Source organism: Pseudomonas nabeulensis (genome assembly GCF_004682045.1).
GTDB classification, from domain to species: domain Bacteria; phylum Pseudomonadota; class Gammaproteobacteria; order Pseudomonadales; family Pseudomonadaceae; genus Aquipseudomonas; species Aquipseudomonas nabeulensis.
This window is the reverse complement of record NZ_QUZT01000038.1, coordinates 1-55491: the sequence shown is the minus strand read 5'-3', so window position 1 is coordinate 55491 and position 55491 is coordinate 1. Positions and strand designations below refer to the sequence as shown.

Annotated in this window: 61 protein-coding genes (1 of these 61 only partly in view); 26 read left to right on the top strand and 35 right to left on the bottom strand. The window is 59.8% G+C overall.

Annotated elements, in window-relative coordinates; translation table 11 throughout:
• The 5 genes from cyoB to ptaA all read left to right on the top strand — a co-directional run.
• A protein-coding gene (cyoB, locus tag DYL61_RS19600; protein WP_135309693.1) for a cytochrome o ubiquinol oxidase subunit I crosses the window boundary here: on the top strand, positions 1–1991 show its 3' portion. The gene continues 28 nt to the left of window position 1, outside the view; 1991 of the gene's 2019 nt are visible here — the last part of the coding sequence; the start codon falls outside the window, past its left edge; the stop codon is at positions 1989–1991.
• 3 nt (positions 1992–1994) lie between these two features.
• Positions 1995–2621 carry a cytochrome o ubiquinol oxidase subunit III gene (locus tag DYL61_RS19595; protein WP_010206435.1) on the top strand — a complete coding sequence of 209 codons (627 nt, stop codon included), beginning with the start codon at positions 1995–1997 and terminating at the stop codon, positions 2619–2621.
• The gene (gene cyoD / locus DYL61_RS19590; protein WP_010206434.1) at positions 2621–2962 is read left to right on the top strand and encodes a cytochrome o ubiquinol oxidase subunit IV; all 342 of its coding nucleotides are present in this window, start codon (positions 2621–2623) and stop codon (positions 2960–2962) included. The genes DYL61_RS19595 and cyoD overlap by 1 nt, the downstream gene beginning before the upstream one ends.
• An 11-nt stretch (positions 2963–2973) precedes the next feature.
• Complete coding sequence (gene cyoE, locus DYL61_RS19585; protein WP_105524231.1) at positions 2974–3861, top strand: heme o synthase; 888 nt, start codon at positions 2974–2976, stop codon at positions 3859–3861.
• A gap of 144 nt (positions 3862–4005) precedes the next feature.
• Positions 4006–5091, top strand: coding sequence for a pyoverdine biosynthesis transaminase PtaA (ptaA, locus tag DYL61_RS19580; RefSeq protein WP_135309692.1), 1086 nt, complete (start codon positions 4006–4008; stop codon positions 5089–5091).
• Between the two features lie 134 nt (positions 5092–5225).
• On the opposite strand, the gene DYL61_RS19575 is transcribed toward ptaA, so the two are convergent.
• From DYL61_RS19575 to DYL61_RS19530, 10 genes are all read right to left on the bottom strand, one after another.
• Positions 5226–5930, bottom strand: coding sequence for a hypothetical protein (locus DYL61_RS19575; RefSeq protein WP_135309691.1), 705 nt, complete (start codon positions 5928–5930; stop codon positions 5226–5228).
• An 85-nt stretch (positions 5931–6015) separates the two neighbouring features.
• A complete protein-coding gene (locus tag DYL61_RS19570; RefSeq protein ID WP_135309690.1) occupies positions 6016–6270 on the bottom strand; it encodes a Txe/YoeB family addiction module toxin in 255 nt (84 codons plus the stop codon).
• A complete protein-coding gene (locus DYL61_RS19565; protein ID WP_076949917.1) occupies positions 6267–6521 on the bottom strand; it encodes a type II toxin-antitoxin system prevent-host-death family antitoxin in 255 nt (84 codons plus the stop codon). Before DYL61_RS19565 ends, DYL61_RS19570 begins: the two co-directional genes overlap by 4 nt.
• A 65-nt stretch (positions 6522–6586) precedes the next feature.
• Complete coding sequence (locus tag DYL61_RS19560; RefSeq protein WP_135309689.1) at positions 6587–7849, bottom strand: 2-aminoadipate transaminase; 1263 nt, start codon at positions 7847–7849, stop codon at positions 6587–6589.
• A gap of 106 nt (positions 7850–7955) precedes the next feature.
• Positions 7956–8969: a sensor domain-containing diguanylate cyclase gene (locus DYL61_RS19555; RefSeq protein WP_135309688.1), complete on the bottom strand. Its 1014-nt coding sequence runs from the start codon at positions 8967–8969 to the stop codon at positions 7956–7958.
• 189 nt (positions 8970–9158) lie between these two features.
• Positions 9159–9467 (bottom strand): helix-turn-helix domain-containing protein, encoded by a 309-nt coding sequence (locus DYL61_RS19550; protein WP_135309687.1) that lies wholly within the window; start codon positions 9465–9467, stop codon positions 9159–9161.
• Between the two features lie 10 nt (positions 9468–9477).
• Positions 9478–9819 carry a type II toxin-antitoxin system RelE/ParE family toxin gene (locus DYL61_RS19545; RefSeq protein WP_135309686.1) on the bottom strand — a complete coding sequence of 114 codons (342 nt, stop codon included), beginning with the start codon at positions 9817–9819 and terminating at the stop codon, positions 9478–9480.
• Positions 9820–10266: 447 nt separating this feature from the next.
• The gene (locus tag DYL61_RS19540; RefSeq protein WP_135309685.1) at positions 10267–12510 is read right to left on the bottom strand and encodes an ATP-binding protein; all 2244 of its coding nucleotides are present in this window, start codon (positions 12508–12510) and stop codon (positions 10267–10269) included.
• Positions 12507–13121, bottom strand: a complete 615-nt coding sequence (locus DYL61_RS19535) for a biliverdin-producing heme oxygenase (protein WP_135309684.1) — start codon at positions 13119–13121, stop codon at positions 12507–12509. The genes DYL61_RS19540 and DYL61_RS19535 overlap by 4 nt, the downstream gene beginning before the upstream one ends.
• Positions 13122–13315: 194 nt before the next feature.
• Entirely contained in the window at positions 13316–13696 is a 381-nt protein-coding gene (locus DYL61_RS19530) for a response regulator (RefSeq protein WP_105697886.1), read from the bottom strand.
• Positions 13697–13886: 190 nt separating this feature from the next.
• On the opposite strand from DYL61_RS19530, the gene DYL61_RS19525 reads away from it, so the two are divergent.
• Positions 13887–14261, top strand: coding sequence for a c-type cytochrome (locus DYL61_RS19525; protein ID WP_135309683.1), 375 nt, complete (start codon positions 13887–13889; stop codon positions 14259–14261).
• Here DYL61_RS19525 and DYL61_RS19520 read toward each other — a convergent pair whose 3' ends face one another.
• The 5 genes from DYL61_RS19520 to DYL61_RS19500 all read right to left on the bottom strand — a co-directional run bounded on the left by DYL61_RS19520 (position 14262) and on the right by DYL61_RS19500 (position 19065).
• Positions 14262–16283 carry an LTA synthase family protein gene (locus DYL61_RS19520; RefSeq protein ID WP_135309682.1) on the bottom strand — a complete coding sequence of 674 codons (2022 nt, stop codon included), beginning with the start codon at positions 16281–16283 and terminating at the stop codon, positions 14262–14264.
• Positions 16284–16381: 98 nt separating this feature from the next.
• Complete coding sequence (locus tag DYL61_RS19515) at positions 16382–16963, bottom strand: hypothetical protein (RefSeq protein ID WP_135309681.1); 582 nt, start codon at positions 16961–16963, stop codon at positions 16382–16384.
• Positions 16963–18231, bottom strand: a complete 1269-nt coding sequence (locus DYL61_RS19510; protein ID WP_135309680.1) for a sialidase family protein — start codon at positions 18229–18231, stop codon at positions 16963–16965. Before DYL61_RS19510 ends, DYL61_RS19515 begins: the two co-directional genes overlap by 1 nt.
• A gap of 22 nt (positions 18232–18253) precedes the next feature.
• The gene (locus tag DYL61_RS19505; protein ID WP_135309679.1) at positions 18254–18799 is read right to left on the bottom strand and encodes a cytochrome b/b6 domain-containing protein; all 546 of its coding nucleotides are present in this window, start codon (positions 18797–18799) and stop codon (positions 18254–18256) included.
• Entirely contained in the window at positions 18799–19065 is a 267-nt protein-coding gene (locus tag DYL61_RS19500; protein ID WP_135309678.1) for a PepSY domain-containing protein, read from the bottom strand. Before DYL61_RS19500 ends, DYL61_RS19505 begins: the two co-directional genes overlap by 1 nt.
• Before the next feature lie 146 nt (positions 19066–19211).
• On the opposite strand from DYL61_RS19500, the gene DYL61_RS19495 reads away from it, so the two are divergent.
• The 3 genes from DYL61_RS19495 (at position 19212) to DYL61_RS19485 (ending at position 21474) form a co-directional block, all read left to right on the top strand.
• Positions 19212–19874: a response regulator gene (locus DYL61_RS19495; RefSeq protein WP_135309677.1), complete on the top strand. Its 663-nt coding sequence runs from the start codon at positions 19212–19214 to the stop codon at positions 19872–19874.
• Positions 19871–21214: an ATP-binding protein gene (locus DYL61_RS19490; protein WP_135309676.1), complete on the top strand. Its 1344-nt coding sequence runs from the start codon at positions 19871–19873 to the stop codon at positions 21212–21214. Before DYL61_RS19495 ends, DYL61_RS19490 begins: the two co-directional genes overlap by 4 nt.
• Before the next feature lie 62 nt (positions 21215–21276).
• Positions 21277–21474 (top strand): hypothetical protein, encoded by a 198-nt coding sequence (locus DYL61_RS19485; protein WP_238704591.1) that lies wholly within the window; start codon positions 21277–21279, stop codon positions 21472–21474.
• 222 nt (positions 21475–21696) lie between these two features.
• Here DYL61_RS19485 and DYL61_RS19480 read toward each other — a convergent pair whose 3' ends face one another.
• The 5 genes from DYL61_RS19480 to DYL61_RS19460 form a co-directional block, all read right to left on the bottom strand.
• Positions 21697–22332: a DUF3916 domain-containing protein gene (locus tag DYL61_RS19480; RefSeq protein ID WP_135309675.1), complete on the bottom strand. Its 636-nt coding sequence runs from the start codon at positions 22330–22332 to the stop codon at positions 21697–21699.
• Between the two features lie 24 nt (positions 22333–22356).
• Positions 22357–22581 carry a pyocin S6 family toxin immunity protein gene (locus DYL61_RS19475; protein ID WP_135309674.1) on the bottom strand — a complete coding sequence of 75 codons (225 nt, stop codon included), beginning with the start codon at positions 22579–22581 and terminating at the stop codon, positions 22357–22359.
• Complete coding sequence (locus DYL61_RS19470; protein WP_135309673.1) at positions 22578–23711, bottom strand: colicin E3/pyocin S6 family cytotoxin; 1134 nt, start codon at positions 23709–23711, stop codon at positions 22578–22580. Before DYL61_RS19470 ends, DYL61_RS19475 begins: the two co-directional genes overlap by 4 nt.
• A 517-nt stretch (positions 23712–24228) precedes the next feature.
• A complete protein-coding gene (locus DYL61_RS19465; RefSeq protein ID WP_135309672.1) occupies positions 24229–25104 on the bottom strand; it encodes an SIR2 family protein in 876 nt (291 codons plus the stop codon).
• A complete protein-coding gene (locus DYL61_RS19460; protein ID WP_135309671.1) occupies positions 25101–26084 on the bottom strand; it encodes a ParA family protein in 984 nt (327 codons plus the stop codon). The genes DYL61_RS19465 and DYL61_RS19460 overlap by 4 nt, the downstream gene beginning before the upstream one ends.
• 544 nt (positions 26085–26628) lie before the next feature.
• Between DYL61_RS19460 and DYL61_RS19455 the strand changes: the two genes are divergently transcribed.
• Positions 26629–26928, top strand: coding sequence for a DUF3077 domain-containing protein (locus DYL61_RS19455; RefSeq protein ID WP_105697882.1), 300 nt, complete (start codon positions 26629–26631; stop codon positions 26926–26928).
• Between the two features lie 135 nt (positions 26929–27063).
• Here the strand turns inward: DYL61_RS19455 and DYL61_RS19450 are convergent, their stop codons facing one another.
• Positions 27064–27435, bottom strand: coding sequence for a PH domain-containing protein (locus DYL61_RS19450; protein ID WP_135309670.1), 372 nt, complete (start codon positions 27433–27435; stop codon positions 27064–27066).
• A 128-nt stretch (positions 27436–27563) separates the two neighbouring features.
• Between DYL61_RS19450 and DYL61_RS19445 the strand changes: the two genes are divergently transcribed.
• Positions 27564–28199, top strand: coding sequence for a LysE family translocator (locus tag DYL61_RS19445; protein ID WP_135309669.1), 636 nt, complete (start codon positions 27564–27566; stop codon positions 28197–28199).
• A 6-nt stretch (positions 28200–28205) separates the two neighbouring features.
• On the opposite strand, the gene DYL61_RS19440 is transcribed toward DYL61_RS19445, so the two are convergent.
• From DYL61_RS19440 to DYL61_RS19430, 3 genes are all read right to left on the bottom strand, one after another.
• Positions 28206–28535 (bottom strand): hypothetical protein, encoded by a 330-nt coding sequence (locus tag DYL61_RS19440; protein ID WP_135309668.1) that lies wholly within the window; start codon positions 28533–28535, stop codon positions 28206–28208.
• Between the two features lie 71 nt (positions 28536–28606).
• On the bottom strand, positions 28607–29362 hold the full coding sequence (locus DYL61_RS19435) for an OmpA/MotB family protein (RefSeq protein WP_135309667.1): 756 nt from the start codon (positions 29360–29362) through the stop codon (positions 28607–28609).
• Positions 29359–30174, bottom strand: a complete 816-nt coding sequence (locus tag DYL61_RS19430) for a motility protein A (RefSeq protein ID WP_135309666.1) — start codon at positions 30172–30174, stop codon at positions 29359–29361. Before DYL61_RS19430 ends, DYL61_RS19435 begins: the two co-directional genes overlap by 4 nt.
• Positions 30175–30415: 241 nt before the next feature.
• Between DYL61_RS19430 and DYL61_RS19425 the strand changes: the two genes are divergently transcribed.
• Positions 30416–31468 (top strand): flagellin N-terminal helical domain-containing protein, encoded by a 1053-nt coding sequence (locus DYL61_RS19425; RefSeq protein ID WP_105697874.1) that lies wholly within the window; start codon positions 30416–30418, stop codon positions 31466–31468.
• A 250-nt stretch (positions 31469–31718) separates the two neighbouring features.
• The gene (locus DYL61_RS19420; RefSeq protein WP_238704590.1) at positions 31719–34442 is read left to right on the top strand and encodes an O-linked N-acetylglucosamine transferase, SPINDLY family protein; all 2724 of its coding nucleotides are present in this window, start codon (positions 31719–31721) and stop codon (positions 34440–34442) included.
• Positions 34443–34593: 151 nt separating this feature from the next.
• Here the strand turns inward: DYL61_RS19420 and DYL61_RS19415 are convergent, their stop codons facing one another.
• The 11 genes from DYL61_RS19415 to fliE all read right to left on the bottom strand — a co-directional run bounded on the left by DYL61_RS19415 (position 34594) and on the right by fliE (position 44604).
• A complete protein-coding gene (locus DYL61_RS19415) occupies positions 34594–35286 on the bottom strand; it encodes an RNA polymerase sigma factor FliA (protein WP_135309665.1) in 693 nt (230 codons plus the stop codon).
• Positions 35287–35400: 114 nt separating this feature from the next.
• Complete coding sequence (gene flhA, locus DYL61_RS19410; RefSeq protein WP_135309664.1) at positions 35401–37497, bottom strand: flagellar biosynthesis protein FlhA; 2097 nt, start codon at positions 37495–37497, stop codon at positions 35401–35403.
• Positions 37494–38663 (bottom strand): flagellar biosynthesis protein FlhB, encoded by a 1170-nt coding sequence (gene flhB, locus DYL61_RS19405; RefSeq protein ID WP_135309663.1) that lies wholly within the window; start codon positions 38661–38663, stop codon positions 37494–37496. Before flhB ends, flhA begins: the two co-directional genes overlap by 4 nt.
• Positions 38664–38871: 208 nt before the next feature.
• Positions 38872–39702: a flagellar motor protein MotB gene (motB, locus tag DYL61_RS19400; RefSeq protein ID WP_135309662.1), complete on the bottom strand. Its 831-nt coding sequence runs from the start codon at positions 39700–39702 to the stop codon at positions 38872–38874.
• On the bottom strand, positions 39699–40556 hold the full coding sequence (gene motA / locus DYL61_RS19395; protein WP_135309661.1) for a flagellar motor stator protein MotA: 858 nt from the start codon (positions 40554–40556) through the stop codon (positions 39699–39701). The genes motB and motA overlap by 4 nt, the downstream gene beginning before the upstream one ends.
• A gap of 236 nt (positions 40557–40792) precedes the next feature.
• Entirely contained in the window at positions 40793–41344 is a 552-nt protein-coding gene (gene flhC, locus DYL61_RS19385) for a flagellar transcriptional regulator FlhC (RefSeq protein WP_105697867.1), read from the bottom strand.
• 3 nt (positions 41345–41347) lie between these two features.
• A complete protein-coding gene (gene flhD, locus DYL61_RS19380; RefSeq protein ID WP_105697866.1) occupies positions 41348–41683 on the bottom strand; it encodes a flagellar transcriptional regulator FlhD in 336 nt (111 codons plus the stop codon).
• A gap of 330 nt (positions 41684–42013) precedes the next feature.
• Positions 42014–42385 carry a flagellar protein FliT gene (gene fliT, locus DYL61_RS19375; protein WP_135309659.1) on the bottom strand — a complete coding sequence of 124 codons (372 nt, stop codon included), beginning with the start codon at positions 42383–42385 and terminating at the stop codon, positions 42014–42016.
• A gap of 2 nt (positions 42386–42387) precedes the next feature.
• Positions 42388–42789: a flagellar export chaperone FliS gene (gene fliS / locus DYL61_RS19370; protein ID WP_135309658.1), complete on the bottom strand. Its 402-nt coding sequence runs from the start codon at positions 42787–42789 to the stop codon at positions 42388–42390.
• Between the two features lie 22 nt (positions 42790–42811).
• Complete coding sequence (fliD, locus tag DYL61_RS19365; RefSeq protein WP_135309657.1) at positions 42812–44218, bottom strand: flagellar filament capping protein FliD; 1407 nt, start codon at positions 44216–44218, stop codon at positions 42812–42814.
• A gap of 71 nt (positions 44219–44289) precedes the next feature.
• On the bottom strand, positions 44290–44604 hold the full coding sequence (fliE, locus tag DYL61_RS19360; RefSeq protein ID WP_135309656.1) for a flagellar hook-basal body complex protein FliE: 315 nt from the start codon (positions 44602–44604) through the stop codon (positions 44290–44292).
• A gap of 198 nt (positions 44605–44802) precedes the next feature.
• Between fliE and fliF the strand changes: the two genes are divergently transcribed.
• The 13 genes from fliF (at position 44803) to fliR (ending at position 55375) form a co-directional block, all read left to right on the top strand.
• Positions 44803–46512, top strand: a complete 1710-nt coding sequence (gene fliF, locus DYL61_RS19355) for a flagellar basal-body MS-ring/collar protein FliF (protein WP_135309655.1) — start codon at positions 44803–44805, stop codon at positions 46510–46512.
• Positions 46505–47503, top strand: coding sequence for a flagellar motor switch protein FliG (fliG, locus tag DYL61_RS19350; protein WP_105697861.1), 999 nt, complete (start codon positions 46505–46507; stop codon positions 47501–47503). Before fliF ends, fliG begins: the two co-directional genes overlap by 8 nt.
• Positions 47496–48173 carry a flagellar assembly protein FliH gene (locus tag DYL61_RS19345; protein WP_135309654.1) on the top strand — a complete coding sequence of 226 codons (678 nt, stop codon included), beginning with the start codon at positions 47496–47498 and terminating at the stop codon, positions 48171–48173. Before fliG ends, DYL61_RS19345 begins: the two co-directional genes overlap by 8 nt.
• Positions 48174–48199: 26 nt before the next feature.
• A complete protein-coding gene (gene fliI / locus DYL61_RS19340; protein WP_193559450.1) occupies positions 48200–49516 on the top strand; it encodes a flagellar protein export ATPase FliI in 1317 nt (438 codons plus the stop codon).
• Between the two features lie 19 nt (positions 49517–49535).
• Positions 49536–50006 (top strand): flagellar export protein FliJ, encoded by a 471-nt coding sequence (fliJ, locus tag DYL61_RS19335; protein WP_135309652.1) that lies wholly within the window; start codon positions 49536–49538, stop codon positions 50004–50006.
• Between the two features lie 8 nt (positions 50007–50014).
• Positions 50015–51130 (top strand): flagellar hook-length control protein FliK, encoded by a 1116-nt coding sequence (locus DYL61_RS19330; RefSeq protein WP_238704588.1) that lies wholly within the window; start codon positions 50015–50017, stop codon positions 51128–51130.
• Between the two features lie 123 nt (positions 51131–51253).
• Positions 51254–51715, top strand: a complete 462-nt coding sequence (gene fliL, locus DYL61_RS19325; protein WP_135309651.1) for a flagellar basal body-associated protein FliL — start codon at positions 51254–51256, stop codon at positions 51713–51715.
• Positions 51716–51718: 3 nt separating this feature from the next.
• Positions 51719–52774 (top strand): flagellar motor switch protein FliM, encoded by a 1056-nt coding sequence (gene fliM / locus DYL61_RS19320; RefSeq protein WP_135309650.1) that lies wholly within the window; start codon positions 51719–51721, stop codon positions 52772–52774.
• The gene (gene fliN / locus DYL61_RS19315; protein WP_135309649.1) at positions 52767–53237 is read left to right on the top strand and encodes a flagellar motor switch protein FliN; all 471 of its coding nucleotides are present in this window, start codon (positions 52767–52769) and stop codon (positions 53235–53237) included. The genes fliM and fliN overlap by 8 nt, the downstream gene beginning before the upstream one ends.
• Positions 53234–53620 (top strand): flagellar biosynthetic protein FliO, encoded by a 387-nt coding sequence (gene fliO / locus DYL61_RS19310; RefSeq protein ID WP_238704587.1) that lies wholly within the window; start codon positions 53234–53236, stop codon positions 53618–53620. The genes fliN and fliO overlap by 4 nt, the downstream gene beginning before the upstream one ends.
• The gene (fliP, locus tag DYL61_RS19305; RefSeq protein WP_135309648.1) at positions 53617–54297 is read left to right on the top strand and encodes a flagellar type III secretion system pore protein FliP; all 681 of its coding nucleotides are present in this window, start codon (positions 53617–53619) and stop codon (positions 54295–54297) included. The genes fliO and fliP overlap by 4 nt, the downstream gene beginning before the upstream one ends.
• Before the next feature lie 13 nt (positions 54298–54310).
• Positions 54311–54580 (top strand): flagellar biosynthesis protein FliQ, encoded by a 270-nt coding sequence (gene fliQ, locus DYL61_RS19300; RefSeq protein WP_105697852.1) that lies wholly within the window; start codon positions 54311–54313, stop codon positions 54578–54580.
• Positions 54581–54586: 6 nt separating this feature from the next.
• Positions 54587–55375 carry a flagellar biosynthetic protein FliR gene (fliR, locus tag DYL61_RS19295; RefSeq protein ID WP_135309647.1) on the top strand — a complete coding sequence of 263 codons (789 nt, stop codon included), beginning with the start codon at positions 54587–54589 and terminating at the stop codon, positions 55373–55375.
• The last annotated feature ends 116 nt before the right edge of the window (positions 55376–55491 follow it).

Sequence of the window (55491 nt, the reverse complement as noted above, 5' to 3'; positions counted from 1 at the left end):
TCCCGTTCCACGAGCCGATCGTGATGGTGACCATCGCCATGATCGCGCTGGGTGGTCTGGGGCTGTTTGCGGCAATCACTTATTTCAGGAAGTGGACCTACCTGTGGACCGAGTGGTTGACCTCGGTCGACCACAAGAAAATCGGTGTCATGTACGTCATCGTGGCCATGGTCATGCTGCTGCGTGGCTTTGCCGACGCCATCATGATGCGTACCCAGTTGGCCATGGCCACCGAGGGTTCGCCTGGCTACCTGCCACCTGAACACTATGACCAGATCTTCACCGCTCACGGTGTGATCATGATCATCTTCATGGCGATGCCATTCTTCACCGGCCTGATGAACCTTGCCTTGCCGCTGCAGATTGGTGCGCGTGACGTTGCCTACCCGTTCCTGAACTCCCTGAGCTTCTGGCTGCTGGTTTCCGGCGTGGTGCTGATCAACGTTTCCCTGGGCGTCGGCGAATTCGCCAAGACCGGTTGGGTTGCGTATCCGCCGCTGTCGGGCATTCAGTACAGTCCGGGCGTGGGTGTGGACTACTACATCTGGGCGCTACAGTTATCAGGACTCGGGACGACATTGACGGGGGTCAACTTCCTGGCCACCGTCCTGAAAATGCGCGCCCCTGGCATGAAACTGATGGACATGCCGATCTTCACCTGGACCTGCACCTGGGCCAACGTCCTGATCGTGGCTTCGTTCCCGATCCTGGCCGCTACCATGGCGCTGCTGTCGCTTGACCGTTACCTGGATTTCCACATTTTCACCAACGAACTTGGTGGCAATCCAATGATGTACGTGAACCTGTTCTGGGCATGGGGTCACCCTGAGGTGTACATCCTGATCCTGCCAGCGTTCGGTATCTTCTCCGAAGTGATCTCGACCTTTACCGGCAAGCGCCTGTTCGGTCACCACTCGATGGTGTATGCATCGGGCGCAATCTCTGTACTGGGCTTCATGGTTTGGCTGCACCACTTCTTCACCATGGGTTCGGGGGCCAGCGTCAACGCCTTCTTCGGCCTGGCGACCATGCTGATTTCCATCCCGACGGGGGTGAAGCTATTCAACTGGCTGTTCACCATCTACCACGGCCGTCTGCGTATCACCAGCCAGGTTCTGTGGACCCTGGGCTTCATGGTGACCTTCGCCATCGGCGGTATGACTGGCGTACTGCTGGCCATCCCGGGTGCTGACTTCGTACTGCACAACAGCCTGTTCGTGATCGCTCACTTCCACAACGTGATCATCGGTGGTGCTGTATTCGGCTACATCGCAGGTTTCAGCTTCTACTTCCCGAAAGCGTTTGGCTTCAAGCTGAACGAAGGTTGGGGCAAGGCTGCATTCTGGTTCTGGATCTCGGGCTTCTTCGTCGCGTTCATGCCGCTCTATGCACTGGGCTTCATGGGCATGACCCGTCGTCTGAACGCTACGACCAACCCTGAGTGGGTACCGTACCTGTACGTTGCCATGTTCGGTGCGGTGATGATCGCTGTGGGTATCGCCTGCCAGCTGATCCAGGTCTACGTGAGTATCCGTGACCGTAAGCAGAACGCTTGCGAGTCGGGCGACCCATGGAATGGCCACACCCTGGAATGGTCGACCTCGTCGCCACCTCCGTTCTACAACTTCGCCGTGATCCCTACTGCGAACACCATTGATGCGTTCACCGAAGCCAAGGAAGACGGTACTGCGTACCAGAAGCCGGTTAAATATGAACCGATCCACATGCCGAACAACACCGCCACTGGCGTGGTGATGGGCGCGCTGTTGACCGTGTTCGGTTTCGCGATGATCTGGCACATCTGGTGGCTGGCAATCGTTAGCCTGGTGGGCACCATCGGCTACTTCATTGTCCACGCAGCACGTGATGATCAAGGCTACATGGTCCCGGTCGAAACGATCGAGCGCATCGAAGCCGAGCAGCACGCTCGCCTGGTCGCCGAGAAGAAAATCCCGGCCAACCGTGTAGAAACCTCGTTGGAACAGGCTTAAACCATGTCGAACTTAGTGACCAATGCTGGACACGCCCATGTCGATGACCATGGGCACGATGACCATCACCACGACTCGGGGCCGATGACCGTTTTCGGTTTCTGGCTCTACCTGATGACCGACTGCATCTTGTTTGCGTCGATCTTCGCGGTGTACGCGGTACTGGTAAACAACGTAGCGGGTGGCCCGTCGGGCCACGACATCTTCGAACTGCCTTACGTGCTCGGCGAAACCGCCTTGCTGTTGTTCAGCTCGATCACCTACGGCTTCGCCATGTTGGCCTTCTACAAGGGCAACAAGAAAGGCGTACTGAGCTGGTTGGCACTGACCTTCCTGTTCGGCCTGGGCTTCATCGGCATGGAGATCAACGAGTTCCACCTGCTGATCTCCGAAGGCTACGGCCCGCACCGTTCCGGCTTCCTGTCCGCGTTCTTCACGCTGGTAGGCACCCACGGTCTGCACGTAACTGCCGGCCTGCTGTGGATGGCGGTGATGATGTATCAGGTCAATAAACACGGCCTGACCAACACCAACAAGACTCGCCTGAGCTGCCTGAGCCTGTTCTGGCACTTCCTGGACGTGGTCTGGATCTGCGTCTTCACCGTTGTTTACCTGATGGGGACCCTGTAATGGCTAATGCACACTCCCATGACCATGACAGCCATGATGCGAGCCACGGCAGCGTTAAGTCCTACGCTATCGGCTTCATCCTGTCGGTAATCCTGACGCTCATCCCGTTCGGTCTGGTGATGTACCCGACCCTGCCTAAGTCGATCACCTTGATGATCGTGCTGGCATTCGCGGTGATTCAGGTTCTGGTTCACCTGGTGTACTTCCTGCACCTGGATCGCTCGAAAGAGCAGCGCGATAACGTGATTGCGTTCGTGTTCGCAGGTCTTGTGATCCTGCTGTTGGTTGGCCTGTCGATATGGATCATGTTCAGCATCCATACGTTCATGATGGCGAAGTGAGGTAAGACCCGATGTCGCTTAAGCACTTTATCCAAATCACCAAACCGGGGATCATTTTCGGTAACGTGCTTTCTGTGGCGGGCGGTTTCTTCCTGGCCTCCAAGGGACATGTCGATCTGGCCATCTTCCTGGCTGCAATGATCGGCACATCCCTGGTGGTAGCTTCCGGATGTGTGTTCAACAACTGCATCGACCGTGACATCGATATCAAGATGGAGCGCACCAAGAACCGCGTGCTGGTGCAGGGCCTTATCTCCCTGAAACTGGCACTGGTCTACGCGACCATCCTGGGTGTTGCCGGTGTGGCGTTGTTGTACAAGGTGGCCAACCCGTTGGCGGCGCTGTTCGCCGTGATCGGGTTTGTCATCTACGTCGGTCTCTACAGCCTGTACCTCAAGCGCAAGTCGGTTCACGGCACGCTGGTGGGCAGTCTGTCGGGGGCGATGCCGCCGGTGATTGGTTATGTGGCTGTAACCAATAGCTTCGACATGGCCGCGCTGACGCTACTGGTGATGTTCAGCCTGTGGCAGATGCCGCATTCCTACGCCATTGCGATCTTCCGCTTCAATGACTACCTGGCTGCGTCGATTCCGGTATTGCCGGTCAAGCGTGGCATCCAGGTGGCCAAGAAACACATCCTGCTGTACATCCTGGCCTTCCTCGTGGCGACCTTGATGTTGACCTTCAGTGGCTACGCCGGCATGAGCTACCTTGCCGTCGCCGCTGCCATGGGCATGTACTGGTTGTACATGGCCTGGACCGGCTACAAGGCGGTGGATGACACCGTCTGGGCGCGCAAGCTGTTCGTGTTCTCGATCTTCACCATCACCGCGCTCAGCGTGATGATGTCCCTGGATTTCCAAGTGCCGAAAGAGCTGTTGCTGACCTACGCTCACTGAGTGTCACAGCGATGAAAAAGCCCCGCCTTCGAGAGAAGCGCGGGGCTTTTTATTGGGCGGCGATTTAAATCACACGCTGTTTTTCTCGTCATACCCCTCTGTACGAGCTGTGCGAATCCATCACCCCCTACAAGGAGTTGCCCCATGGTCAGCGTTAGTCGTCGGTCCCTTCTCGCCCTGGGCGCAGCCCTGCCGCTATTGGGGCGCCTCGACTGGGCCGTCGCGGCACCGCCGCCGGCAAACACTGACACCGTGCTGCTCAACTACAACGAAAGCCCCTATGGCCCGTCTCAGGCTGCACGCGAGGCCATGCAGCGGGGCATCGCGACGTCTGGGCGCTATCCGTATCAACACATGTACGCCCTGGCCGGCCTGTTTGCCCGGCAACAAGGGATCGCCGAAGAACAGGTGGCCGTGTTCGCCGGCTCCATGGCGGCCCTGCGTTACGCGGTGCTGGCGTTTACCAGCGACACCCGCGGCCTGGTGATGGCCACGCCGTCCTACGAAGTGCCGCGCCAGGCTGCCGAATCGAACAAGGCGCCAGTGCGTGAAGTGAACCTCAACCCTGACCACGCCCACGATGTACCGGCCATGCTCGCCGCCGATCCTCAGGCCGGCATGCTCTACCTGTGCAACCCCAACAACCCGACCGGCACCGTCACGCCGCTGGAGGCGATCCGCCAGGCCTTGGCCAACAAGCCCAAAGGCAGTGTGCTGGTGGTGGATGAGGCGTACATCGACTTTGCCGATGTGCCCAGCGTGGTGAGTTGGGTCAAGGACCATGATGACCTGCTGGTACTGCGCACCTTTTCGAAGATCTATGGCATGGCCGGTGCGCGCCTGGGGTTGGCGATCGGCCATCCGGCGCTGCTGGAGCGGCTGGCAGTGTTTGGTGGCGACAACGTACCGGCGGGTCCCACGTTACTCGCAGGCTTGGCCAGCCTTGAAGACGTGAAGGTGTTGCCACACCGCAAGGCGCTCAATACCCAACTGCGGGATGAAACCCTCAAGTGGTTGAGAGGCCGAGGCTTTACCTGCACGGCGTCCCAGGCCAACTGCTTCATGATCGACGTTAAGCAACCGGCGGAGCAGGTGGTCGACACGCTGGCAGCGCAAGGCGTGAGGGTCGGGCGGGTGTGGAAAGACTGGCCGCAGTGGGTGCGGGTGACGGTGGGCAACAAGCAGGAGATGGCGCGGTTTCGTGAGGTGTTTGCAGCGCAGGTCAGTTGAGACAACACAAAACAACTGTGGGAGGGGGCTTGCCCCCGATGGCGGTGCATCAGTCACACAGTTGTTGACTGACACTCTGCTATCGGGGGCAAGCCCCCTCCCACATTGGGTTTAGCTGTGTTGCTGAGAATGAGTTACTGCAGCGCGATGCTGTACCCCTCAAACGCACTCTGCTGTTGCAACGCAGTGATCACACTCTTGCGGCTCAGCGGCTGCTCGGTGCCGGCGTTATCCACAAAGCTTTCAACCTCCAGCTCAGCTTCATCGCCTTCACCCACAAAGCTGAAACCCAGGAATTCGAACGCCTCACGATCCACATTCAGTTTGGAGCGGGGCGTGCGCAGCGGCAGGGTGACGCTGATGCCATCCTTGCTGATCACAAACACTTCGGCTTCTTTCTTCGGGCGGGCGGCCTTGCTCTTGCCCGAGCTTGGGTTGCTGATGGCCTGGTGGCTCTGGTTCAGCACCTTCAAGGCCAGGCCGTAGACCAGTTCCTGGAACTCGGGGTCGTCCTTGAAGCTGGACAGGATGCGGCTGATGGAGAACTTGCTGCTCAGGTCTTCCAGGGCGGCGTTATCAGCCGCCTCGGCGTCCTTGAGTTGCTTGAGCTGGCCCATCAAGTCGTAGGCCTTGTCGTCGTCGAAAGCATCGTGGGCCTGGCGGATGGCAACACGCAGTTCGCGGATCTGGTCGCTTTCCTTGGAGGTGTGGAACGCGTCCAGCACCATCTCGCTGATGATCTTGGCCGCTGGCACATGCTGTGAAAGATTGATGGCGTTTTCGTATTCAGCTTTGGACGGCAAGGCGACTACGGATTCTTCGTGGTGGGAATCGGACATTGAAATTTCACTTCAGTAAACGAGAGACAAAAAAGCGTCGGGCATTTTCAGGGGGGAGGGGGATCAGGTCAAGGCAGGCGCCTTGTCAGTAGTGATAGCGGCACATCAGGATCTGGACTTCATCATCCTCGATGCCATACACCAAACGATGCTCTGCCGTTATTCGCCGAGACCAGAAACCACTTAGATTGTGTTTGAGAGGTTCAGGCTTGCCGACGCCGTCAAATGGATCTCTTTGAATGGCTTTGATCAGCAGGTTTATACGCTTGAGTCCCGCTTTATCGTTCTGTTGAAACCAGAGATAGTCGTCCCAGCCCTCGGGGGTAAAGAGTATTTTCATTCTTCAATCAACCGCCTTGGCTTGGCTTTACCGGCTCGCAAACTGTTGATTGAGTTTATTAGACGCTCGGCGTTTTTGGGCGAACGCAGCAAATAGGCCGTCTCTTCAAGCGCATTAAATTCTGATAACGAAATCATCACTACCGGCTCGCCTTTTTGGCGGGTTAGCAGCAGCGGAATATGATCTTCGTTAACTCGATCCATCGTTTCAGACAGATGAGCACGGGCATTGGTGTAGTTGATGGTTTCCATGATGTCGTCCTCGTTTGAAGAGTGAAACGTACAGAAATACGTACATGTCTTCAAGCGGCATCTTATCAACGGTCAAGCGCATTCAGCTGTTTTAGGCACGCTTCGAGAATATCCAGACCCTCCTCCAGCACCGCAGCCTCAATGGTCAACGGCGCCAACAAACGAATGATGTGCCGCGACTTGCCGCTGGGCATCAGCAGCAAGCCGGCGTCTCTTGCCAGGCTCAGCAATTGGGTCAACTGCTTGGCCGCTGGCGTGCCGTCTGCGTTTGCCAATTCGATGCCGCGCATGGCACCGACGCCGGTCAGGCGGCCCAGGTAGGGGGAGATGCCTTGCGTGCGCCACGCTTGATAGCGGCTGACGATGGCTTCTTCTTGTTGCGAGCCCCAGGTGTTCAGGTGTTCGTCGGTCATCGCATCCAGGGTGGCCAGCGCCGCCGCACAGGCAATGGGATTCCCGGAATAGGTGCCGCCCAGGCCGCCTTTGGGCAGGTTGTCGAGCAGTGCCTTGCGCCCCACCACCGCTCCCAGCGGCACGCCGCCGGCGATGCTTTTACCGAGCAGGATCAAGTCCGGCTCAATCCCCAGGCGCGAAAAGGCAAAGCGCTGGCCGGTACGGCCGAACCCCGATTGGATTTCATCGGCAATCAGCAGGATGTTTTTCTCATCGCAGAAACGTCGCAGTGCCTGGGCGAACTCGATATCCAGCGCCAGGAAGCCCCCTTCACCCTGCACCGGCTCGATGATGAAACAGGCCACGTCTTCCACGTCGATTTCCACGCTGAACAGGCGGTCCATGGCTTTCAGCGCTTCGGCACAGGTCACGCCGTTATCGGCACTGGGGTAGGGCAAGTGATACACCGGGCCAGGCAGTACACCGACCTTTTGTTTGTAGGGCGCAACCTTGCCGTTCAGGTTGAGGGTGGCCAGGGTCCGACCATGGAACGCCCCGTCGAAGGCGATCACCGCCGTGCGCCCGGTGGCTCCGCGCACGATCTTCAAGGCGTTTTCCGCTGCTTCCGCGCCACTGTTGGTGAGCATGCCGCTGACTGGGTAGTCCACCGGGATGAACGTAGCCAGGCGATTCATCAGGTCGATGTAGGGCGCGTGAGGCGCGGCATTGAAGGCGTAGTGGGTGAGCCTGGTGGCTTGGTCGCGTATGGCCTCGACCACACCGGGGTGGCAATGCCCCAGGTTAAGCACGCCGATACCCCCGACAAAGTCGATATAGCGTTTGCCCGTGGTGTCCCAGACCTCGGCGTTTTTACCGTGGCTGAGGCTGATGGGGTGAACGATGGAAATCGACTGGCTGATGGTGTCGTGGCTCATGAATCTCGGACTCGGCAATGACGGGCGTCTTTTTATCTAAGCCGGGTGCCCGCTGTTGCCGCAAACGAAATAAAGTCGCCGGGTCATTCCAAATCGGAAGGGCAGCTCACTCCGATACCCCGTCCTTGCCCGCCGCCTTGGCGCGATACAGCGCCTGGTCGGCACGTGCCATCAAGGCGGCGGGGGACTCACCCAATTGGCGCTCGGCCACGCCCAGGCTCAGGGTCACGCTGAAATTGTCTTGCACAGGCATCTCCCTCAGCGCCTGACAAATGCGTTGGGCCACCGTCTTCGCCATTTCCAATGAGCTTTCCGGCAATATCACCATAAATTCATCGCCCCCCCAGCGGGCCAGCAAGTCATCGGGGCGCACGCAGCTTTCCAGGCATTCGACCACCCGCACCAACGTCTGGTCACCCACGCTATGCCCGTGCTGGTCATTGATCGGCTTGAAGTCGTCGATATCCATGGCGATCAACGCCAGGGGCAGGCGAAAGCGCTGGGCCCGATCACATTCCTCCAGCAGCACCTTTTCCAGGCGATAACGGTTGGCGACCAGGGTCAGCGCATCCCGCTCCGCGAGCGAGCGGTTCTCGTCCAGTTGCAGCTGCAACTGTTGATTGACCCGCGACAGCTCACGCGTACGCTCGGCCACCAGGGATTCAAGGGATTTGTTGCGCCGTTCCAATTGCTCGATGGAGTTTTTACGTAGATCGATGTCACGGTGCGCACCCACCATCCGCGCCACCGAGCCGTCGTCATTGCGTGCAATGACATAGCCACGGTCTTCGATCCACAAGTAGCTGCCATCCTGTTTACGGCAGCGGTATTCGATTTGGTAATGGGGCGCGCGACGGTTGATGTAGTCATCAAACAGCGTCATCACTTGGGGGTAATCCTCGGGATGGATCACGTTCTCCCAAGTGAACACAGTGTTTTCCAGGGAGTGGCGGGGGTAGCCCAGCATCTCGTACCAACCCGGGTTGCGGTAGACGAAACCGGTGTTGGCGTTCCAATCCCAGATTCCATCGCTGACCAACTCCAGCACGGTGTGCAGCATGTCGGCGTTGAGGTGGGAAAAGTCATGGTGCAACGGGCTATTGCCGGGAATATCGTCCATCTGCGCGCTCCTTGCCTGCAACTGGCGTCCAAGGCCAGTCATGAATTGACGCCGATACTCCGTGGCTGGCGCTACTGTACAACGCGGTTGGGGCGGTTTGAATAGGGCAGATGTGCGGCTTTTGGGAGGTGGCAATAGGCTATTGCCGCGTAGTGGACTCTCCCGTTCTATCCCTGACCACTCAATGCGTCAGGCCATTGAGGGGCGTGTACCTGAATCGGGTATCAGTCGAACCTCTACCCGTTGGCCAAGTGCTCTTGCTGCGCTTGCCAAGGTCGCCAAGGTCATGCCTGAATCATTCTGATCAAGGGCACGGTCTACCGCGGTACGGCTGGTGTGCATGCGCTCGGCCAGCGCCTTTTTGCTGATTTTTTGAGCCTTCATCGCCTCTGCCAATTGCCAGGCGATAACCCGTTTCAGTGCTCCGGCGGACACCTCTTCGCTGAGCCCGTCGTCATTGAGAAAATCATCGAAGTTGGAGCCGATATGTTTGTTCATGGCGTATCCCTCATAACTTGCTTTTGCGACGCCTGGCGGTATCGAGTTCGACTTTGGGTGTTTTCTGACTCTTTTTAATGAAACCGTGCAGTAACACCATCTCGCACTCAACCAGCGTAAAAATGACTCGCGCAATGTTGCTACCAAGAAGGGTTCGAGTCTCCCACAGCCGGTGCTCCAGTTTTCGAACCAAGGGCATTCCGTAGGGCCATCCGAACTGGACGGACTTGATGTCAATGCCGATGAGTTTTCGGTCCTCTCTCGGCAGATCCATCAGCCATTCACGTACTGGCTCGTTGCCTGTTTCGGTTCTGTAAAACACTACGTTCAATACGGGCTGTATGTCGTTCACTGGCGAGTGTACCAAAATAGGTTCAATAGACCATCGGCGATTAATAGAGCTTTTCGCAAAAGTTGAGGACGAGTCAGGGGAAGGCAGCGCGAACGCTGCCCTCTACAGCCGGGTTAAAGAATATTTCCGCGGCCCAGACTGTCCAGACCGCCCCCACTGCGCTGGCGTGTCCGATCAGTGGGTGCGGCGTTTTCGGGCTCAACGATGGCGGGGGTGTCCAGGCTGCGTTTTTTACGAGCCGGGGAGGGGGCTTCGTTCGAGGTGTCGGTGGGAGTTGGGTAGACAGGCGTGCTGGGTACTGGACCAATCATCGTGGCTTTCCTCTGAAAGTAAGGGATCGCCGTTGATAACGGGCAGCGAACTGCTTCGTTATCAAGGCGAGCGAGCAACTTACCGAGGGCCTGCCAAGACCGCTTTAAACGCTTGGCATCAAGGTATGACGAGCGATCAGGTGTGCGAGTCGCCATCCACCTTCGGCACCGTAAACCGGAACTCACTGCCACGGCCTACTTCACTTTCAGCAACGATTTTGCCGCCATGGGCCTGCACGATGCCTTGGGTGATATACAGCCCCAGGCCGCTGCCAGTGGGGTTGTTTTCGGTCTGTGTCCAGTAGCGATCGAACACGTGGGGCAACTGCTCTGGCGCAATGCCCTCACCGGAGTCGCGTACCGAGAACACAATCTCCTCCCCATTGCTCATGGCGCTGATGCCGATATTGCCCTGGCGCGGGGTGAACTTGATGGCGTTGCCGATCAGGTTCGACAGCACCTGGAACAGGCGCTCCGGGTCGGCATTGATCTGCAGGCCCGGCTCGGCGTTGAAGGACAGGTCGATGCCTTTCTCCATCGCCAGCGGCGCGAGCAGGGAATAGGCTTCTTCGAATATCTGGCTCACATCCAGCGCCACTGGCTTGACCACATAACGCCCGGCCTCGATTTTCGAGGTGTCGAGCAGGTCTTCCAGCAGGACGTTCATCCGGCCGGCGGCCTGTTGCATGGTGTCGATGGCCGAGGAAATCCGCCGTGAAGTATGTGGGCCATCGGAGCTGAATGCTTTTTGCATCATGCCGCACAACATGGAAATCACGGTCATCGGGTTACGCAGGTCGTGGGACACGACTGCCACCAACTCATCACGCGCGCGCACGGCTTGTTGCTCGCGCAGCACCTGGCGGGCCAGGTCGTTTTCCAGGGCCGAGCGGCGCAGGTCGTTGGCGGCGAAGCGGTCACCATGGCTCCACTTGGTGGAGATGCCGGCCATTTCCACTTTCCAGATTTCAAACGAAGTGCGTGGGCGGAGGCGCAGACCTGCGTCGGAGGTTTCCAGGTCCAGCGGTTTTTTCGGATCGCCGCTCCAGTTGATGCTCTCCTTCACCTCCGGACGGAACCACAACACGCCGTTATCCACCGGCTTGGGCAGGCTCATGGCCAATACACCGCTGGCCACTTGTTGGTATTCAGCCGCTGGTGGGTACACCGAGGTCAGGTTGTGGCTGGAAAACACCGGCTCGCCGCTTTCCTGCAGCCATTTGTGCAACGCACGGATCTGCGCCGGCTCCGGGCAGTTGCCGTAGCGGTGCAGTTGTTTGTCTTCGATGATCGCCACGCCGCCGGACAGGGTCAGGTCCATCAGCAATTGGCCGCGTTGGGCCAGGCCATCGAATACGTTTTCCTCGGAGGCTTTCATCGCCTGGTCGAGCAAGGCCAACGCTTCGACTTTCTCTTCACGCTGACGGCTAAGGTCCAGGGCTTCCATGGCGCTGATCTGCAACGACAGCACCTGGCCGATGGTCTGGCAGGCGGTGCGCAAATCGTTCGGCACCAACAGCGGCTCGCGGTTGCCGCAACTGATCAGGCCCCAGAGTCTGTCGCCCTTCATCAGCGAGATGCTCATGGACGACAACACGCCCATGTTCTGCATGTACTGGCAGTGAATCGGCGACACACTGCGCAGGGTGGCAAAGCTCAAGTCCAGCGGTTGGTCGATGTCCGGGCGCAGCTTGGGCAACAATGGCACCGGCTCATACGCTGCATTCGGGATGATGCGCAGCCAGTTGGTGCGATACAACTCGCGGGCCTGTTCCGGGATGTCGGACGCCGGGAAGAACAATCCGTTGAACAGCTCCATGGACGGCGCCGATGCTTCGGCGATCACCTGGCCGTGGCCTTCCTCTTCAAAACGGTAGATCAACACACGGTCGTAGCCGGTCATGGCCTGGATTTCAGTCACGCTGATTTCGTACAGCGCTTGCAGGGTTTTCGCCGACTGCAAACGTTGCAGCATCTTGCCCAGGTCACTGGTGCGACCTTTCAGCGAGCGCGGGCGGAAGTCCTTGAGCAACGGTTCGAATTCCAGCACCAGTACATCCTGATGGCGATGCAGCAAGCCTTCGAATTCAGCACCGTTAAAGGTGACGTGCAGCGGTGGTGCGTCGATGAACGTGTTGGTCTGCGCCATCTCCTGCACGGCCTTGGCGTGCTCGGTGCCCACCAATGTCTGCAGCGGCTGATTCAGCAGCGCCTCGGGCGCATGGCCGAACAACGTACCGACGTTGGCGCTGACCTGAATGATCGTCAGGTCCGGCTCCGACAGGGTCAGCAGCACGCCGTGAGGCTGGATCGCCCCCGGAAAGCGGATCGGCTCGTCGGCGCAGTTGGCAAGCAGTTCTTCAAAGTCTTCGGGTTTCATAGCAATACCTCCTGGCTGTCGAGCCATTGCTCAAAGCAGCTGAATGTCGAACGGGCAGCCAGCACCGCGCGCTCTTTGGCGCAAGCGTCCAGCGGTTGGCTGCCGAGGTAGTCGAGAAAGTCTTTCCAGCGCCGTCCGGTCTCGGCGCCGTATACATTGAGAAACGCGCCGCCGTTGTCGGCATTTATATCCAGGCGCTGGGCCATTTCCCGGCGCAAGACCTGGCCGCCCAAGGTCGCGCCTTCCAACACGTACAGCGCGCCGAGACAGGCGGCGGGGGTGTCGAAGATCGGGAGTTCGGCGCAACGGGGCAGGGCGGTGATGGCGGCTTCATCCAGGCCCAAGGCATACAAGTCACCCAGCAAGGTTGGCGTTTTCACACGCAACACGGGGTCAAAGCCGTCGGGAATCAAACCGCTGTCAGACAGTGCCGCTTCCATCGGCGCATAAAACCCGTAATACGCCTGGAGCAAGCGCTGGTACCAGCCGGCATCCAGGCGCTCGCAGAAAAACGGCAGGCGCTTTTCCAGCGCTACGTGCAGCAGGGCAGTGCCTGTGCGTAGCGCTTCCAGCAATGAGGGCACACCAACGTCATGGGCCTGTGAATGCATTCAATAAGCTCGAACTGTGGGCCTCTCGGCCATGAATGACGCGTGGAAATGGGCGACGATTCTACACAGCTCAAAGCCATCAACAGCACGCACTTAGCGAAACGGCTGACCGGCGGATCAGAAAAGTCGCTCCTTGCTCATTAATGACCACTGGGATTGTTGCGAAGTTCGGTTTAAGTGATATCGCGACGCTATCAATGCATAGACGTACCTTGCTGGCCCAGCGCCGTTTGCACACACTCAATCAAATGTTCACTGCTCCACGGCTTGGGCAGAAATCGCACCGTACTGCCCAGTTGCGCGGCCAACTTGGCATTGCCGGACGTCAACAGCACCGGCACCGTCGGCCAACGGTGGGCCACCACGCGGCTCAAGTCATAACCATTGAGCAAGCCCGGCATCTGGATATCGCTGACGATCAGGTCCACCGGGTCATCGCCCCGCTCCAGGTAAATCATTCCTTCGTCCGCCGAAGGAAACGACGTCACCACCGCCCCGAAGTCTTCCAGTACATCCACCATCAACGAGCGAATGATCTCGTCGTCTTCCAATACCAAAATCGATGGCTGAGCCATGATCCTTACTCCTCCATCAGGGTTCATAGGGGTGGAGTAGAACACGTCTGTATAGGTTCGATTGGATGTACTCGAGGCGATGGGTGGTCATTTAGAGGGTGTTTTGCCCAACGTGAAACCATGACCTGTGTAGCCCCAGGCTGTGGACAAACAGGCATAATCGCCCGCTACACCCGCTGTGGAGCCCGCCATGAAGTACGCCTTGTTGACCCTCGCCCTGATCCTCACCTCTAGCCCCGCCTTCGCGGCGGGTGACGCCGAGGCGGGCGGCAAACTCTTCGCCAAGACCTGCGGCGGTTGCCACAGCATCGGCGAAGGCGCGCGCGGTGGCTTCGGGCCGCAGCTCAACGGCATCATCGGCCGAACTGCCGGCACCACCACCGACTATCAATACTCCGATGCGATGAAAAACTCCGGGGTGGTGTGGACCCGCGACAAACTCGCCGCTTATATCGAAGCGCCGAAGAAGGTGGTGAGCGGCACGCGCATGATCTTCTGGGGTATCAGCGACCCGGAAAAAATCGAAAATATCCTGGCGTACCTCGAAACCTTCCAGCCCAAATAGTCACTCGCGCACGTTCCTGAACAACATCAACCGCGCAGTTTCATGCAACCCCCGGGTGAGCCCCTGCAAGCGTTGAAACTCCTCTGGGTGCTGCGCCGCCACGTCCTCACGCGGGGTGTGTGACGCCAGGTCATGCAGGGTCGGTGAGCTGCCGTCGTGTTGCATCTGCAAGAGGAAGTGCTGGGTCACGCCGCCGATGATCGGGAAGGTGCCTTCACGCAATACCAGCGGCACCACCCGTTCACCTTCGGGTGCGGGCTGCTGGATATCGCGGCCCATCGCGCCATTGCGAAACGGCATGCCCGCCAGGCCGGCGACAGTGGGCAGCAGGTCGGCCAGGCCCACGGCCTCGTCGATAACTCGGGGTTTAAGGCCGGGTGCATGGATCAATAGAGGCACGTTATTACTCTCCAAACCCAGCTGTTCAAAGGCGGGGGCCATGTGCGGGATCTGGCTGATGCGCGTGTTGTGGTCGCCGAAAAACACAAAAATGCTGTTGTCGTACCAACCACCGGCCTTGGCGATGTCCATCAAGCGGCCGATGTTGTAGTCCAGCAACCGCACGGCGTTGTATTGCTCGACGCTGCGGGAACCGGCGGCCTGGACTTGCTCCAGGGTCACCTCTTTTATCTGGAAATCATCATTGTGCTTGGGGATGGTGAACGGGCGGTGGTTGCCGGAGGTTTGCAGGTAGGCGAAGAAGGGTTGGTCCTTGGGGACGGCGCGCAACAGTTGGTCGCCTTCCTTGAACAGATCCAGATCGGAAATGCCCCACACGTCCACCCGTGGCGAGCGCCAGTGGCTTTCTTCATACAGCTGCACGCCGTCGATGCTCTGGCGGATCAACGCGTTGATATTCGCCCAGCCGGCGTTGCCGCCGATCATGTAGAACTTCTGGTAGCCCTCGAACGCATTGATCAACGTGTGTTGCCGCGTGATCAGCGGGTTGCGCGTGGCCGTTTCCTGGCGGGTGACATCCGGCACGCCACTGATGCTGGCCCATACCGTCTTGGCGGTGCCGGTGACGGGCACGTAAAAGTGTTTGAACAACCAACTTTGCGTGGCCAACCGGTCCAGGTTCGGCGTGGGGTTCAGCGGGTTGCCGTAAGCGCCGACGGCACTGGTCCCGAGGGATTCAAGCATCACGAACACCACATTGGGCGGGCGCTCGCCAGGCAGTCGATAGGGCTGCACGCCTTGTTCGCGGATGAAATTCAACCGCTGCGCATCGGGTTGATCCACCCCGAGGTAGTGGGCGATTTGCGGGTAGTGCTCGCGCACCTGTTGTTCATCGAACTGCGATTGGCCGACCTTGAGGGTGTCGTACAAAAACAGCACCGGGTTCAGGCCCACGGCGGCCACCTGGCTGTTGCCGGAAAAGAACGCATCGCTCCAGCGCAGGGGCACCGGGTTTTCCAGGTTGAGGTGGGCGACGCGACCGAGCAGGGCCAGCAGCACGGCGGTGGTCCCCAGCACCGAGACGGACGCCAGCGTCCATTTACCGATGACAGGCTTGGGCTGGTCCAGGGTCAAGCGTTCCAGGCAAACCAGCGCCCACACCCACAGCGCCACTGCCGCCAGCCAGCACGCGGTTATCCACAGCACCGGGTAGGTTTCCCACACCATTTGTTGAGAAATCTGCGCGTCTTGCAGGTAACGCAATACCGTCGCATTGATGCGCACGCCGAGGTAGGCGTAGTGGCCGAAGTCGATGATGTACACCAGGCCGACCACGGCCAATGCCACGACCCAATACCCACGCGCCAGCCAGCGCAGGGCGGGCAGGGTGATGAGGTTCCAGCGTGGCAGCCAGGCCAGCACGGCCAGCGGTAGCAGCAGCAACACCGCCAGGCGCAGGTCGAACCGCAGGCCGATGCCGAGGGTTTCCAGCAAGTGTGGGGTGTTCAATGCCAGGCCTGAAAAGCCCACGACGAACACCAGCCGCAGTGCGGCCAGCAACACAAACACCAACCCGATCGCGCCCACGCCGTAGCGCAGGCGGCGTGATTGCAACGCACTCATTTTTTTCCCCATTCTTTAAAACGACGCAGATCCAATGTGGGAGCGGGCTTGCCCGCGATAGCGGAGGTTCAGTTGAAACAAGGGTGACTGATACACCGCTATCGCGGGCAAGCCCGCTCCCACAGTTTGAATTGCATTAATCCAGCGACTACGCAGTAGATCGCCAACAACGGATCAACCAGGTAATCCCAATAGTTCTCCGACGCCTTGAGCCGCAACGCAAACGCCAGCGTGCCCACCACCAGCATCCACACCGCCAGCGTATTGCGCAGTGCCAACATCACCAGCGCCGCCATCGCCACCAGCACAATCATTGGCCGAGGATTGAACCCCCAGCGGTATGGATCGACATATGTCAGGCCCAATGTCGCCGGGTACAGCACCAGGCACAGCCCGCCGAACAGCACCAGCATCTGCACGCGGTGAGGACGGCCCAGCGGCTGCACCACTCCCAACCGGCTCAACGCGGCCCACGCCAACAACACCAACGTGGTGATCGCCAAGTCATCGGTAAAACTGCGCACATACGCCGCCAATGGCAGCTCGTTGACCGGGACAAAACTCAGCGCCACCAACACCGGCAGCAACCATGGTCGCCACGGTGCGGTAAAACGTAGCGCACACAGCGCCACAAACCCCAGCAACACAAAACTCAAATGGGCCTGCCACAGGGCAACCATCACAGACGCTCCGCCAGCCAGGCTTCGTTGAAGCTGACATGTTTGATAAAGGTGTTATTCCACGAATACACCAGGTGATAAGTGCCGTCCGGGCTGCGGCTGAAATACGGGTACTCGTACTCGAAATCGCAGCCAGCGGGCTTGCACACGCGGTAATCCAGGTTGCTCAGGAAGCGTTGCTCCAACGGCAAGCGCCTGGCACCGCTGGAAGCGCGGAAGCCTTCGCCGATGATTTCCTTGTACACGTCCGGGGCGAACGGTTGGCCCAGCGGGTCGGGCGATTGGTCCAGCTCCACCACGGTGCGCCATTGGCTGAGCTGGGCGTCGGTGCCGTAGAGGCTGAGTTTGAAGCGGCCGTCTTGCAAGTCGTTGAGGGCCACCAGCAAGCCATCGTCTTGCGTGCCCACTGCCGCCAGCGATGAGTTGGGGTTGGCCGGTTCCAGCGGGTACGGCTCGCTCCAGGTTTGCCCGGCATCGGTGGTGCGGCTGGCCAGCACGCGGTGATGGGTGTTACCGGCATAACGCAACATCGCCACGGCGCGTTGGCCGTCCAGCGGCACAATGGTCGGTTGCAACGAATGCTTGCCCCGGCTGATGCGGAATTTATCGATCACCGCCCCATCGGCGCTCAAGTACAGGTACTCGGCAAACTTGCCCATGAACTCGTGGTACACCGGCAAACCGATGGAGCCGTCGGCATGGAACACCGGCGCGGCGCGCACCAGGGTGCTGATATTGAAGAACGGCGAGGTCACCAACTGTCTCGGCGCTGACCAACTGGCGCCCAGGTCGTCCGACACCATCACATTGATCGCACTGGCGGCCCAGCCGCCCACCGACACCGACACATAAAACATCCACAGGCGTTTATCCGGCGCCAGGGCGATCACCGGGTTGCCGAGCTTGCGGATATAACGCTGGGTGCCGTCGCGGGTGCTTTCCCGTGTGGCCAGCACGTGTTCTGCGCCCCACTCGCCGCTGTGGGCATCGAAGCGCGCGGTGCGCACCTGCACATCGGCGGCGCCTTCGCGGGAACCGGCGAACCACACCGCCATCAAGTCGCCGCCGGGCAAGGCGGTGACAGAGGAGGAATGCACAAAATCCGTGAGCTGCGTGGACACAAACCGGCTGCTGTACTGAGGCGTCGCGGCCACCTTGGCGGTGTTCGGGCTCACCTCGGCAAACGGTGCCAGCACATGGGGCGGGTGGCTGTGCCAGGCGGCGACAAACACCGCCAGCACGCTGACTATCAATAAGGCGGAGCGCATAGGAGACCTGTGGATAAAATAATCACTGCGCACGCTCGTCCGGCAGGCGCTTCCTGCGACCGGTGAGCATGGATAACGGCAGGTTGTCCCGCACCTGGATACTTTCAAACAGCGCGGCCAGCACATGGACACACACCAGGCCCAACAACACGTTGGCGGCGGTTTCGTGGATTTGCAGCGGCCAGTCGGCGCCCCACAGCGCGTCGACTTCTTCCATCAAAAAACCGCTGACGCCAATCGTGAGCAAGGCCAGCAACATCAACAGCATCACCAGCGCGCCAATCGGCGAATGCCCCAGGCGATGCTGCGGTCGACCCTTGAGCAGCGAACGCAGGTGGGCATTCAGCCGTTTGGGTGTAGGCCAAAAGTCTGCCCAGCGTGCGCTGCGTGGCCCGACAAACCCCCACACCAAGCGCACCAGCAGCCAAGCCATGGCGTAATAGCCCAGCCAGACATGCCAGCTGTCGCCCGCTTCGTTAAAGAAGTAATTGGCGACAAAGACCCCGGCGATCGACAGATGAAACAGCCGCACCAACGGGTCCCACAGGCGCAGGGATTCGGCAGGCATCAGCCCTTGATCTCAGTCTTCACGGCTTTGCCGGTGACCGGGTCGTGGTAGATCTCGACCTTGCGCTTATCTTTGTCGAAGCCGTAGATCTCGTAGCAGTTGCCGTCGGTGACCTTGAACTTGTTGATGGTGTAGCCGTCGGCCTTGAGCTTGTCCAGAAAGGCTTTTTCGTCTTGCCATTGCGAGCGCTCGGCGGTGGTGCACTGCGGGCCAGCAAAGGCCAGGGGGCTGGCGAGGACCAGGGACAACAGGAGAATTTTGCGCATGGAAAAGCTCTCAGCAGAGGTGGGAGATTTCACAGTGCAAAACCAACCTTAGGGCAACCTTAGTTGGCAACGAGCCGTAACATCTTTGCCCGTGCGCTGTTGGCGAAACCCGGCATGATTTCGCCGTTTCCTACAGAGAACCTCCAATGCGCCTACTCCTTGTCGAAGATGATCGTGCCCTCGGCCAGGGGATCCGCGTGGCCTTGGGGGCCGAAGGCTATACCCTCGATTGGCTGCAAGATGGCGTCGCCGCCCTGCATGCACTGCGTACCGAATCGTTTGATTTGCTGCTGCTCGACCTCGGGCTGCCACGCCTCGACGGCCTCGGCCTGTTACAGCAACTGCGCGCCGAGCAGCACGACCTGCCGGTGCTGATTCTTACCGCCCGCGACGGCACCGCCGAACGCATCGCCGGCCTGGACGCCGGCGCCGACGACTACCTGGTCAAACCCTTCGACGTCGAAGAACTCAAGGCCCGCGTCCGCGCCCTGATACGTCGCAGCCAGGGGCGTGCGCAACCGCTGCTGGAACATGCCGGCATCCACCTCGACCCCGCCAGCCAACAGGTGCACTACCTGGGCGAAGAGATCATCGTCACGCCGATGGAATACCAGCTGCTGCATCAACTCATGGTGCGCCCCGGCAAAGTCGTGACCCGCGAGCGCCTGTCCCGCGCACTGTACGGCTGGCAGGACCGCGTCGAGAGCAACACCCTGGAAGTGCTGATCCATAACCTGCGCAAAAAGTTATCCACAGAGCTGATTCGCACCGTGCGCGGTGTTGGCTACGTGCTGGTACTCACGCCATGAACTCGGTACGTGCGCGCATCCTCATTCCCGTATTGGTGCTGATCCTGCTGGGCGACGCCCTGATCTGCTGGCTGGTGCTGCGCGACAGCCATCACGAAATCGAAGAAGTCTACGACGCCCAGCTCGCCCAAAGTGCGCGCCTGCTGCAAGGCGTACTGCGCCAGCGCGACCCCGGCGAGGCTGATTGGGAGCGGTTATACGAGGCCTTCGACCAAGCGATGAGTCGTGTGGGGGAAGAGGGCGTCGCCCATCCTTACGAAACCCGCCTGACCTTCCAGGTATGGCGCACCGACGGCCAACTGCTGGTGCGCTCCGCCGAAGCCCCCGTGTTGGCCGCACCGCCGTCGACCCTGGGGTCCCACGACCTGATGGACAATGGCAACGACTGGTGCGCCTTCCTCCTCGCCGACCCGCAGCAAGGCCTGCTGATCTGGGTGGGCGAGCGCGACGACATCCGCCAGGACGTGATCCAGCGCATCATGCGCCACACCCTCTGGCCCACGCTGATTGGCGTGCCGTTGCTCACGGTATTGATCTGGTTGTTCATCGGTTGGGGCCTCAAACCGCTGCGCGCCATGGCCTCGTCGATTCGCGGGCGCAATACCGAGACCTTGCAGCCCTTGTATCTGGCACCGCTGCCCAGCGACCTGGAGCCCATGCAAACCGCGCTGAATCGCCTGCTGGTCCAAGTCGATGAACTGCTGGCCCGCGAACGCCGCTTCATCGCCGACGCCGCCCACGAACTGCGCACCCCCTTGGCGATCCTGCGCATCCACGCGCAAAACGCCCAAAGCGCCGAGACTCCAGAACAACGCCGCGAGGCCCTGGACTTCCTGGTCAACGGCGTCGACCGCGCCACCCGCATCGGCAGCCAACTGCTGACCATGGCCCGTATCGAACCGCAACTGAACAACCCGGTGCGCAGCCGCGTGCAACTGACCGAACTGGTGCGCGAAGAACTCGCCGAGCTGGCGCCGTTGGCCATGGAAAAAGGCGTGGAGCTGGTACTGGAAGGCGAAGAAGACGTTTGGGTGCAAACCGAGCCTGTCGCGCTGGCGATTGCGTTGCAGAACCTGGTGACCAACGCGCTGAACTTCTCCCCTGCGGGCAGTGAAGTGAAAGTGGTGATTGGCGCCAATTGCCTGCGCGTGGAGGACCAGGGGCCGGGGATTGATGAAGCGGAAATGGGGCGCTTGTTCGAACGGTTCTACAGCCGGGGGAATGCCAACGGCGCGGGGTTGGGGTTGGCGATTGTGGAGATGATCGTGGGCAAAATCGGCAGCCGTTTGGCGCTGCATAACCTGGAGCGGGGTGGCTTGTGCGCACGTTTGGATTTCTGACCTGTCGCCAATACCCTGTGGGAGCTGTCGAGCCCAGCGAGGCTGCGAAGGGAGCGGCCTCGGTGCGCCGGCCCAACCGCAGCGCCGGCTTCAAACGCTTCCTGCAACTGGAAACCCTGGCCGATCCTGGCAAAAAACTCACCGTCTCGCGCACGGCAGGCAGCCAGGGCAAAGGGGTTTACTACAACTGCGGGCCGGTGATGAACACGTTCAGCCCGGAAAAGGCCAAGGTGTGTGGTGGAGTTTCAGTTCAAGGGTGAGCGCTGTGAACAGCATGTGTTTAATGTGACAGACCCGGCGCGACGGGTTCCGGTTGAAGGGGCGGGGAGTGAAGTGAAGGCGAGCTGATTGGCTATTGCGGCACACTGCATAGCCTCACATGTACACCGCTCAATGTGGGAGGGGGCTTGCCCCCGATAGCGGTGGTTCAGCCACCAGCCATATGCCTGACACACCGCTATCGAACGGCTGCATCTTGTTATTCACACCACAATCTCAAGCGTAGCCGCGAACGAATCCGGATTTTGCGCCCGGAATGATTGGAAGGTCTGGTACTTCCAACGCTCACCACCTAGGTCCTCATCGGTCGTATTGACTTCGCCGTAGTACCAATGCTCTGACTCAAAGATATCTCCGTCCTCGTCCTCATGCACAAAGCGAAAGCCAACCTCATGAAGCCCCGGCGGAACCGTCAGGCCCCATTCACTGGCAAAGCTTCGGTCCGTAATACGGGTTTGACGGAATTGCTCGTAGTCAAAGGGTTGCGTACTGCCCAGAAAGCGGCGTTTGTCCGTATAGACACAGACCTCGCTGGAGAACATATCGGGAATCATGATGTTGGCAACAACCCAGCATTCGGGAGCATCGACCGGTCTGGCCTCCAGCAAGTAGCTTGCCGCCCTGATTAATTGTTGAGCACAGTGAGCCAGGATTTCCGGCGTGGTTTGTTTGCCTTCGACGAGGGATTCGATCACGGGGATTTTTTCGTTTATGTATCCACGTTCCAGCGGTAGCTCTGAGTAGAAGCTGCCTTCGAAGCTGTCTGCCCAGCGGGTTAGGGCTTTGAGGCGTCTGGGGATATTGCGGAGTTTTTTGTTGGTCAGTGATAGTCGGCGCATGAAGGTTGAATGCTCTTTGGCTAATTAGTCGTGTGAGGTAAGGAACAAATCAAGATGAGTGGGCAGTTTTAGAGCACTTGCCTCTTCTATCTTGAGTATTTGTTCTTCCGTTAATTGATAGTCAAAGACGCAATCCTCAAGTTTTTCCCATCCCATGATTTCCATCAGGTCTTGTGTGGACAGAGGCAACACTTGTTCAAACGATGCAAAGTCTTCGTTAGGCAAAACACCCATGATTGAGTGGTTCATGGCTCTACCGTCCTTCCAGGCTTAGCTGGCTTTCGCTGTTTACCGGTCAAATGATCGAACTCACCGAGATGAATTCCGTGCTTGGTGTACTTTTCCACAGCGCCGTGTTGAGAATCCCATTCATAGATCGTCCCGTCGGGATCTTTCCATCTTGGGCGTTTGCCGCCTCCCTTCATTGGTGTTTTCGAACGAGCCCATCTGGCCTTTGGAAACGCAGCTAAAAGCTTTGGTTTAGGGTGATATGCGTGATCTCCAGCCCGAACACTCACCACCACATACAACGGCCGAACCCCCGACTCCACCGGGAACACCAGAATAAAATCCCGATACTCCGGCGGATAAACCGGGTTCACCAAAATTTGCGCGGCCTTCTCGTTCGGCGGATAAATCCAAATCACCGGCGCCTGAGGCGCAGCCTCCAATGCCGGAATCCCCAGGGTGTCACCCGGATCAACCGCAGGTGTCCAGATCAACTCCGCCCCTTCACCCAAATCCGCCACAAACCGTTCGCCACGGCGTTGAAACTGCACCACATCAATCATCTGCCACTCGGCGTTGTTGCCGGTGTAAAACCCATAACCCTTGAGCGTGCCGTCCTCCAACTGCTCAACCTGCAAACGCATCTGCGAACGCGCCCGTTGCATCGAGCGCAATTGCTCATCGGTGTAGAGCGCGCTATCTCCCAACTCCGATGGCCAGGCCAGTGCCACCAACCCCGTCAACAATCCCCCCACCACCGTCCCGACAGCGGCAGCCGCCGACTCCACCGCCGCCGTTCGCAAAGCCAGCTGCCCCAGACCAATGGGCAAGGCGCTACCGCTGATCTTGCGCAAGGCCACGGCGCCCTGGTCGTCCACCTCACGCCCACCCAACAGACAGAAATGGCCGTACTCCGTCACTAACTCCAGCGGTACGAAACCGATGGGATCGGCGTAGTGGGTGATGCCATCGGGCAGTTGGCAGGGTTTGGTGAAGACGCAGCCGGGAGGCTTGGTGGGCGTAGGTGTTGGGGCAGGGGGAAGGTCGAATGGCTGGATTTGCGCAGATTCAGGCCGCTGCGTCGGTTGCGGCTTCAGAATTTGTTGTTTGCGTTGTTGTTCTTCGGTGAGGGGGTAGGCGCGTTCTGACATGGTGGGCTCACTTCCGTGTGTGGGGGAGTAAGCCTATGGGCATGGGGGCAGTGCCCGGCGTCGGACTTTTTCGATGGTTTTCGTGGGAAAAGTCAGCTGGCTCTATCGTTCGCTGACGGGCGTGAGTGTTGCCTTTCAGTCAGAGACTACAGGTGAGTAGGACTGTTCATGTTTCTATCGATCCTTATTACGGTCGCGCAAAAAATCCGTTGGAAATGCCAAATGCTGATCCTCTACACAGTTTGGAAGAACCGCCCTGAAATATTCCGACTATGTCGAACTGTGGAATGGACGACGGTTGACGGATTGGCTGAGCTATCCGCGCATTCAGCTGAGGTGTTCAATTGAAGGGACGATTTCGGATTACCATGAGTCTAGGGGAGGTTGATGTAGTCGGTGAAGTGATGTGTTGGAAGTTGGGCCGGAGTCGGTTATTAGGTTTTCTAATTAGCGATCTAGCCCGTTTTTTTGGCGTGGTTTAACTCACTGGCTTTTCGTTAGGGCAAGCATTTCGCTTTCACCATAACGTTGATTGTGCTAAAGCCTCCCTTTCTTGTTCAACTAGTTCATAAAGATGGTTTATTGACTCAAGTAGTTCGGCGTGATCGTTTGCTGGGGAATAGTTTAGAATTTTTAGATTATAATTATTGGATAGCAATCTTTTATACTCTGGTGTGGCCTTCCCAGATAATGCTACGTAGTGAGGTGGCGCGGCTCCAAATGAGCGAGAATATTGCTCAAGTATCAACGCAAGGTCAGGGTCGTTCATACCGCAGCCAATAAATATAAAGGTATGCGTAAATATAAGCGAGTCTACGGCTTTATAAAAGTTGGCATTTGCATTTCGGGTGTCAGCGTAATCTTCGCGAGTGAAGACAAGTCTATCTGGAGTGTCAATGCAGCCATGAACTTTTAAGATTAATCGCTGCGTGCCTGTTCCTCTTAGAGCTCTCGGAATATCATCGTCATAATACTTTTTTATCTTAAGAAGGTTCTGGTTGTGATTGCTTTGATTTGTTGCGTAGTTGTCATATATTTTGTCGAAGTTCGGAGTTAAGATTATGGAAGAATCAAGAGAGAAAATTGCTTCGTGTAGTTTGTTATGCTGATAAGCGGGTGTTAAAAATTTACTTTCAACGAATGGAACCCACTCGTTGTCAAGCTTGTATTTTATGATTTGACAGCAGCTTAGATAGTCACCATTTTTTAGAAGCGCCCTCATTTCTTTGTGAGGTGGTGGACATCTTTCAATTCCGTCTTCTAAAAATTTCTTCCACGACGGGGGCCGATCACCCCTGCCATTAACGGAACCCATGGAAGCACCCGCTCCAATAAATATAACTGAGCGTCTTCGTGCGATTGCAGATATTACTTCTTCAGGCCACGTAATCATTGAAAGGCCTTCAGATTGGTTGAGAAGTTTTTTGCGATACTTTCGAAAATGTCGAAAGAATCTTTAACTTTTACAAAGTGGGCTCCTACGATCCCGTCAGGGCTCTTTAAATCAAAAACAGGTTTTCGACTATTTTGTGACATGGGAATAAGACTATGTAAGTTCGGGATGGAACCAAGCTTGTATTCGAGTCCGACTGGTTCAGTTTGATCGTTTATTAAGCTGGACTCTATTGCCTTAGGGACTTCTATCATTATTTTTTCGTATGCTTTAACCGCTCGTCGTTCTCCTGTTTTATCTCTCTTGGCGGTGTATTGTTGGTTGACATAGCCGAGCAGCCGTAATCTGAAATCTAGATCGTCAACTTCTGTTTCGTTAGGGGAGTGAAGTGCTTGCAGGTGTAGATCAAGTCTTCGCTTCCACTCTTTAAGCCAGGACGAAATGTTCTCCGTGGCGCGTACACTAAATATGTCCATGGAGAGGGGGAGAACAAAAAAATCGCATGCGAGTAGCACCGCTCTATTTATTGAGCCGAGGGATGGGCCCATATCAAAAAAAACATAATCATATCCACTGCAGTTTTGTAAGAATTCGCGAAACATATAGGTAGTTCTAATTCCTCGGATTCCGCCAGCATTCCAATCTGATGCGAGGGTATCCTCGATCAGAGCGAGTCGTGGGTCGCCAAGAAGTACATCAACTTGAAAAGTTGGCGAGTGACGATACTCATTGCTGGTTGAATATCCCTTTCCTTGAGAAAGAGGTCGAGCCATAGAGTAAATGGTAAATGCAGATTTTTTTTCATAAATCTCGTCGAGAACTGCATCGTCGAACATATATTGTGTCGCATTGGTTTGTGGGTCGGCATCCACAAGTAAGACTTTTTTATTTTCGAATTTACTAAGGTAAGAGGCTAGGTTGCAAACGAGAGTTGTTTTGCCTACGCCGCCCTTGTTGGTAAAAAAAGCAACTGATTTCATGAATTTCCCTATATTGCTCCAGCGTGAATGGTATGGGAGCTCAAAGGATGATGGCTCATTGCCTTGGCACTTGTCGACCTGCTTGACGCGAGTAATTCAGCAAATATCTCTATTCAGCGCAGAGGCTAGAGGCGCAGACGCTGGAATTGCCGTCTGTCAGGCTTATAGCGTACTGAAGCTTTTTGCAAAGAAACCCATTTCCCCAATCTCTTCCGTTCAAGTTACCTTCTCTCGTCGCTTCCAACCCAGCGACCGGACTTGAGAATCCGAGAAACAATAGGCGCATAGGCGCCACCATCCATTAGACTATTGGCGCTTTTTTGTGCCCGCATTGTCTGTGTCATGGCGGCTATGCGTGGGAGACCTTCGGGTCTGCCGGGTTCCTATTGTCCCGGTTTCTCAGCCCGCGCATAGCTGCCACCCATTCGCATGAGAAACGAACGTGGCAGCTCACTACATTAGGAGCTAAAGCAATGAGCGTTTCTGATAGGTCGTACCCTCGTAGTTCTGCAATTCACACCTCCACCCACTCGGGAGGTGCCCAATGATCAACCCACCCCCAAACAAAACCCTTGGCGTCATCACCTTCTCCACCTGCGGCACTCAGCCCGCGCTCCACCACCTATTCCGCGTCAATTCCGGCGTGCCCATCCGCGATGCGCTGGAGCATGCCTCCGAGCTTCTCCACTGTTCAAAGCTGCTGGCAATGGACGCAGCGATGGACAAGGGCGCCGACCGCTATGCCTGGGCCGCGCATTATTTGGGGGAGATGGCCAAGGCGGTGGTGGATGATTTGGCTAAGGGGATGTTGCCGAATGGGGTTGCTGAAGAAGGTGGGGTGTAAGGCTGGAGGTTGATGGTGTGGGGGGGCCGCCATCGGGGGCAAGCCCCCTCCCACATTTTGAGCCAGTACATCAGTTAAATCGTGTAAGCAGTAAGAAAGACCTTGGTGCGCCAAGGTCTTTTTTTTGCCCGCTGATCAGCCCAGCAAGTGCTTGGAAATCAGACGCGAAATCTCAACAATCGACGTCTTCCCGGTGAATTCAAACTTCACTTTCCCCAACGACGAAAAATAAATCTCCAGCTCCGAATCCAAATCAAACGTGCCGGACGTCTCCACCGAATACGCCACGATGTTTTTATAGGGCAGGGAGGTGAAGTCCTTCTTGCTGCCGGTAATCCCCTGCACGTTCACCGCGATGATGCGCTTGTTGGTAAACACCACTCCGTCGCGCATGGATTTGTACGCATCCACCACTTGCTCACCCTCCAGCAGCAGGGCGGTGACGCGTTCGGCGTATTCGTTGTTTTGCTTGAGTTTGAAGAAGCCTTTGTTGTTGAAGTCGATCATGTGTCTGCCTTTTTGGGTGTATGCCGTTTTGCTCGCGGATCTGTATCTAACGCGGGCATTTTGAACGCCCTACCATGACGGCTAACCTTACAACCTTGGCCAGATGTTTCAACCAACGGAGCCGTCCCATGCCTGAACTGTCCAACTGGCTGGCCTATGCGCTGATTTCCCTCGGCATGGTGCTCACCCCCGGCCCGAACATGATCTATCTGATTTCCCGCTCGATCTGCCAAGGGCGCACCGCCGGGTTGATTTCCCTGGGCGGCGTGGCGTTGGGGTTTTTGGTTTATATGCTGTGCGCGGCGTTGGGGATCACGGCCTTGGTGATGGCGGTGCCGTTTGCTTATGACGCGCTACGGTTTGGCGGTGCTTTGTATTTGCTTTATATGGCCTGGCAGGCAGTGAAACCGGGTGGCCGCTCACCGTTCCAGGTGCGGGACTTGCCTAAGGACAGCCCACGCAAGCTGTTCACCATGGGCCTGGTGACCAACCTGCTGAACCCCAAGGTGGCGGTGATGTACTTATCGCTGCTCCCTCAGTTCATCGACCCCAACGGCCACAGCAGTGTGCTGACGCAATCGTTGGTGCTGGGCTTTACCCAAATTCTTATCAGCGTGAGCGTCAACGCGGCGATTGCCACCATGGCGGGCTCCATCGCGGTGTTCTTCGTCACCCGGCCCGGTTGGCAGGTGGTGCAGCGCTGGTTGATGGGCTCGGTGTTGATGGGGCTGGCGGTGCGGATGGCGGTGGAAGGGCGGCGGTGATTCGACTCACTGAATGTCTTTCAGATAATCCTTGAGGGTCGCTAACGGCGCAGACAGCGCATCGAGTTGATCGACGTTCTGCACCCCCTCCGCCAACCGCTGCAACTCCCGCCCCAACACGCTATCAACCCCACCCACGGCCAGCAGCGCCTGCGCGACACACTCATCCACCTTCGCCAAAATCCCGGCCAGATCCCCCTGGCGCACCAACAACCCAAACGCCTCCCGGTCATACCCCACCATCACCGGGTCATCGCGCAAAACTGGGCTGCCACCGTTCTCCTCATGCACCAATTTCAGTGCAAAAAGCGCCACAGCTTCCAGCGTCAATTCCATGGTCTTGGTTCCTCAACAGTCGGGGGAGGGCGATGATCACTGTTCTTGTGCGCTAAAGACAACCCCACGCTTCAGCGTTCCAGTATCAACTCCACGCGGCGGTTGCGGGCGCGGCCCTCTGGGGTGCTGTTATCGGCAAGGGGGTGGGTGTCGGCATAACCAATGGCAGCGAGGCGGTCCGGCTGGATGCCGTTGGCTTGTAGATAACGCACCACACTGCCTGCGCGAGCGCCGGAGAGTTCCCAGTTGGAGGGGAAGCGGGCGCTGCGGATGTCCTGGGTGTCGGTGTGGCCGGCGACGATGAGTTTATGCGGCACGCTGTCGAGTACCGGCAGCAGTTTGCGCAGCACGGCCAGGCCGCCGAGGTTGAGGTCGGATTGGCCGGAGGGGAACAGGATTTCGCTGCTGATGCGAAAGCTGACGCTGCTGTCGTTGGTGACCACTTCGATGTCATTGCCCAATTGATCCAGCGGCAGTTCGTTGAGCAGGTCCTGGGTTGTGGGTTTCGGCGGTTCCGGTTCAACGACGGCAACAGGTTCAGGCTCCGGTTCGACCACCACAGGCTCGGGCGATGGAGGTTGCGGCACCAACAGCAATGCGCCCGGCGCTTCGACCGACGTCAGGGCTTTCGCGGTAAACACCGGCGGCACGCCTTGCTGCGGACGCGCATGGCCCTTGCCCGCCAATGCCAGCATCGCCATGGTCACCACCAGCAGCAACGTCATCATGTCCAGGTAGGTCATCATCCACGTCTCGCCCGCCGCGTCCTCCACCGGCGGGATGCCGCTGGCAATCGCAGCGGCCTGGATGCGCGAAACCGGCCTCACGTGCGCGGTTTCCAACTGAGCTTGAGCGGTGCATGCACCGGCCCGTCGCGCAGTTCGTTCTGGTAATGGGCGACAAAGGATTTAAGCGTCTCGCGCATCAACCCGGGGCTGCGTTTGTTGGCCATCATCGCCACGCCTTGCAGCACCATGTTCATTACCACCACGCGCTGTTCGGTGCGCCGCTCCAGCTTCACCGCCACCGGTTTGCACAGCAGGTTGGCGAGCAGCACGCCGTAAAGCGTGGTCATCAAGCCCACCGCCATTTGCCGGCCGATGGTCACCATGTCGCCATCGCCGAGCACAAACATCAGGTTCACCAACCCCACCAATGTGCCGAGCATGCCGAATGCCGGGGCGTAGCTGGCCATCACGCGAAACAGCTGGGCCTCGGCGTGTTCCTTGGCCCGCAGCCGCGCGATGCGCCATTGCAGCAGGTCGAGGATGTCATCCAGTGGGGTCTTGTCGATCACCAGTTGTACGCCGGAGCGCAGGAACGGGTTTTTCACGCTGTCGAGGGCGTCTTCCACGGCGCGCAAGTCTTCGTCGATCCACAGGCGCGACAGGTTGACCAGTTCGTCGATGTCTTCCTGGGTGTATTCACGCTCGTGGCGCACCACGGTTTTGAGCAGGCTGAAAATCCGCAGCACTTCGCGCAAGGGGTAGCTGATGAAGGTCGCGGCAAAGGTGCCGACCACCACGATGCCCAATGCCGGCAGGTCGATGAACAAACCGGGTTGTTGTGCGCTGAACACCAGCAACACGGCCAGCAATAGCAGGCTGGCGAGCATGCCGATCAGGGTTGAGGGGTTCATGCAGCACTCCGGTTATGGGCCAAGGCAGGCTTTATAACGCGGCAGGTGCAGATTCAAATTGGCTAATACAGGCACTTTCAGGGGTGAAATCGGGTGGCTGCCGAATTTTTTTCAAGGGCTGCCTAAAGACGACAGATCGGATCGCCGATGTTCGCTTTGTCTGTACGGCAACGGCGCCGGATGCATCGGCGACGGGCCTCGAATCTGTCCCCAGCGGCTCACCCACGAAAGGAACTGCACCATGTCAGTTATCAATACCAACATCACATCCATGATCGCCCAGCAAAACCTGAACTCTTCGGAGAGCAGCCTGAGCACGTCCATCGAGCGCCTGTCGTCGGGCCTGAAAATCAACAGTGCTTCCGACGACGCCGCAGGCCAGGCGATTGCCAACCGCATGACCTCCCAGATCACCGGCCTGGAGCAAGCGAGCAGCAACGCCAGCGACGGCATCTCCCTGGCGCAGACCACCGAAGGCGCGCTGGACCAGGTGAACGACAACTTGCAGCGTATCCGTGAGCTGTCGGTACAAGCGGCCAACGGCACCAACTCCCAGTCCGACTTGCAGTCGATCCAGGACGAGATCACCCAGCGCCTGGACGAGATCGACCGTATCTCCTCGCAAACCGCGTTCAACGGCGTGGACGTGTTGTCCAAGGACCAGACCATCACCATCCAGGTCGGTGCCAACGACGGCGAAACCATCGATATCAAACTCAGCGAAATCAACTCCAAGACCCTGGGCCTGAGCGACTTCAACGTCAACGGCTACGACACCACCCTGACCGCCACCACCCTGTCGGATTCCTCGGGTACCGCGATCACCTCGACCAACACCAGCTACGTCGACAAATCCGGCACCACCATCAGCGGCGGCACGCTGTCGTCCGACGCCAAGGGCAACTACTTCCTGACCGTCGACGGCAAGACCTACGCGGCTGACGTGACCACCACCACCGACGGCACCACCACCACGGCCAGCATCAGCATCGACACCGACAACGCGGTGACCAAGAAGTCCACCAGCACCCTGACCACCCTCGACAATGCGCTGAACACCGTGGACTCCATGCGTTCGGACCTGGGTGCGGTGCAAAACCGCTTCGACTCGGCGATCACCAACATTTCCACCACCACCACCAACCTGACGTCGGCCCGTTCCGGCATTCAGGACGTGGACTACGCCACCGAAGTGTCGGCGATGACCAGTGCGCAGATCCTGCAACAAGCGGGCACTTCGGTATTGGCGCAGGCCAACTCCATGCCGCAGCAAATGCTGTCGCTGCTGCAGTAATTGCAACCCGGCGGTACGAAGGGGCCAGCGTACGCTGAGCCCCTTTTTTTGTGGGTTTATCCACGCTTTGCCCCGTTTTCTGCGCGATAGCATGTAGTGAGCGGGCTTGCCCCGCGCTGGGTGGCGAAGCCGCCCTAAATCCAGGCAACTCGGTCTCCATGAAACACCGCGGCGGCCTTGTTGGGGCGGCTTCGCCACCCAGCGCGGGGCAAGCCCGCTCACTACAGATTACCCATAAGGCTTCCCTTTGATGCCCAAGCCCGTACGTCCTACTTCCAATCGAAATACGCCAACCCTCGTCCAACTGCGACGCCTCAGCGAGCAACGCCCCAACGACCCGCAAGTGTGGAAAGACCTGGGCAACCTGCAATTGCTTGATGAACCCGAGCGCGCCCTGGCCAGTTTCGAGCAGGCGCTGCGCCTGTTACCCGATGAGCCCGAGGCATTGGAGCTGGTCGCCAAGGCCGCCCAAAAACTCGGCCACGCCGATCGTGCCCTGGAGCTGGTGCTCAAAGCGCTAAACCTCAATGAAGAGTTTGTCGCCGGCCATCACCGCCTGGCCACGCTGTATTTCGAAAAGGGCCAGTTCGCCAAGGCCCTGCCGCACATCGAAAAGGCACTGGAGCTGACCCCCCATGACGGCCGCATGCTGTCGCGCAAGGGCTTGATCCTCAATCGCCTGGAGCGTCACGGTGAAGCCATCGCGGTATTCGACCAACTTATCGCCCGCGAACCCGGCGACTACAGCCACTGGAACAACGCGGCCAACCTCTATAAAGACATCGGCCAATTGGCCACCGCCGACACCTACTACCAAAAGGCCGTGGCCCTGGCCAAGCGCAAGGACGTGCTGCCGTACTCCAACCGTCTGACGTCACTGCACTACGACCCCGAGCGCAGCCGCGAGTACATTTTCGACGTGTGCAAGGAATGGCAGTCGCGCTTCGCGCCCAAATCTGTGCCGCCGCGTCCCGACGTCAAAGACCGCGCCTCGGACCGTCGCCTGCGCATCGGCCTGGTCTCCGACGGCCTGCGTCAGCACCCGGTGGGCAATATGATCGTCGGCGTGCTGGAAAAACTGCCGCGCCATCAGTTCGAACTGTTCGCCTACAGCACCAGCCAGGTGTGCGACCACCTGACCCGGCGCATCCAGGCGGTGACCCAGCAGTGGCTGGGCATCAAGCACATGGATGACCCCGCGTTGGCCCAGCGTATCCGTGATGATCGCGTCGATATCCTGATCGACCTGTGCGGCCACAATGCCGGCAACCGCATGGGCGCCATGGCCCTGCAACCCGCACCGTTGCTGGTGAAGTGGGTCGGCGGGTTGATCAACACCACAGGCCTGGACGCCATCGATTACCTGCTCACCGACCGCATCGAATCCCCGGAAGGCGAAGACGCGTACTACACCGAAAAACTCATCCGCCTGCCCGACGACTACATCTGCTACGACCCGCCGCCCTACACCCCGGATATCCGCGCATTGCCCGCGTTGGCCAACGGTTATGTGACCTACGGCTGCTTCAATAACCCGACCAAGGTCAACGATGTACTGCTGGCGCGTTGGGCTGAATTGATGCGCGCCACGCCGCGTTCACGGCTGTTGCTCAAGGGCGGCGCGTTCGGCAACAGTGAATTGCGCGCCCATGTGCATGGGGTGATGGCGGCCCACGGTGTTGCCGAAGAGCGTGTGCTGATCGAAGGGCCGGTGGGCCACAAGACCTTGCTCGAAACCTACAACCGCATCGATATTGCCCTCGACCCGTGGCCGTATTCCGGTGGCCTCACCACCTGTGAAGCGCTGCTGATGGGCGTACCGGTGGTGAGCTTTCCCGGCCCGACCTTTGCCGGGCGCCACTCGGCCACGCATTTGGTCAACGCCGGGTTGCCGGAATTGGTGGTGCATAGCTGGGCGCACTACCAGCAACGTGTGATCGAATTGGCCAGTGACTTGGACAGCCTCAAGCGCATCCGCAGCCACCTGCGCGACGTGCTGATGAACTCGCCGGTGTGCGACAGCCAGCGTTTCGCCAACCACTTTGCCAGCGCCATGCGGGCGATCTGGCAGCGCTACTGCGCGGGCAAACCGGCAGCGGCGCTGACCCTGGACGCTCAAGGGCAGGCGCGCTTCGAAGGGGAGGCTGAACCGGTCGAACTGCACCACCCGGCGGCACCGGCTAAGCCAGCGGGTTTCAGCTTCACGTTCCAGGGCAAAGTGGTGACGCTGGACCATGGCGGCACGCTGATCGCGTCGGCGCAATTTGTGGCGCTGCAAACCATGGCGGCGTTCTCCACGGTGGCATTCGATCCCGCCAGCCGCATCGACAATGCGCGCCATCTGGCCCAGCTCGGCGAATTGCATTACTACCCCCATGCGGCGCTGGGCAATGGCCAACCGGCCACGCTTTACGCCTGCCTCGACCCGTTGATGAGCGCCACGCTGGAACCGTTACCGGCAGCCGCCGTACTGACGAAACTGCCGCTGCCCACGCTCAAGCTCGACGCCATCAACGGCTTGCCGCCGGTGGATTGGCTACTGCTGGACAACCTCAACGACAGCTTGGCGGTGGTCGAACATGGTCAGCGCACGCTGGCTGACACACTACTGGTGCAGGCGCGGGTCAACTTCACACCGACCCACGAACACCAGGCCGATGTGGGCTTGATCAGTCGCTGCCTGGCCCGCCGGGGGTTCAGTTTTTACCGGCTGAATAACCTGCAACATCAAGCGAACTGCTCCCACCTGACGTGTGCCGACGCGTTGTTTTTACCGGACGCAGCACGCATGGCCGAGCTGTCGGATAACCAGCGGCTGAAACTCGCGTTCCTGTTGCACACGGTGTATCGGCTCTTTGATATGGCGAGCGAGCTGCTCAAGTCTGTCGACCCGGAACTGGCTGTGCACTACCTCAAGCATCGCGACAACCCCGAGCCGGTTGCAACGAAGTGGCGCACTCCGAATCTTGATTGAAATGCGATAAAAATGTGGGAGGGGGCTTGCCCCCGATAGCAGTGGGTCAGCCAATACATCTGTGACTGATACACCGCCATCGGGGGCAAGTCGAATCGTCGCACCGCCCCTCCCACATTTGATCTCCAGTGACAGTTAGAGCGGCGGTGGGTCAGTCCCTCATGCTCACATGCAACCGCGCAATCGCCTGTGCATGCAGCTGACACACCCGCGACTCACTCACTTCCAGCACCACCCCAATCTCCCGCAGGTTGAGCTTTTCGTGGTGACACAACGCAAGCAGCAAGCGCTCCCGTGGCGGCAGGGCGTCGATGGCGCGGGTGAGGTTGGCGCGGTTGCGCTCGTTGAGCAGTTCGGCGAAGGGGGTTTGCAGGCGGGAGCTTGAGCTTTCGCTGTGTTCTTCGTCGATGTCGTCGAAGGGCAGCATCTGGCTGCCGTTGGTGTCATCCAGCACCTTTTGGTATTCGACAAGCGACAGGCCCATGGCTGCGGCCACTTCTCGTTCCTTGGCCGGGCGGCCCAGGCTTTGCTCCACGCGATGCATGGCATCTTCCACCGCCCGCGCATTGCGCCGCACACTGCGCGGCACCCAGTCACGGGTGCGCAACTCATCGATCATTGCTCCGCGAATGCGTTGCGAGGCAAAGGTGGCGAAGGTGGCGCCGACGCTCAAGTCATAACGGGTCATGGCGTCGAGCAGGCCGATGCTGCCAGCCTGGATCAAGTCGTCCAATTCGATATTGGCGGGCAGCCGGGTCTTCAACCCCAGTGCCTGGCGCCGGACCATGGGGAGGTACTGCTGCAGCACGTCTTGCTGGTTAATCTTGCCCTGTGCCGTATACATGGTGCGCGCCTGCGAAAGACAGAAAATCCACGGGATTATTACCGCTGGGCCTGCGCGCTTAAGCGCAGAACAGCTAGGTGGTGGGCGACATGTTCCTTGCTTAACGCTGCGCACTCACTTGGGCTTGCCGCCGATCACGTTAGTCATGCGCAACGTGCGGTCATCGGGAATCTCGCTGAGGGCGATCACCGTCAGCTGGCGCAAACGTCGGCGCAGGAAGCGCGACAACACTGGCCGCAGCTTGTTGGGCACCACCAGCACCGGCGGTTCGGCGCTGTGTTCCTGGCGTTGCAGGGTCAGGGTGGTCTGTTGCATCAGGTTGTCCGCCAGGCTCGGCTCCAGCGCGCCGCCGTTGCCCACCGCCTGCATCAGCACTTGTTCGAGGTTGAAGTCCAGGCCGATGACTTTCAGTTCGGTCTTGTTGCCGAACAGTTGGTTGACGATGGAGCGGCCCAGGGCGATGCGCACCACGGCGGTCAGCTCCTGCACATCCGGCGGTTGCTGCACGCCGCCGTGTTCGGCCAGGGCGTCGAGGATGGTGCGCATATCGCGGATCGACACGTTTTCTTCCAGCAGGTTTTGCAGCACCCGTTGCAACACGGTCAGCGACACCAACTTGGGCACCACTTCATCGATCAGGCCCTTGCTGTCGGGGCCGAGTTTATCCAGCAGCTTCTGTACTTCGCCCCGGCCAAGCATGTCCTTGGCGTGCTGGTGCAGCAGGTGGTTGAGGTGGGTGGCGGTCACGGTGCTGGCGTCGACCACGGTATAGCCGTAGATCTGCCCGTGTTCGCGCAGGTTGGGTTCGATCCAGATCGCCGGCAGGCCAAACGCTGGGTCGACTGCGGTGGTGCCTTCCAGTTCATGGGTGACCTTGCCGGGATTGATCGCCAGCCATTTGCCGGGGAACACCTCGCCACGGCCGATTTCCACGCCCTTGAGGCTGATGATGTAGGTGTTGGCGGCCAGTTCCAGCTTGTCGCGCACATGCACCACCGGCGGCAGGAATCCCATGTCCTGGGCGAACTTCTTGCGCAGGCTCTTGATGCGGGTGATCAGTTCGCCTTGCTGGCGCGCGTCCACCAGTTGGATCAGGCGATGGCCGACCCGCAGGCTCAGCGTATCCACCAGTTGCACATCATCCCAGGATGCTTCGCTGCCCTGGGAGGCGGATTTGGGCAGCAGCGTCTGGGTGGGCGAGCCTTCCGGCACGAGTTCTTCCTGTTTGGAGAACCACCAGCCCAACCCGGCCAGCAGTCCGGTCAGCAGCAAAAACACCAGGTTTGGCATGCCCGGCACCAGGCCGAGCAGACCCATGACGCCGGCAGTCATCATCAACACCTTGGGACGGCTGAACAGCTGGCCCATCATCTGTTGGCCCACGTCCTGTTCGGTGTTGACGCGGGACACGGTCACACCGGCGGCAATCGAAATCACCAGGCCGGGGATCTGTGCCACCAACCCATCGCCGATGGTCAGCATGGTGTAGGTGTGCGCAGCGTCTGAAAAGGCCATGCCGTGTTGCAGGATGCCGATGGCCAAACCGCCGATGATGCACACGCCCATGATCACCAAACCGGCCACGGCGTCACCGCGCACAAACTTGCTGGCGCCGTCCATGGAACCGAAAAAGTCCGCTTCCTGGGCCACCTCCTTGCGGCGCTGGCGCGCTTGGGGTTCGCCGATCAGGCCGGCGTTGAGGTCGGCGTCGATTGCCATTTGCTTGCCGGGCATGGAGTCCAGGGTGAAGCGCGCGCCCACTTCGGCGATACGCCCGGCGCCCTTGGTGATCACCATGAAGTTGATGGTCACCAGGATCAAAAACAGCGCCAGGCCGACGGCAAAGTTGCCGCCCACCAGGAACTCACCGAACGCCTCGATCACCTTGCCCGCCGCGTCCGCGCCGGTGTGGCCTTCCATCAGGATCACCCGGGTGGACGCGACGTTCAGCGACAGCCGCAGCAGCGTGGTAAACAGCAGCACCGACGGAAACGCGGAGAAATCCAACGGCTTCTCGGTGAGCATGCTGACCATCAACACCATGATCGCCAGGGCGATGTTGAAGGTGAACAACAGGTCGAGGATGAAGGTGGGCAGCGGCAGGATCATCATCGACAAGATCAGTACGATCAGCACCGGGCCGGTCATGACCTTCAAGTCGGTGCTGGCCAGCCAGGAGTCGGGGCCGAATAAATCGGTCATGCCTTTCATGTGTTCGGTTCATCCTCAGGTGTCGGGTTGCGCGGGCCACGCTGGTCCATGCCGTGCGGTACGTTCAGGTTCACCGGGGTCGGCGGCAGGTCGCCGCCTTGCTCGCTGACGCGCTTGAGGCGGATCGCCCAGGCAACGACTTCGGCGACCACGGTGTACAGCTCAATGGGGATTTCACGGTCGAGGTCGACGTGGAAATACAAGGCCCGCGCCAGGGGCGGGGCTTCAAGCATCGGCAAGTGATGCTCAGCAGCAATTTCGCGAATGCGCAGGGCCACGTCATCGGCGCCCTTGGCTACCACACGCGGCGCGCCGTTTTTTTCTTTCTGGTACGACAAGGCCACGGCGAAGTGGCTGGGGTTGGTCACGATCACATCGGCCTTGGGCACCTTGCTCATCATGCGTCGCCGTGCGCGGGCCTGTTGCACCTGGCGGATCTTGGCCTTGATATGCGGGTCGCCGTCGGCGTTCTTGTGTTCCTGGCGTTGTTCTTCCTTGGACATGCGCAGGTTCTTGGCGTAGGTCCACAGCTGGTAGGGCACGTCCATGCCCACCACGATAATCAGCGCGGCCACGCACATCGCACAGGCCGTGGCGGTGAGGCTCATCATTGCGGCCAGGGCTTTTTGCGCGGGCATATGGGGCAGGGTCAGCAACTGGTCGAGATGGCTGCGCAGGAAGGTATAAATCACCAGGCCGATCAGGCTGGCCTTGGCGATGGCCTTGGCCAACTCCACCAGCACTTGGACCGAGAACAATCGCGCCAGCCCGCTGATGGGGTTGACCCGCGAGAACTGCGGGCGCACGGCCTTGAGGGTGATCACCAACCCGCCCAGCAGGGCCGGTGCCGCCAGGGCGGCCAGCACCATCAGAGCAAAGAATGGCGCCAGGGCGAACAGCGCGGTTTGCGCCAGGCTCCACAGGGTGCTGAGCATGCGCGCGGTGTCGAACAGTTGGGCGCGGTCGAACAGCAACGCCTGTTCCATCACTTGGCCAAGGTCGTCGTAAAGGCTACCGCCAAGCAGCCACAGCCCGCCGATGCCGGCCAGCAGCATGACGAAAGTGTTCATTTCGCGGGAACGGGCGACTTGGCCCTCTTCGCGGGCCTTTTCGATGCGCCGCGGGGTTGCCGCTTCGGTCTGGTCTTCTTTGCTGGTCTCGGCCATGGCCGGTAGTGTGCGCAGCCGGGACGGTCACTGATCGCACAAATACCCGGCAAAATCCCACGCTATTGGACAGATGGATGAGCACTGCACCTGTGGCGAGGGAGCTCGCTGTGGCGAGGGAGCTTGCTCCCGTTCGACAGCGAAGCTGGAGCCGGCTCTTTTGGGGCCGCTTCGCAGCCCAGCGGGAGCAAGCTCCCTCGCCACAGGGTTACGGCGTGCCGAATTCGTCCTGGGACAAAATCCGCTCCGCCACGCGCTTATCCAGCACGATGATCTCGATGCGCCGGTTGGCCGCGTCATACGGCCCGGCACCGTGAAAACGAATACGGTCGGCCATGCCGGACACCCGCAGCAGCTTGTCCGAGTCCAGGCCACCGGCCACCAGTTCCTGGCGCGACGCCTTGGCGCGGTCGGCGGACAAATCCCAATTGTTATAGCCGGCATCGCCGCCGGAGTAGGGATGGCTGTCGGTATGGCCGCTGATCTGGATACGGTTGGGCAACTCGTTGAGCACCGGGGCGAAGGTCTTGAGCAACTTGCGCAGGTACGGCGCCACGTTGGCGCTGCCCAGTTCGAACATCGGGCGTTTGTCGGTATCCAGCAGTTGTACGCGCAGGCCTTCGGGGCTCAGTTCAATCGCGATCTGTTGCTTGAGTTCGCGCAATTGCGGGTCGTGGTCCACGGCGTTGTCGAGGCGTTGCTTGAGGGATTCGAGGTGGCGCTTTTCCTCGCCGGACAAGCGTGGGGTGTAGCGGGTTTTTTCGCCTTGGGTGGTGCGCGGGTCGGGGCCGCCGCCAGGGATGGCGCTGGCGCTGTTGGCGTTGCGCTCGCCTTTGCTGATCGCCGCCAGCAGCGGCGTGCTGAAATACTCGGCGATTGCGTCCTTGTCGTTCTTGCTGGCGTTGGACAGCACCCACAACACCAGGAACAACGCCATCAGCGCGGTCATGAAGTCGGCGAAGGCGATCTTCCAGGCGCCGCCGTGGTGCCCGTGCCGGGCGGCTTTTTTACGGCGGATGATGATCGGGCGCTCGCTCATGCGCCGTTGCCGCGTACGTAGCTTTCCAGTTCCTGCGCGCCGGGGCGTTCGCTGGTGTGCAACGCCTTGCGGCCAAACTCCACGGCCAGTTGCGGCGGCATGCCTTGCACGCTGGCCAGCAGGGTGACGCGGATGCATTGCAGCATCTTGGCGGATTCGGCGGCTTGCCGGTCGATGCGACTGGCCAGGGGCGCAACCAAACCGTACGCCAGGTAGATACCCAGAAAGGTGCCGACCAATGCGTGGGCGATCATCTGGCCCATCAGGTCCGGGCCGACATTGACCGCACTCAAGGCTTTGACCACGCCCATCACCGCCGCAACAATGCCGAACGCCGGCAAGGCATCGCTGACTTTATACAGCGCGTCGGAGGGCAATCCGGCCTCATGCTCGAAGCCCTCGATCTCGTGCAGCATCAACTCGTCGAGTTCATGGGCCTGCATGGCACTGCTGACCAGCAGGCGCAGATAGTCGGTGATAAACAGGATGATCAGCGGGTCACTGACCAGGCGCGGGTACTGGGCGAAGATCGGGCTTTGTGCGGGTTCGTCGATGTCCCGCTCCAGGCTCAGCATGCCTTCGCGACGCGCCTTGCTGAGCAGGGCGTAGAGCATGCCCATCAGTTCCAGGTACAGGGTTTTGTCGTACTTGGCGCTGCGCTTGAAGCGGGAAATGGCGGTAAGGGTGGCGCGAATGGCCTTGCCGTTATTGGCTGCGATAAAGGCGCCGACACCGGCGCCGGCGATCATCAGCAGTTCGGTGGGTTGGTACAGCGGGCCAAGGCTGCCACCGGACAGGACGAAGCCGCCGAACACGGAGAGCAGTACAACAATAAGCCCGGAGACGATGAGCACGTGGTCGTTCCTTAGATTCAAGCAATGGGTGACTTGCTGACTATCGGCAACGGCGGGGGCTCAATTGAGAAGTTTTTTGGAAGGGCGCGAATAGCTAGGCAATTGGGATCAAATGTGGGAGGGGGCTTGCCCCCGATGGCGGTGGGTCAGCTACCGACTACTTGGCTGACACACTGCTATCGGGGGCAAGCCCCCTCCCACATTTGGACCTCCTTGTTTGGACGATCCCACAAGGCTCAAGCGTTGCGGATCAGCAGCTGTGCATCGATATCTTTGCGCTTGAGGGTCTTCCCCGCCCGCGACGGCGGCTGGCAAATGCCGCACACATAATGCTGCGCCGGCGCATGGGAGTGCGCCACAAACTCGCCGGAGCAGCACGAACAGCGGATCAATTCCAGCATGTCGCTTTCAAAAAAACGCACCAGGGTCCAGGCCCTCGTGAGGCCCAGCACCAGTTCGCCTTCCTGGTCGCCGACTTGTTCCAGGTACAGCCGATAGGCTTTGACGAAGGCATCGATGCGGTGCCCGCCGATTTCCATCAGGCTGCGGTAGATACCGTAGAACAGCGACGAGTGAATGTTCGGCAGCCATGTCACGAACCAATCGGTGGAGAAGGGCAGCATGCCTTTGGGTGGCGAGGCGCCTCGCACTTCCTTGTAGAGACGGATCAGACGACCCCGGCTCAGCGAGGTCTCCGTTTCCAGCACCTGCAGCCGTGCGCCCAGCTCAATCAGTTCGATTGCCAGCTGCACTTGCTGCATTTCGGTGACCAGGCTTTTGTCTGACATGGGTCAGCCTTCCCCGAGCCGCAAATCGCCGGAGCGATCGGCGGCAGCCATCAGCAAGGCGGAATGGATCTCCACCATCCCCAGTTCGCGGGCGTTGCCCAGCACCTTGGACAGGCGCTCGGTCTCTTCGAACACCGGACGACAGATCAACTGGTTGACCCGCGCCAGTTGGGTCATTTGCTTGCTGCTTAGTTTGGTCAGCAAGTCGGCCATTTGCTCGCTGAGTTTCAGACGAAAAATGGCGATCTCGCGATCTTTGCGTAATAAATTTTGCGCCAGTAATAAATACGAAAGATTCAGGTCCTGGATGTCTTCAAGCTCAGTGTTGGTATTTGGCAACTTTCTACCCCTCCCGTTGGGTACTACAGTTCGGCACGCCTAATGGCGTGACCTCTGGCAGACAGTGCTGCAAATCGACAAGTACTAAAGTCAGGCATTTAGGGTTGTACAACGAGTGCCTGTGTGTAGCGTTATTCGGTTATTCATGCTCCCGACCATCCGCTAGCTGGCCGTGAATACCGTTTTTTCTAATTTTTTCTAAAGTATTAAGAATGCCGTACGATAACAGACTGAGGCAGGCTATTTCTTGTCTGTTTTCAGTGATTTATCGTACTTAAAAGATATTTTCACACCTTTGTGTCATGCGTAGGTCCAGCGTGTAGGTGCTTGTTATTTCTTTCGATACAAATAATGGCTTATTGGTATCACTTGATTTGACGATGCACCGTAGGCGGTGTTCAAGTTGCTCTTCTTGCGATTGATCTGCATCAACTCGCCGAGGTCATTTTGTCGCGCATGCAAGAAGGCGTTTACTTGCTCTTCCAGCGCCAGGATCTGGCTGAGTAATTCAAGTTTGTATTGTTGGCCACTCGCATCAAGATCAACTTGATCCTGGGCGCGGCGCAAGTAAGCCGCGTCAATCAGTCCCTGGGACTTTAATGCAAAGATTCCATCCCAATCGGCTTTTTGCGCGCACTCCAGCAGGCGCTGAGATTGTTCGAGCAGTTGTTCGTACGCGGCGATCAATTGTGTCTGCATCATGGCTACCGCTCTTCCTCGGTGTGCGATCCAATGGCCAGCCAGGCGGCGGCGACATTTTCCAGCAACGCGGCGGCCGTGGTCAGTGCTGTGTCGTCGTTGTTCAGGTTCGCACGCAGCAGCAAGCGCACCACGTAGTCGTAGAGTTGGTCCAGTTGCATGGCAATGTCACCTCCTTGTTCCAGGTTCAGCGAGGCCCGCAATCCCTGGCTTACGATGTTGATTGCCTTGGTGATGGCCTGGCCTTTTTCGGCAATGCGCCCGGCTTGCAGGTGCAGGCGCGCAATGCGGATCGACGCCTGGTAGCTGTCGAACAGCATCACAATCCGTTGATGGGGGGAGGCCGCCAAAATGCCGCTTTCCACGCCGACCTTGGCGTAGGCATTCGCGTCCCGATAGGCATTCATTGAGTGTGCTCCGCGTGGTTCGTCAATCGCTGCTGTTAAGGGCATCGAACTGGGTGGTCAGGTAGTCGGCGGTGGAACTGAGCGACGCGATCAAGGTGTCGAGCTGGGTGAACTGTTCGGTCCAGCGCGCCATCTCGGAGTCGATCAACGCTTGCTTTTCGGTATAGCGGTCTTCCAGTTGTTCAAGCTTGGTGGCCAGGCTGTCGGTGCGGGCGACGATCAGGCCGTCGTCTTCGTCCAGGTAAGTGTCGAGGTCGGTGGTCATCTGGCCGATAAAGCCGGACTTGCCATCGGTGCCGATGAAAAACTCCGACACCCCATCGATGTTGTCGGTGATGGCGCTGGTCAACGTGTCTTCATCGATCGACAAGGTGCCGTCGACTTCCAGGGAAATGCCCAGCTGCGACAGGTAGCTGAACGTGCCACTGCCGACGGCGCTGTAGAGGTCGCTGCTCAACTTGGTGCTGATGCGTCGGGTGGTCGAGTCGCCGAGCAATTCGCCGGCGGTATCGGCGTCCGCGTCGTAGGAGGTCAACGTGTCGACGGTGGACACGTAACTGTTGTAGGCGCTGACGAACGATGAAACGGCGTCGTAGATCGCATCGGTGTCCTGGGCAATCGTCAGCGTTTGCGACGTGCCGGTGGCCGTGAGGTTCAGCGTGACGCCTTGCAGCGCGTCTTCGACGGTGTTGGTCTGGCTGCTGATCGAGATACCGTTGATGGTCAGTTGGGCATCGAGGGCTTCCACGGTCTGGGTCATGTTGCCGCTGCTGCCGTCGTAGCCGAACAGGCTGGAGGCCGCATCGCTGCTGTCGTCGCTAGTATAGCTCACGGTCATTTCCGACTCGGTGCCGGTGCTGTCCGAGGTGAGGACCAGGCGGTACGGCGTGCCACTGCCGTCGTTGACGATGGACGCGGTGACCCCGGCGCCGGACGCGTTGATTGCCGTGCGAATGCCTTCCAGGGTGTTGTTGCTGCTGGTCAGCGTGATCGACACCGCGTCCTCCGTGCCCACTTGCAGGGTGAGGGTGCCAGTGCCCAGAGCGGTGGTCTTGCTCGCGATGCCATTGGTGGTCAGGCTTTGGGCCTGGGCCAGTTGGGTCACTTCCAGTTTATAGGTGCCGGCGACCGCCTCGCTGGTGGTGGCGGCCGTGACACCGCTGCCGGACAGGCTGGTGGTCAACGAGTCGTAGAGGCTGGAATCGGCCAGGGCTTCGGCGGCGGTCTGCAATTTGGTCAGGGCGCTGGTCAGGGTGCCGTAGGCGGTGATCTCGGCGTTGACCGAGGTTTCCTGGTTGGTGATTGGCGTCAGCAGGCTGGCTTCCTTGGACTCCTGCAAGCTGGTCAGGATGCTGTCCAGGTCGAGGCCGGAGCCGACCCCAAGGGAGGTGATGGTTGCAGTCGACGTGCTGGAGGTCGTGGTTGCCATGTGTGTGCCTGTCCTGTTTGTGCGTTTGAACCCAACATCGGCAAACGACCAGCCCGTCTTTAGGGTTCTGTTTAAACCTGCATCGCCATCACGTCCTTGTAGGCGGTGAGCAGGCGGTTACGCACCTGCACGCCCATCTGGAACGCCACGCTGGCTTTTTGCGAATCAGCCATCACATCGCTCAGCGACACCGATTCACTGCCCGCCTGGAACGCGTTGGACTGGCGCGTGGCGGTCTGCTGCAACTGGTTGATGCGCTGCAACGACGACTGCAACTCGCCGGCAAACCCGCTGGCCGGTGCCATGCGCTGTGCGCTTGCACCTTCGGCCTGTTCGGCCAATAGCGACAGTTGTTGCAGGGCGTTGGTGAGGGCGGACGAATTCATGGTGCGGGCCTCATAGGCAGCGATCAGGCCAGCAGATTACCAAGGGGGCGGGCAGGCACATTCGCCCAATTGAGTGCAAAAGCGGTGGCTTTTCCGGGGTTTGGCGCGGGGCATTTTCGCCAGAATGGAGCCCTTACTACTGTGACCGGACTCTGCAATGTCTTTTGTACAGGCCCCAGCCTCGCCATCGAGGTGTTCGTGAGTACCGCTGTCCTGGCCAAAGGCGCGCAAAAGAATCTGGCGACCCGTGCTCAAGTCAAGCCGTTGGAGGCGTTGACCACACTGTTTCGCAACCAGCCATTGTTGCCCTTGCTGCTTGCAGGCGCTGCCGCGATTGCCGTGGTGGTGGCACTGTTGCTGTGGGCGCGGGAGCCGGAGTATCGCGTGTTGTTTTCCGGCCTCAGCGAAGCGGACGGCGGGCAGATCATTGGCGAGCTGGACAAGCGCGCCATTCCCTATCGCCTGAGCGAAGGCGGCAACACCATCCTGGTGCCGGGCGACAAGATGAGCGCCCTGCGCCTGCAACTGGCTGAGCAAGGCTTGCCCAAGGGCGGCAGCGTCGGCTTTGAATTGCTCGATAAACAGGCCTTCGGCGTCAGCCAGTTCGCCGAACACCTCAACTACCAACGTGGCCTGGAAGGCGAGCTGGCGCGCACCATTGAGTCCCTGGGCCCGGTGGCCAAGGCGCGGGTGCATCTGGTGATGGCCAAGCAATCGGTGTTCGTGCGCGACCGTGAGGCTGCCCGGGCTTCGGTGGTGCTGACGTTACAGCCCGGTCGCGAACTCGGCCAAAGCCAGGCCAGTGCGATTGTGCATTTGGTCACCTCCAGCGTGCCGGAACTGAGCGTGGACGCGGTGACCGTGGTCGATCAGAACGGTCGCCTGTTATCCCAAGTCCAGGGCGATGCCAATGGCCCCGACGGCACCCATCTCGACTACGTGCACGAGATCGAGCGCTCCTACCAGCGCCGCATCGAAGACATCCTCACGCCGCTGCTCGGCAGCCAGAACGTGCATGCGCAAGTGGTCGCCCAGGTGGATTTTTCCAGTCGTGAAAGCACCGCCGAACGTTATGCGCCCAATCAAAATACCAACGAAGCCGCGGTGCGCAGCAAACAGACCTCCGAACATGTGGTGGACGGCAACGATGCCGGGCGCGGCGTGCCCGGCGCACTGACCAACTCGCCGCCCAACACGCCCGCGCCGACCAAGGCCAATGCGCCCACACCCGCAGGCGGTACGCCGGCGACCACCGAGGCGAAAAACGCCAAGAGCGCCACCCAAAGCGAGCACATGATCAACTACGAGGTCGACCGCAACGTCGAACACGTCAAGTCGAGCCTGGGCACGGTCCAGCGCCTGACCACTGCGGTCGTGGTCAACTACCGCACCGTGCTCAAGGACGGCGTCACCAGCACCGAGCCGTTGAGCAAGGAAGAACTGGATAACATCAACAACCTGGTGCGCCAGGCCATGGGCTTTACCGAAAGCCGGGGTGATGGCCTGCAAGTGATCAACAGCCCGTTCGTCAGCGAAGACATTTCGAGCACCGAGCAACCGTGGTGGAAAACCCCCGAGGCCTACAACCTGTTGAGCAGTGGCCTGCGTTACTTGCTGGTGATCCTTGCCGCGCTGGCGCTGTGGTGGTGGGTATTGCGTCCGATGCAGAAACGCAACGCCCATCATCAGGCGCAAATGCTCGCAGCCACTGCCGAGCCGGGCACCGCACTGGTGCCGACCAGCAGCAGTACCGCCATGGTCGTCGCCGCTGGAGAAAACGCGCCGCACACCTTGCCGCGCAAGTCGGCGGTGTACGAACAGAACATGCAAAGCCTGCAACAGATTGCCGCTGAAGACCCGCGTCTGGTGGCCATGATCGTGCGCGGATGGATGAAGAAAAATGACTAACAAAATGACCGGCTCGCGCCGCAGTGCGATCTTGCTGCTGTCGTTGGATGCCGACAGCGCGGCGGAAGTCTTCAAGTTCTTGCCCAGCACCGATGTAGAAGCCATCAGCATGGAAATGGCGCGCCTGAGCCAGGTGTCCCACGAAGAAATGCGCCTGGTGCTGGAAGAGTTCATGGACGAGACCGACCAATACGCGGCCATCAATATCCAGACCAGCGACCATATTCGTGCGGTGCTGACCAAGGCCTTGGGCAGCGAACGGGCCGCCAGCCTGATCGACGACATCCTCGAAAACACCAACACCGGTTCCGGCATCGACAAGCTCAACCTGATGGAAGCCTCGATGGTGGCCGAGATGATTCGCGACGAACACCCGCAGATCATCGCCACCATCCTCGTGCACCTGGAGCGCCATCAAGCGTCGGACATCCTGCAATTGCTGCCGGACCGCCTGCGCAACGACATCATCCTGCGTATCGCCACCTTCAGCGGTGTACAGCCGGTGGCGTTGCAGGAACTGACCGAAGTGTTGGGCGTGATGCTCGACGGCCAAAGCCTCAAGCGCAGCAAAATGGGCGGCGTGAGGACGGCGGCAGAAATCCTCAACCTGATGAGTTCGGCCCACGAAGAGCTGGCCATCGGCACCGTGCGCGAACACAGCGACGACCTGGCGCAGAAGATCCTCGACGAGATGTTCCTGTTCGAAAACCTGATCGACGTGGACGACCGGGGTATCCAGACCCTGCTGCAACAGGTCGACCAGAACTCCCTGGCCATCGCCCTCAAGGGCTCGCCGCCGGCACTGCTCGAACGCTTTCTGCACAACATGTCCCAGCGTGCCGGGCAGTTGTTCCGCGAAGACATGGAAGCGCGCGGGCCGATCCGCATGTCGCAGATCGAAACCGAACAGAAGGCCATCCTCGCAGTGGTGCGGCGTTTGTCCGACAGCGGCGATATCGTGACCGCGCGCGGTAACGACACCTATGTCTGAGCGCTGGCAGCCCTGGCAGATGGACCCGTTGGGCAGCCCGGCGTTGCCCAGCGACGACCCCCAGACCACCCATCGCGAACGCCTGCGCAAGCAAGCCTTCCAGCACAAGCTGGAAATGCAGGTACTGCGGGAAAAAACCATCGCCGACGCCCACCAACTCGGGCATGCCCAGGGCGTGGAGAAGGGTTATGCACAGGGCCTGGACGAAGGTCGCCAGGCCGCAGCGGTGGAATTGCAGCAACAGGTGGTGCACACCCTGCAACCCTTGCTGGCGCTGTGCCGCAACTTCGAAGAAGCCCTCAAGTCGATGGACCAGCACATCGCCCATCAACTGGTGCGCATTGCCCTGGACGCCGCCCGGCAATTGGCCGGCGAGGCGCTGAGCGCCCAGCCGGAGCAGGTGCTGACGCGGGTGCAGAGCATGCTCGACAGCGACCTGGAGCTCACCGGCAAGCCCAAGCTGTGGCTTAACCCTCAGGATTTGCAGCGTGTGCAGGACAGCCTTGGCGAACAGATCGACGCCGCGGGCTGGACCCTGCAGGCGGACGCCTCCATGCTCCCCGGCGGTTGCCGCGTGGCCAGCGCCAGCGGTGAGCTGGACGCCACACGGTCGTCGCGTCTGGACCTGCTGTATCGCAGCGTCGAGCGCACGCTGGATGAATTGCCGTGAACCCCCATAGCGCCCGTTGGAGCCGGGTGTTGGACGCCTGCCAGGGCAAGCCCCTACAGATCGCGGCGTACCTGCGCAGCGGGCGCATTACCCGCGCCACCGGTATGGTGCTGGAAGCCGTGGGCCTGCGCCTGCCGCTGGGCGCGGCGTGCCGTATTGAACTCACCGATGTGTTTGCCGAAGCCGAAGTGGTCGGTTTTGCTGGCGAAACCCTGTACCTGATGCCCTTGGTGGAAATCCACGGCCTGCAACCGGGCGCGCGGGTATTCGCTGCGGACGAAGGCGATGGCAACCGCAGTTTCCCCCTCGGCATGGGGTTGCTGGGGCGCGTGCTCGACAGCGGCGGCCAGCCATTGGACGGGCGCGGCCCGCTGCTGGGCGCCCACCATGCCGGCTTGCACACCCAGCCGCTCAACCCACTCAAGCGGGCGCCGATCGATCGTCAGATCGACGTGGGCATCCGTGCCATCAACGCGTTGCTCTGCGTGGGCCGAGGCCAGCGCCTGGGGCTGTTTGCCGGTTCCGGCGTGGGCAAGTCGGTATTGCTCGGCATGATGGCGCGCTACACCCAGGCCGATGTGATCGTGGTGGGGTTGATCGGCGAGCGGGGCCGCGAGGTGCAGGACTTTATCGACAATATCCTCGGTGAAGAGGGGTTGCGCCGTTCGGTGGTGGTCGCCGCGCCTGCAGACACTTCGCCGCTGCAACGCTTGCAGGGCGCGCTGTATGCCACACGGGTGGCCGAGGATTTTCGCGAGCAGGGCAAGGACGTGCTGTTGATCATGGACTCCCTGACCCGCTACGCCATGGCCCAGCGCGAAATCGCCCTGGCGGTGGGCGAGCCGCCGGCCACCAAAGGTTATCCGCCGTCGGTGTTCGCCAAATTGCCCAAGCTGGTGGAGCGCACCGGCAATGGCCCGCCTGGTGGTGGCTCGATCACCGCGTTCTACACCGTACTCAGCGAAGGCGATGACCAGCAGGACCCGATTGCCGACTCGGCGCGGGCGATTCTCGACGGGCATATCGTGCTGTCGCGCCACCTGGCCGAAAGCGGGCATTACCCGGCGATTGATATCGAGGCGTCGATCAGCCGGGCCATGACCGCCATCGCCAGCGATGCCCAGCGGCGCAAGGCCAATCAGCTCAAGCAATCGTTGTCCCGCTACCAGCGCAATCGCGACCTGATCAGCGTTGGCGCTTATACCCAGGGCCACGACCTGCAACTGGACCGGGCCGTGGGCTTGTACCCGCATATCGAGCGCTTCCTGCAACAGCGCATCGACGACCGCGCCAGCGTCGACGAAACCCTGCAGGGCCTCAACCTGTTGTTCCCGGGCAACTGACCTTTTCGAGTAACCACCGATGGCGAATCAATCCCTGCACCTGTTGATCGAAATGGCCTCCCAGGCCCGCGATGTCGCGGCCCGCGCCCTGGCACAGAGCCGCGCTGCCGAGCAGCAGGTGATCAACCAGTTGCGCACCCTCGACCAGTACCAGCAGGAATACCGCCAGAACCTGCAACTGGAACTGGCCAAGGACGGCATGAGCCCGTCGGCACTCACCAACTACCGCGGTTTTTTGCAGTCGCTGGAAGAGGCGGTGGCGCGCGCGCAAAAGAGCCTGGAGCGGCACCGCAAACAGGTGGCGCATCACCAACTCACGTGGATGGCGCAGTGGCGCAAGGTCAGTTCGATTGAGGCGTTGCTGGACCGGCGCGCCCAACAGGAACAGGTGCGCGTCGGGCGAATGGAACAGCGTCAGTCCGATGAAATGGCCAGCCAATTACGCCGCCGGGCGGCGGCGTTGCCTTCCTCCCTTGATAGCGGCCTTTAAGGAACAGCATGGATATTCTCGCGACGTTAATGCCCCAGGCCACCGCGCCGGTGCAGGCCAGTGCGCCTGTCACCGATACGCCGATTGCGTTGGCCGAGTCGTTTTCGGCGGTGCTGAGCCAGGTGACGGCGGACGTGCCGCAGCCGCTGCCGGTGGCGACGCCGCAGCTTGCTGAACCTGTCGAGGTGCCCGCGCCCGTGGTCATGCAGCCTCTGCCGGTGGTAGAGGAAGAGACGCCATTGCCGGATGAAGTGTTGAGTGTTTTGCCCGAGGAACTTGTGGCCGAAGTCGACGTGCCCAAACCCACAATCAAGTCCGACAGCACCCTGGATGATATCCGCCAGCGCATGGCCCTGATTGAAAGCGCCGGTCAGTCGGATACGGCGTCGGTGATCGTTGTACCGCCGATCCCGGTGAGTGTGCCGGTGCCGGTCAGCAGTGCGCCGGAAGAACCGTCCCCCGTGATCAGCAGCGCACCGGTCCACACCCAAAGCCTGCCCGTAGTTGATGATGAGCCGGACGACGCCATTGATCCTGTGGACTCAGCCGACACGCTGCCAACCCTGGTCGCGACCATCGCCGACAGCGTGCCTACCGTGCAGGCGCACACCGACGACCGCCAACCCGACAGCCAGCCTGATCCCCAAACCGTATTCAGCCTTGCTCCGACCTCGTTCACGCCACCTCCCGCTGACAACGTGGCGAGCACTGGCCTGGCTCTCACCGCCGCCATCGGCAGCACCGATTGGGCCGCCGACCTGGGCCAGCAGATGGTCGACATGGTCACCCGTGGCGACCAGCAAGTGGACCTGCGCCTGCACCCCGCCGAATTGGGGCCGTTGTCCATCAGCCTCAACCTGAATGACGGCACCACCCAGGCGCAGTTCCAGGTGGCGCATGCTTCGGTGCGTGTGGCGGTGGAGCAGGCGTTGCCACAGTTGCGCGAAGCGCTGGCCAGCCAAGGCATCGCACTGGGGCAGGCGTCGGTCAGCGACCAGTCTTCGCGCCAGCAATCCCAGCGGGATCCGCAACCTCAGTCGGCCAGCGCGCCGGTGAATCGCATCGAACCGACAGCCGTGCAGCCCGTGGTGTTGAGCGGATCGGCGGTGGACCTGTACGTCTGAATCCCAAATCAAAACAGCGAGATACCGCCGTTAGCCTGGTCTTATCGCGCCATGGGCGGGGCAGGGCGGTGGTCATACTTGAGCCCTGCCTAACCGCTTTCCTTTATTCGATGGTGTCCGCCCATGACCACCTCCCGTAAAACCCCGTGGCTCTTGATTCTGTTAGTGGCGCTGGTCGTCGTGGCGGGCAGCAGCGCCGGCACCTACGTGTACATCAGCCAGAACGCCCAAGCCGATGACGCGCCCAAGCCTGAGCCAAAACCCCAGGCGCCACGGCTGGTGACCATCGCGCCGATGACCGTCAACCTGGTCAACGAACGTGATGAGCAGAGCCTGCTGTATGTGGGCTTTGCCCTGGAAGTGGCGGACGACGCCACCCAGGCCCAATTGCAGGACTATATGCCGCAAGTGCGCAGCCAATTGCTGACCTTGTTGAGCGGGCAGAACACCTCGCAAGTGATCACCCCTCAGGGCAAGGCCGCGCTCGCCGCCCGCATTCTCGACACCCTCAAGCAACCCTTGGCGCCGCAGCAGCCTGAACCTGCGGTGCTGCGCGTGCTGTACACCGACTTTATCGTGCAGTAACCCATGGCCATTGACGATTTGCTCTCCCAGGACGAGATCGACATGCTGCTTCGCGGCAGCGACGAAACCGACGCCGCCCACGAAGAAGCCGGCACCCTGGACGCCTCGCGGGTGCGCCCCTACGACCCGGCGACCCAGCATCGGGTGATCCATGAGCGCTTGCATGCGCTGGATATCATCAACGAACGCTTCGCCCGTTATTTCCGCATGGCGCTGTTCAACCTGATCCGGCGCAGCATCGATATCACTGTCAAAAGCGTGCGCTATCAGAGCTACAGCGAATTCTCGATGCACATGCCGATGCCCACCAATATCAACCTGCTGGCGATGAAACCGCTGCGCGGCACGGCGCTGGTGGTGTTCCCGCCGGCGGTGGTGTTCATGGTGGTGGACAACCTGTTCGGCGGCGACGGACGCTTTGTGACCAAGTCCGAAGGCCGCGAGTTCACCCACACCGAGCAGCGCATCATTCGCCGTTTGTTGGGGCTGTCGGTGGACGCCTACAAAGACGCCTGGAAGTCGGTGTACCCGCTGGACATCGAATACCTGCGTTCAGAGATGCAGGCCAAGTTCGCCAATATCACCAGCTCGCCGAATGAAATCGTGGTGAATGCCACCTTCCACCTGGAGGTGGGCAACCTCTCCAGTGACTTCAACATCGTGATCCCGTACCTGATGATCGAGCCGATGCGCCAGTTGCTCAACGGCCCGCTCACGGACACCAACCCGGAAGAAGAGCGCAACTGGAACAAGCGCATGGCCGGTGAGATCACCCATTCGGAAATCGAGCTGATCGCCGACTTTGTCGAAATGGACGCCCGCGTGGGGCAGGTCATGGCGCTCAAGGTGGGCGACGTGTTGCCCATCGAACTGCCCGACCTCATCAATGCGCGGGTCGACGGCGTGCCGGTCATGACCTGTGAATACGGCAGCCAGAACGGCCAGCGCGCGTTGCTGGTGAAGGACCTGGTCGACCATTCCCTGAGCCTTTCTTCCTCTTCTACCAGCCGATTCGTGAAGGGCCACGTGTCCACTGCCAAGGATTCCGAGCATGACTGATTCAAACACCACCCCGCCCGAAGCGCCGGATGAATGGGCCGATGCCCTGGCCGAACAGACCATCGCCGAAGGTGCGGACGACGATCCGTGGGCGATTGCGCTGGCTGAGCAAGAGGCTGCCGAGGTGACGGAAAATCCGGCGCCGAGCGTGGGTTCGAGCGTGTTCAAGCCGTTGCCGACACCCCAGCCTGCCGCCGCTGCGCGGGAGCTGGAAATGATCATGGATATCCCGGTCAAACTCAGCGTGGAGCTGGGCCGTACGCGCATCACCATCAAGCAACTGCTGGAACTGGCCCAAGGCTCAGTGCTGGCGCTGGACGGCCTGGCGGGTGAGCCGATGGACATCCTGATCAACAGCTACCTGATCGCCCAGGGCGAAGTGGTGGTGGTGGATGACAAGTACGGTATTCGTATCACTGAAATCATCACGCCGTCCGAGCGTGTGCAAAAGCTCAACCGATGAGTGCTGCCCTCGGCGTGCCCGATGACAGCGTGATGAACCTGGCATTGCTCGGCAAAACCAGCCTGGCGCTGGTGGTGGTACTGGTGTGTGTGCTGGGCTGCGGCTGGCTGGCGCGCCGGGTCGGTACGCGCCCGTTGAGTCCCGGCAAACTGTTGCGGGTGGTCAGCAGTACCGGGGTGGGCCAGCGCGAGAAAGTCGTGATCGTCGAAGTGCGTGGTCAGTGGCTGGTATTAGGCGTGACACCGCAGCAAGTCACCGCGCTGGCGCAGATGGATGCGCCAGAGCCCGAGCCAGAAGCAGTCGTCGTGCCGGGCGATAACTTTTCCGAACGCTTGGCTATGGCGTTGAAACATAACTTCAAGCGCAAGGGGCGCTCATCATGACCGGCATGGAAGGCCTCAGCGCCTTCACCGGCCAGGCGGGCGGCCAGCAATGGTCGCTGAGCCTGCAAACCCTGCTGCTGCTCAGCGCCATGGCTTTTTTGCCGGCGATCCTGCTGATGATGACCGGCTTCACGCGCATCATCATTGTGCTGGGCTTGCTGCGCACGGCCATCGGCACCACCTCGGCGCCGCCCAACCAGGTGTTGCTGGGGCTGTCGCTGTTCCTGACCTTTTTTGTGATGTCGCCGACCCTGGATCAGGCTTACAAAACCGCGTGGCAACCGTTCTCCAAGGATGAGATCACGGTGGAGCAGTTTCTCGACAAGGGCAGCCTGCCGTTTCGAAAATTCATGCTGACCCAGACCCGCCAGGGCGACCTCGCCTTGTTCGCGCGACTGGCGCAGATCGATGACTTGCAGGGCCCCGAAGACGTGCCCATGCGCGTGTTGTTGCCGTCGTTTGTCACCAGCGAGTTGAAGACCGCGTTCCAGGCCGGGTTCACCATCTTTATCCCGTTCCTGATCATCGACCTGGTGGTCGCGAGCGTGCTGATGGCGCTGGGCATGATGATGGTGCCGCCGTCGACCATTTCGCTGCCGTTCAAGCTGATGCTGTTTGTGCTGGTGGACGGCTGGCAATTGCTGCTGGGCTCCCTGGCGCAGAGTTTCTACACCTGATGAGGACGCCTTGATGACACCGGAAATGGTCATGGACCTGGCCTACAAGGGCATGCGCATGAGCATGATCGTGGCCGCGCCCGTGTTGTTCGTGACGCTGTTTATCGGCCTGCTGGTGAGCCTGTTCCAGGCCGCCACGCAGATCAACGAGTCCACCTTGTCGTTTATCCCCAAGATCATCGGCGTGTGCGTGGTGTTGGTGATCGCAGGTCCTGTGATCATGGAAATGCTGGTGGACTACACCCGCGCGCTGTTCACCAGCCTGCCCACGTTGATCGGCTGACCTGCGTTGATCGAGGTCAGTTCGGCGCAGTTGCAACTGTGGCTTACCAGCTTTTTCTGGCCGTTCTGCCGGGTGCTGGCGTACCTGATGAGCGACCCGATCCTGGGGCATAAAAACGTCTCCAGTCAGGTCAAGGTTGGCCTGGCGATGTTGTTGGCGTTTTTATTGGCACCCAATCTGCCGCCGCTGCCGGATGTGCCGTTGTTCTCCTGGCCGGGGCTTGGGGTGATCGTGGAACAAGTGCTGATCGGCATGGCGCTGGGCATGGTCATGCGCGTGACCCTGGCGGTGGTGGAGATGGCCGGGGATATCTGCGGCATGCAGATGGGCTTGGCGTTCGCCACGTTCTTTTCGGCCGATACCGCCACCAATAGCCAGGTGTTGTCGCGCTACCTGGGCATGATCACCATCCTGATGTTTCTGGCGCTGGACGGGCATTTGATGGTGCTGGAGTTGCTGGCGAACACCTTCAAGGTTTTACCGATTGGCAACCTGCACTTTGATCCGAATGCCTGGAACCTGATCGCCCGCTACGGCAGCACGATCTACCTCACGGGTCTGTTATTGGCGCTGCCGATGGTGGCCACGTTGCTGATCATCAACCTGGCCATGGGCATTCTCAACCGGGTATCGCCGCAATTGACGGTGTTCTCGGTAGGCTTCCCCCTGACCCTCACCGTGGGCCTGGGTTTGCTGATGGTGGTGATGGGGGACATGGGGCAGTTTTTGGCCGGTTTGCTCACCAACTCCCTGCGATTCATGCAGTACCTGACTGATAGCATGGCACTGCCTTGACTTGTAAACCGGGTCAAATGTGGGAGGGGGCTTGCCCCCGATGAGGGTGTATCAGCTACAGATGTGCTGACAGACACACCGCCATCGGGGGCAAGTCGAATCGTCGCACCGCCCCT

Excerpts from the sequence above, each read along its gene's own strand:
- ptaA (WP_135309692.1), top strand. The coding sequence starts at position 4,006 with ATGGTCAGCGTTAGTCGTCGGTCCCTTCTCGCCCTGGGCGCAGCCCTG.
- DYL61_RS19330 (WP_238704588.1), top strand. The coding sequence starts at position 50,015 with ATGGATATTCTCGCGACGTTAATGCCCCAGGCCACCGCGCCGGTGCAG.
- DYL61_RS19560 (WP_135309689.1), bottom strand. The coding sequence starts at position 7,849 with ATGAGCCACGACACCATCAGCCAGTCGATTTCCATCGTTCACCCCATC.
- fliL (WP_135309651.1), top strand. The coding sequence starts at position 51,254 with ATGACCACCTCCCGTAAAACCCCGTGGCTCTTGATTCTGTTAGTGGCG.
- DYL61_RS19465 (WP_135309672.1), bottom strand. The coding sequence starts at position 25,104 with ATGATTACGTGGCCTGAAGAAGTAATATCTGCAATCGCACGAAGACGC.
- DYL61_RS19525 (WP_135309683.1), top strand. The coding sequence starts at position 13,887 with ATGAAGTACGCCTTGTTGACCCTCGCCCTGATCCTCACCTCTAGCCCC.
- fliQ (WP_105697852.1), top strand. The coding sequence starts at position 54,311 with ATGACACCGGAAATGGTCATGGACCTGGCCTACAAGGGCATGCGCATG.
- fliJ (WP_135309652.1), top strand. The coding sequence starts at position 49,536 with ATGGCGAATCAATCCCTGCACCTGTTGATCGAAATGGCCTCCCAGGCC.
- DYL61_RS19510 (WP_135309680.1), bottom strand. The coding sequence starts at position 18,231 with ATGCGCTCCGCCTTATTGATAGTCAGCGTGCTGGCGGTGTTTGTCGCC.
- DYL61_RS19445 (WP_135309669.1), top strand. The coding sequence starts at position 27,564 with ATGCCTGAACTGTCCAACTGGCTGGCCTATGCGCTGATTTCCCTCGGC.
- DYL61_RS19575 (WP_135309691.1), bottom strand. The coding sequence starts at position 5,930 with ATGTCCGATTCCCACCACGAAGAATCCGTAGTCGCCTTGCCGTCCAAA.
- fliD (WP_135309657.1), bottom strand. The coding sequence starts at position 44,218 with ATGGCAACCACGACCTCCAGCACGTCGACTGCAACCATCACCTCCCTT.
- DYL61_RS19540 (WP_135309685.1), bottom strand. The coding sequence starts at position 12,510 with ATGAAACCCGAAGACTTTGAAGAACTGCTTGCCAACTGCGCCGACGAG.
- DYL61_RS19570 (WP_135309690.1), bottom strand. The coding sequence starts at position 6,270 with ATGAAAATACTCTTTACCCCCGAGGGCTGGGACGACTATCTCTGGTTT.
- flhA (WP_135309664.1), bottom strand. The coding sequence starts at position 37,497 with ATGAAAGGCATGACCGATTTATTCGGCCCCGACTCCTGGCTGGCCAGC.
- DYL61_RS19565 (WP_076949917.1), bottom strand. The coding sequence starts at position 6,521 with ATGGAAACCATCAACTACACCAATGCCCGTGCTCATCTGTCTGAAACG.
- fliN (WP_135309649.1), top strand. The coding sequence starts at position 52,767 with ATGACTGATTCAAACACCACCCCGCCCGAAGCGCCGGATGAATGGGCC.
- fliS (WP_135309658.1), bottom strand. The coding sequence starts at position 42,789 with ATGAATGCCTATCGGGACGCGAATGCCTACGCCAAGGTCGGCGTGGAA.
- DYL61_RS19425 (WP_105697874.1), top strand. The coding sequence starts at position 30,416 with ATGTCAGTTATCAATACCAACATCACATCCATGATCGCCCAGCAAAAC.
- fliT (WP_135309659.1), bottom strand. The coding sequence starts at position 42,385 with ATGATGCAGACACAATTGATCGCCGCGTACGAACAACTGCTCGAACAA.
- DYL61_RS19555 (WP_135309688.1), bottom strand. The coding sequence starts at position 8,969 with ATGGACGATATTCCCGGCAATAGCCCGTTGCACCATGACTTTTCCCAC.
- motB (WP_135309662.1), bottom strand. The coding sequence starts at position 39,702 with ATGAGCGAGCGCCCGATCATCATCCGCCGTAAAAAAGCCGCCCGGCAC.
- DYL61_RS19490 (WP_135309676.1), top strand. The coding sequence starts at position 19,871 with ATGAACTCGGTACGTGCGCGCATCCTCATTCCCGTATTGGTGCTGATC.
- DYL61_RS19420 (WP_238704590.1), top strand. The coding sequence starts at position 31,719 with ATGCCCAAGCCCGTACGTCCTACTTCCAATCGAAATACGCCAACCCTC.
- DYL61_RS19520 (WP_135309682.1), bottom strand. The coding sequence starts at position 16,283 with ATGAGTGCGTTGCAATCACGCCGCCTGCGCTACGGCGTGGGCGCGATC.
- DYL61_RS19415 (WP_135309665.1), bottom strand. The coding sequence starts at position 35,286 with ATGTATACGGCACAGGGCAAGATTAACCAGCAAGACGTGCTGCAGCAG.
- DYL61_RS19480 (WP_135309675.1), bottom strand. The coding sequence starts at position 22,332 with ATGCGCCGACTATCACTGACCAACAAAAAACTCCGCAATATCCCCAGA.
- flhC (WP_105697867.1), bottom strand. The coding sequence starts at position 41,344 with ATGTCAGACAAAAGCCTGGTCACCGAAATGCAGCAAGTGCAGCTGGCA.
- DYL61_RS19530 (WP_105697886.1), bottom strand. The coding sequence starts at position 13,696 with ATGGCTCAGCCATCGATTTTGGTATTGGAAGACGACGAGATCATTCGC.
- fliG (WP_105697861.1), top strand. The coding sequence starts at position 46,505 with ATGACTAACAAAATGACCGGCTCGCGCCGCAGTGCGATCTTGCTGCTG.
- DYL61_RS19550 (WP_135309687.1), bottom strand. The coding sequence starts at position 9,467 with ATGAACAAACATATCGGCTCCAACTTCGATGATTTTCTCAATGACGAC.
- fliE (WP_135309656.1), bottom strand. The coding sequence starts at position 44,604 with ATGAATTCGTCCGCCCTCACCAACGCCCTGCAACAACTGTCGCTATTG.
- DYL61_RS19535 (WP_135309684.1), bottom strand. The coding sequence starts at position 13,121 with ATGCATTCACAGGCCCATGACGTTGGTGTGCCCTCATTGCTGGAAGCG.
- DYL61_RS19500 (WP_135309678.1), bottom strand. The coding sequence starts at position 19,065 with ATGCGCAAAATTCTCCTGTTGTCCCTGGTCCTCGCCAGCCCCCTGGCC.
- DYL61_RS19475 (WP_135309674.1), bottom strand. The coding sequence starts at position 22,581 with ATGAACCACTCAATCATGGGTGTTTTGCCTAACGAAGACTTTGCATCG.
- DYL61_RS19515 (WP_135309681.1), bottom strand. The coding sequence starts at position 16,963 with ATGGTTGCCCTGTGGCAGGCCCATTTGAGTTTTGTGTTGCTGGGGTTT.
- fliO (WP_238704587.1), top strand. The coding sequence starts at position 53,234 with ATGAGTGCTGCCCTCGGCGTGCCCGATGACAGCGTGATGAACCTGGCA.
- fliM (WP_135309650.1), top strand. The coding sequence starts at position 51,719 with ATGGCCATTGACGATTTGCTCTCCCAGGACGAGATCGACATGCTGCTT.
- DYL61_RS19470 (WP_135309673.1), bottom strand. The coding sequence starts at position 23,711 with ATGTCAGAACGCGCCTACCCCCTCACCGAAGAACAACAACGCAAACAA.
- DYL61_RS19430 (WP_135309666.1), bottom strand. The coding sequence starts at position 30,174 with ATGAACCCCTCAACCCTGATCGGCATGCTCGCCAGCCTGCTATTGCTG.
- DYL61_RS19505 (WP_135309679.1), bottom strand. The coding sequence starts at position 18,799 with ATGCCTGCCGAATCCCTGCGCCTGTGGGACCCGTTGGTGCGGCTGTTT.
- cyoD (WP_010206434.1), top strand. The coding sequence starts at position 2,621 with ATGGCTAATGCACACTCCCATGACCATGACAGCCATGATGCGAGCCAC.
- cyoE (WP_105524231.1), top strand. The coding sequence starts at position 2,974 with ATGTCGCTTAAGCACTTTATCCAAATCACCAAACCGGGGATCATTTTC.
- DYL61_RS19455 (WP_105697882.1), top strand. The coding sequence starts at position 26,629 with ATGATCAACCCACCCCCAAACAAAACCCTTGGCGTCATCACCTTCTCC.
- DYL61_RS19495 (WP_135309677.1), top strand. The coding sequence starts at position 19,212 with ATGCGCCTACTCCTTGTCGAAGATGATCGTGCCCTCGGCCAGGGGATC.
- DYL61_RS19450 (WP_135309670.1), bottom strand. The coding sequence starts at position 27,435 with ATGATCGACTTCAACAACAAAGGCTTCTTCAAACTCAAGCAAAACAAC.
- DYL61_RS19345 (WP_135309654.1), top strand. The coding sequence starts at position 47,496 with ATGTCTGAGCGCTGGCAGCCCTGGCAGATGGACCCGTTGGGCAGCCCG.
- DYL61_RS19460 (WP_135309671.1), bottom strand. The coding sequence starts at position 26,084 with ATGAAATCAGTTGCTTTTTTTACCAACAAGGGCGGCGTAGGCAAAACA.
- flhB (WP_135309663.1), bottom strand. The coding sequence starts at position 38,663 with ATGGCCGAGACCAGCAAAGAAGACCAGACCGAAGCGGCAACCCCGCGG.
- DYL61_RS19440 (WP_135309668.1), bottom strand. The coding sequence starts at position 28,535 with ATGGAATTGACGCTGGAAGCTGTGGCGCTTTTTGCACTGAAATTGGTG.
- DYL61_RS19595 (WP_010206435.1), top strand. The coding sequence starts at position 1,995 with ATGTCGAACTTAGTGACCAATGCTGGACACGCCCATGTCGATGACCAT.
- fliP (WP_135309648.1), top strand. The coding sequence starts at position 53,617 with ATGACCGGCATGGAAGGCCTCAGCGCCTTCACCGGCCAGGCGGGCGGC.